The following is a 57,671-nucleotide window of genomic DNA, read 5'->3' as shown; positions in this document are numbered from 1 at the left end:
GGGTCGCGCGTCCAGTCGGCGGGCTTGGCCTCCACCACGTCCATATGGCCGGAGATCAGCAGCGGCTTGGCGCCGCCCTTGGCCTTGCCGGTGCCGCGATAGCGGGCGACCAGATAGGCGGTGTCGCCCACCGGCACGATCTCGACATCTTTGTCCGCAAAGCCGCCAGCGACGAGCGTCTGCTTCAGGAAGGCGGCATAAGCCGGGGTCTGGTTGCCGGGCCCCGCGACGGTGCGGAAGGCGATGCCGCGCTTGAGCAGATCGAGCGCCTGCGCCTCGGCCTGCGGATGCTGCTGGGCGTGCGCGGCGCCCGTGCCGCACGCGAACGCAAGCGCCACCATGGCGAGGCGAAGAGATGCACGCATGAAAAATCCCCCGATCGGCTGATGGATCAGGAGCTTACTGGGTTGCGGGGGCAGCGCAAGGTCATGCCGGGTCCTCCTCGCGAAGCTCGACGATCTCGAATGCGAACGATGTCCAGCCGCGCTTCCTGGCGGCCTCCGCGGTCGCCGCCTTCTTGCCGGTGGCTTCCTTGGCCGACTTGCTGTGCCCCCAGAACACTTCCGTCTTTCCGTTCTCGAGCACCGCGACGATGCGCCAGAAATGCGTGAAAGGTGCGGCGGTGGGGCCGATGGTCTTCACATAGCCATCGGCCATGGTTGCGGTCAGGTAGCGCTTCTTTCTCGCCATGCCGCGCTGATATCGGAGCGGCCGCGGCCGGTCACGGATTTATCCGGCGCGTCGAGTAGGTGCGTGCTGCACAGGCCTCAAAAGCCGATGCGCATCGTCAGCCGGAATACCCGCCCGACCACATCGTAGAGCAGCCGGTTGGTCTGCGCATAGGCCGGCCAGTTGTTGCCGTCCGGGCCGTTGCCGACAAGCACCGGGGCCTTGTTGAGAAGGTTCGTCACGGCCAGCGTCAGTGACCGCTCGCGGCGCGGGGCGCCGAAATCAACGCGCACCGATGCATCCAGATAGGTGATGCCGCTGATCCGATTGTCGTTGATCGTGCGATGCTGGGCAGTCGACGCCGGGCATCCGGACGTGCAACTGACATAGCTGTTGCTGTAGACCCCCGAGCCGAACCCCCGCGCCACCAGGTTGAACGTCAAGGGATCGATCGACCAGAAAGCGCTGGCGCGGAAGACCCAGCTCGGCATGGCGGGGCTGTTGAACGTGCTGTCGCCGTTCACGCCGGCATAATCGACCGGGTAGATCCCGTTATCGACGACATTGTCGATGTAATGCGTCGCCGCGCCATCGACGCGAAATTCTCCGGGCAGGCTGCGGGCGATGTGCGCCAGCGGGATCGCATAGCTGGCGTGGAAATCGATCCCGCGCTCGGATTGCCGCGCGAAATTGACCGGGCGCACCAGTACCGATGTGGGCATTCCACCGGAGGAGAGGAGGTTGGCGCAATAGACGCTCGCGCCGGAATAGCAGAGGTCGACCGTCTGCTGGGCGGTCGCTGCGCCGATCGCATCGCGGATGGAGATCGCGAAATAGTCGACCGATGCCGTCAGTCCTTCGATGAGATGCGGGGTGAAGACCATCCCCGCGGTCCAGCTTCTCGCCCGTTCGGGCTTCAGTTCGGCATTGGGGAGGGTGAGTTCGACGATCGATACCGTGCCCGCCGCCGGTGCATTCGCCGGCAGGACGACGCTGTTGGTCCGCGAGGTGGCGCCCGCATAGAGATCTGCGAGATTGGGTGCCCGCACGTCCCGGCTGACATTGCCGCGCAGCCGCACGCCGGGGAGCGGCTCCCATGCCGCGCCGAGCTTCCACGTCCCGACCCAGCCGGAGGTGGAGTAGCGGGCAAGCCGGGCGGCGCCGTCGATCCGAACGGAGGACAGGATGGGGAGGCCGAGTTCGAGATAGGCCTCTCCCACGTTATTGGACCCGTGGGCAGGCTGATAGTTGCCGTACAGCCAGCCTGACCGATAGGGATCGGCGACCCGCGACGAGATCGCGTCGCGCCGCCACTCCGCGCCCGCGGCGAGAACCGCGTTGCCGCCGAGAAGCGCGAACAGGGGCCCCTGGAGTCGCATGCTCACGAGATCCTGCGTCAGCCGTTCCGTCCGCTCCGGCTGGCCGGGGCCGATTACATAGGCCAGCGCCGCGCTTGAGGAGCCCTCCGTACCCAGCCGGTCGATCGAAATGCAGCCATTGGCGGGTTCGGTGAGCGTGGAACGGCAGACCGGCCCGTTCGCTGTCGCCACGGCGTCCTGCGCGAGCTGCATGCGCTGCAGGTTCCAGACGTTCCTCAGCCGCTCGCGCGCCGATGTCTCGCCATGCTGGGCATGCACATCCCATTGGAAGCGCCCGCCGAGCAGCGCGACGTCGCCGTGCAGGGTGCCCGACAGCCGGAACACGTCGCGCCGGTTGCTGCTTCCCGGCACCGGGAAGCCGGCATTGCTGGTGCCGATCGACAAGGATTTCAGGCCGAGCGAGTCCATGCGGGCGGCGATCTGGGGGTATTGCGCGCGCAGATAGGCATTGTCCGCCGCGATGGTGACGCCGGTACTTGGCGTCTGCTGGTAGGCGCTTTCTCCCGCATAGCGGTTCCACGCCCCCTCGACCGCCAGCGACGTCGCGCCGCCCAGATCGATCGTGCTGCGCTGGAACAGGCTGATCCGATGTTCCTGGGGGATCAGCGCGTTGGTTCCGACATGGCCCGCCAGCGTCGAGGACGTATCGCCGCCGACCATCCAGGCGCCGATCGCCGGCGCATACTGCCCATAGCGCAGGGTCGTCGTGGCGCCGGCGCCCAGAAACTGCGTGCCCAGTAGCGGTCCCGACGTCACCAGCCCGCCGGGCGCATATGTGGCAGGCGCGACCCCGGTGCCGACGATGCGCTGGGGCTGGCCGTTGCCTGGCGAATAGGCCGGATTGTTGATCTGGAAATAGCCGCGCGCGTTCCAGGGGCGGGCGATCGTGTCGACGCCGTCCTGGTCGAAATACTCGCCGCTCAGCAGGATCCTGATCCTGCCGTCGAGGAGGGACAGGCCCGAGGTTACGCCCACCCGCCGGTACGCGCCGTCGCCATAGGTGGAGATGCCCTGGTCAAGCTTTACCTCGGTTCCGCGACGGTCCGTGTCCAGGATGAAGTTGACGACGCCGCCGATCGCATCCGAACCATATTGAGCCGATGCGCCCCCGGTCACCACCTCGACCCCGCGGACGAGCCCCTGCGGGATGGTATTGATGTCCACGACGCCGTTGATCGCCGCGCCGACGGTGCGCTGCCCGTCGATCAGCACCAGCGTTCGCGTCGTGCCAAGGCCGCGCAGATTGACCGCGGCGATCCCGGCCAGCCCATTGGACATGTTGCCCGAACTGTTGCCCGGCGTGCTTCCGGGTGTGATCGCCGGCAACTGCGCCAGGAGATCTATCAGGTTGCCGGGATTCTGCGCGGCAATGTCGCGCTCGCCGAGTACCGATACGGGGACGGTGGCTGCACGGCCGTCATAGACCCGGGAGCCGGTAACCGTAATTTCCGAGGTCGAAGGCTCGCCACCCGGCGCTGCCGGCGCCTGCTGCGCCATGGCCGGCGCGATGATCGACGCCATGCAGGTCGGAAATGCCAGGATTCTTGCGCCGCGCCTGCCATGCGCAGCCGGGGTGCGTCGAGCCGGCACGTTCCGGTCCCGCTCGTGGATTTCCATATGACCTTGAAACTGTCCCATCCGCTACCCCCGTCCCTCTGGCTTTTGGGCTGGCGTGCGGGTTAGGGAATACGGTAGGTGGTATATGTTGACGCTCCGCCGCCATTGCGCGAACTGCCGCACAGCCAAAGGCTGTGCCTGTACGATGCGCAAGGCGAAGGAATGATCTCCCGGCTGGCTTCGATGGCAGTCCCTGCGTGGCCTTTCCCAAGAGTTGACCTGCGTTAATGAACCATCCGGACGTATTCCTGGACTCTCCCATCGCCATCTTGTGCGAGGACTGGTCGAAGATCCGCGAGGTCGTGCTGCAGGATTTCGGCAACGACGTCGAGCGCCTGAACCAGAGGATCGAGGAAGACGAGACCTATCTGCATCGCCTGCGCGGCATGCACAGCATCGTGGACGCAAACCCGGCGGCGCTGCAATTGCTGGGGGTTCGCGACATCGCGCATCTTCAGTCGATCGTGCACATGCTGCTACCGGCGGATCCCACGGGCCAGGTCGTGAAGGCGATCGTCGGCGGCGAGCGGCGTTGCGAAGGCGAGCGGGATCTGCCCAGCGCGCTCGGCAACCGGACGCCGATTCTCTGGCGCTCCACGCTTCCCGAAGACCCGGCCAATTTCAACCGCGTCTATTTCTTTGCGGTCGATGTCTCGCGCCAGAAGCAGGCCCAGGCGGAACTCGATCTGGCGCGTGCCAACCTCAACCATGCAGGACGCCTGTCGCTGGTGGGCGAGCTCGTCGCGTCGATGACCCATGAGGTGTCGCAGCCCATCAGTTCCATCGCCATACTGGCCGGCGCCATGGACAAATGGCTTTCGCACGAGCCGCCGCGGGTGGAGAAAGCGGCCGCGCTGACCCGCAAGGTGCTGGCCAACGCCAATCACGCCGGGGAAGTGATCGCGCGCGTGCGGGATTTCTCGCGCAGCGCCCCGCATCACCTCAGCGCGGTCGATCCGACGAAGCTCCTGTCTGAAGCAATCGCACTCGTCGAACCCGAAAGCCGGCGGCAGGGGATCAGCGTCAGCGTCTCGGCACAGACCGGTCTCCGCCCGATCAGCGTTGATCCGATCCAGATAAAGCAGGTCGTCGTAAACCTTGTCATCAACGCCATCCAGGCGATGTCGGGGCAGGTCCATGGGGCGGGGGAACGCCGGATCCAGATCGCGGTTCGGGAAACGCAGGACAGCTGCCACTTCAGCATCGCCGACACCGGGCCCGGCTTTGCCGACCTGACCGCAGCTGTCACGCCCTTCTTCTCCACCAAGCGCGAAGGGCTGGGCCTGGGACTTTCGATTTGCCGGCGCATCGTCGAGGATCATGGCGGCGTCCTCGATATCGAGAGCGACCCCTCGGGTGCGCGCGTGACCTTCACCGTGCCGTTCCTCGCGCCGCACGTATTGGATGGCGAACGGACTGCGGGCTGACCGGCCCGCCACGCTCATTGTCGCGTGCGTGATGGTCCTCGCGCCGTGGCAAAGGCGATGAAACTGAGCGCCGAACAGACCAGCATGTAATAGCCCGGTGCGGAATGGGTGCCGAGCGCGCGCATCAGCCCGGTCACCGCCAACTGGGCAAAGCCGCCGACGAGGACGCCCAGGCCATAGACCAGCGCAAGACCCGTCGCGCGGACCTGATCGGCGAAGGCGCGCAGGATCATGATCAGGGTCGCCCCGGCCTGCAGGCCGTTCAGGCAGATCAGCACGCTGGTGATCACCAGGATCCATGGCAGACCCGGCGATCGGGACAGGATCGTGAACGCCGGCACGGAAAGGATCGCCAGCCCGCCCGACCCCAGCATCGCGAGCCCGCGGGCGGAGAAGATGCTGTCCGCAAGCCGGCCGCCCAGCAGCGACATCGCCGCCATCACCGTGCCCGCGCAGGCCCCGGCGACGAAGCCCGTATGGACCGGCATGCCGAGGATGCCCGAGAGATAGGTCGGGATGTAGAAGATCGCTACATAGGTGGTGGAGGTGCCCGACATGAACATGACCAGGCCGATCCCGACGCCGGCTTTGTGCCTGGTCAGTACATCCCGCAGGGGCGATGCCTTGCTGCGCGCCTTCTCGGGGAAATAGGATGCGCTCCGCAGCATCATGCCCACGGGCCCAAGCAAGAGCCCGAACAAGAAGGGAAGGCGCCATGCCCAGCTCTCGATGGCGGCGGCACTGAAGGTGGCGTTCAGCCACAGGCCGGTCAGTCCCGCCAATATCGCCGCCACGCCCTGCGCGGCCATGAAGATGCTTACATAGGAGGTTCGCTGCGATGGTGGCGCAAGATCGAGCAGGATCGCCGCACTCGGCCCCACTTCGCCGCCGATCCCGAAGCCCTGAATCAATCGCCCCGTCACTAGGAGGATCGGCGCCAGCACCCCCACCGAGGCATAGACGGGCGCACAGGCGACCATTGCGGTGCCCAGGGTCATCAGCGCCAGCGTCAGGACGACCGCGGCGCGCCGCCCCTGTTTGTCGGCATAGACTCCGAAAACGACCGCGCCGATCGGGCGGGTCACGAAGCCGACCCCAAAGGTGGACAAGGTCAGCATCAGGGACGTGACCGGATCATGGGCGGGGAAAAAGAGCCGGGAAAGGACGACCGCGAACTGGCTGAACAGAACGAAGTCATACAGCTCAAAACAGCTCCCCACCGCAACCGCGAGGCAGATTCGCTGTCGCTGCCGCCGATCCAATGCTTCCGTCCCCGGTGCCATCGGCGAGACCTTCGCGGCGTTCGTCGGTGGATCGAGGGACGGCAGGGCGGATTTTTCGAAGCGCATTCGTGCATGTCTCAAGCAGCCGGACTGGCGGCTGAGACGATGCTCCCATCCGGTGGTCCTGTATTTGGTATGCCATCCATAGCGGATGAACTTCCGGACGTCATGCTTCCGGGAGCGCGCAGCAAGGAAGGGCAGGGGGGGCTTCCTGATGGTCGCCGCTGCGAGCGCGCCGGGGCCGGGGCGGGCAGGGTCAGGAGAGCCCCAGCAAGTGGATCAGGCCGAGGCTGATCGCCCCGAGCATGAGGAGCGAGAGGACCACCGCGGCGGTCACCCGGCCGCCGGCATGGGCCACCGTGCGAACGTCGACCCCAAGGCCCAGAGCGGCCATCGAGACGACGGTGAGCAGCGTCGCGGCCTCGTTCGCCGGAGCCAGGGCCGCTTGCGGGATCAGGCCGAAGGACCGCAGGCCGACTAGGCCGAGGAAGCCGAGGATGAACCAGGGCACCAGGTGGTGCAGCGGCGGCCGGCCACGGGCAGGGCGTTCGCCGGTGGTGACGTGCGGGAGCAGTTCGTCGGCTTCCTCGCGCAGCTTGGGCGCGATCAGCGAAAGGATCAGGCAGACCGGGCCGAGCATCAGCACGCGTACCAGCTTGACCAGCGTCCCCATCTGGACGGCGGCGGCACCACCCGGCGCAGCGGCGGCGATCACCTGCGGCACGGCATAAACGGTGAGACCGGCCAGCGCGCCGAACTGGTGACCGCTCAGGTGGAGGCCGAAGGCGAGCAGCGGCAGCGCCAGGACGACGACCACGCCGAGCACCGCTGTGAAGCCGATCGAGGCCGCGACGTCGTCGCCGTCCGCACCGATCACCGGCGCCACCGCCGCGATGGCGGAGTTGCCGCAGATCGAGTTGCCGCAGGCGACGAGCAGCGCCATGCGCTTCGGCAGCCGCAGCATCCGGGCGATCAGATAGCTGCTGGCGATCGCCACGCAGACCACGCCCGCGATGCCGATCAGCAGGCCCGGCCCGGCGGCGAGGATCGTCGCGGCGCTTACCGAGGCGCCGAGCAGGATGACGGCGAGTTCGAGCAGGAACTTGGCGCTGAACGTGATGCCCGGAAACCAGCGCTTGTCCGGCGTCCAGGCGGTCCGCACGGCGGTGCCGATCAGGATGGCGAGAACCAGCGCTTCCAGCCAGGCGCGTCCGAACACCGCCTCCTCGATCCGCTGCAGCACGAAGGCGCCACCGGTAACGGTCAGGCACAGCCCCAGGCCGGGCAGCAGGGTGCTGCCGGGCAGGGGGAAGGGGCGGGATAGGCTCTGCGTGGTCACCGTGTGTCTCCTTGGTGAGGCACAGATGCGGTTGCAGAACCAGTGTTTCCAACGATCAGTTTATATCGTTCTGATCACTCTAGGTTGTGATTTTGTACCGCGTTGGGGCGGCTGTCTGCCTTCACTGACGCTACGGCGTAGAAAAGGCTGCATCGCTTGTTCAAAGCGGTGCAGCCAAGGCGATGAAATCAACAATTGGCAGCGATCAGTTTGGCTGGCGTTGTCGACTAGCGTGCAGCCCAGCGGATGGCGTTGGTGAGGATGCGCCGATAATTGCGATCATCATAGGCTTCGGGCGAATGGCCGAGTGCCGAATAGAAGACGCGTCCCTTGGTGGAAGGGTTGACCCAAATCACCGGATGGACGCCCATCGCCAGCTTGGCGCCCGGCCGATAGCTCGCCTCGTCGATCCTGGCGAGCACGGTCATGCCCTTCGCGGCAGGGTTGGAATCGAAGGAATACCATTCGTCGACCAGCGACCAGGGCAGCTTCACGCCGGCCATGGCGGGATGGTCCGGCTTGTCGACCAGCAGCTGCGCGGACTGGAGGTGATCGGCGCCGCCCGGATGGCCGATGAACGTCGTGCCGATCACCGTCTGGACATACCACGGGTCGGTATGGCTGTTGTCGCCCGCCGCATGTAGCGCCACGACGCCGCCGCCACGCGCGACGAACCGCGCGAAGGCCGCGCGCTGCTCGGGCGTGAGGAAGTCGCCGCTCGCGCTGTTGAGCACCACCACGGAGAAGTGGCGCAGCTGCTCGTCGTTGAAGACCGCCGCATTCTCGGTGACGAAGCTTGCGCGGCCGAGATCCTTGGCGATGTTGGCGAGCACGCTGTTCGAGTGCGGGATATGCTCGATATGGCGCCAGCCATTGGTCTTGGACACGATCAGGACTGCGTGCTGCAAGCCTTGGGGCAGTGTCGGCGCGACGGAATCCTGGATCGGCTTGGGCAGATGCGGGTCCGGCAAGCTTTGCGCCGACGCGAAAAGCGCCAATACGGCCAGTATCTTACGCATGTCGTCTCTCCCGCCTCGGCATCCTTTGGGCACACCCTGGAGGATTCGAGACGCTTGGTTCAAGCGTAAACCTGCTTGTTCACGGAGGATGCGGCGATACGAGTGCCGCCGCACTCGCATGAAGAGGGCACGCTTCGCCCTGGATCGGTCACCGGTTGCACGCCCTGCTGAAGCTCCTGGGGCGCTTTTTCACTGCTCCGAGCGTGCGGCCCCGCGATGTCCGCTCATCGCCGCGCCGGCGTCGGGCGCGAAGCGGCAGTTCCAGAACAGCGCAGAGGCGGAGATCCCCGCCACGATCACGAAGGCCAGCGAGAAATCGGCAAGATGAAGCTGCGCACGGTGCGCCAGCCGCGGTCCCAACTCGAGCGCGGTCGCTGCGGTGCAGATGCCGAGCGACAGGGTCAGCTGCTGGAAGGTCGCGTAGAGGCTGGTCGCTGCGCTCATCTCCTGCTTCTCGACATCGGCATAGGCGATCGCGTTGTAGCCGGTGAACTGGAACGAGGTGAAAAATCCCGAAAGCGCCAGCACCGCCACCATTGCGCCGACCGGCCAGTCCGGTCGGAACAAGGCGCAGCTGGCATAGCCGAGGCTGCTCGCCACGCCGGAGACGATCAGGCTGTCGCGGAATCCCCAGTGGCGCAACACGCGGGGCGCCAGCGCCTTCATCGCCAGCGCGCCGATCGCGCCGACCATGGTGATCGTGCCGGTGGTCGCGGCGGAGAAGCCGAAGCCCAACTGGAACATCAGCGGCAGCAGGAAGGGCTGCGCGCCCTGGGTGATGCGGGTGAGCGAGCCGGCAATGGTTGACAGTCGAAAGGTATCGATCCGCATCAGCCGCGGATCGAGGATCGGGTCGCTGGCGCGGCGGGCATGCCAGACATAGCCGAGGCCGAAGACCAGCCCGATGCCGAGCAGCGCAACCGCCACCCTGCCGGTACCGGGATAGCTCGACAGTTCGAAGCCGAACAGCAGGCAGCCCAGCGCCACGCCGGAGAGGAAGAAGCCGCTGGTATCGAAGCGCGGGCGGGCGTCGCCGCGGATCTCGGGCACCAGCAGCATGGCGCCGATGATGCCGGCGATGCCGATCGGCAGGTTGAGGTAGAAGATCCAGCGCCAGTCGAGCCAGGTGACGATGAAACCGCCCAGCGGCGGCCCCAGAATCGGGCCGATCAGCGCCGGCATCACCAGCCAGGACAGCGCCTGGACCATGTCTTCCTTGGCGACGCTGCGGAGCAGCACCAGCCGGCCGACGGGCACCATCATCGCGCCGCCGATCCCCTGCAGAAAGCGCGCGGCGACCAGAGTCGGCAGCGTCCCCGCCTGCGCGCAGAGGATCGAGCCGGCGAGAAAGATGGCGATCGCCGCGCAGAAGATGGTGCGCGATCCGAACCGGTCGGCCAGCGTGCCGCTCGCCGGGATGAACAGCGCAAGGGCGAGTAGGTAGCTGGTCAGCGCAAGGCTGAGGCTAGTCGCGGAGGTGCCGAGGTCGCGTGCCATGGTCGGCAGGGCGACGGTGAGCACGGTGCCGTCGAGCTGCTGCATGAACAGCGCCGCGGCGACGACGAGTGCGATCGCGCGGTAGCCGCTGCCGCTACCCCGTTCGGGCTTGGCCGGCGTGGTCACCGCCTCGACCGCGGGCGCCAGGCCGTCGCCGACGTCCGCGCTCATCGAAGCCAAATTACGTCGTCTCCACCGCATGCCGTTCTACGCATCCTTCCGTTGTCCGGCGCATCAAAAAGCGATCTGCGCGCGACCCTCGACGCTCTGGCCGTGGTTGATGACGATCACGCCCTTGGCATCCGGACTGACGATCGTCCAATCGATCGCGTTCAGCTGCAGTCGCACGAAATTGTCGGGATATCAGTTCATCCCCAGCGCGGATTTGATCGTCACCTCGGCATCGGCGGAATTGCCCTCCCGCACATAGGCCACGTGACTGCCGATCGCGCCTTGCATACCCAGGCGCAGCGACCGCGCCGCGACCTAGGGCGTCGCGGGTGCGTCCCGGGCGCCGATCAGCAGCGCCAGCAGCGAGAGCAGCGCGGCGAGGGCACACCAGGCGCCCGGGATCGCCTTGTCGCCGGTCGCGCCGATCAGCGCGGTGCTGATCGCCGGCGTGAAGCCGCCGAAGACCGCCGTCGCCAGGCTATAGGCCAGGCTGAAGCCGACGGTGCGGACATGCGCCGGGATCACCTCGGTCAGATAGACGATGAACGCTCCGTTATAGGTCGCGTAGATCGCGGCAAGCAGCAGCTCGACGGTGAGCAGGCGCCCGAAGCTGGGCGCATCGACCAGCCAGCGCATCAGCGGATAGGCGAGCAGGATGCCGAGCAGCGTCGCCGTGATCAGCAGCGGCTTGCGTCCGATCCGGTCCGACAGCGCGCCCATCACCGGCAGCAGGGTGAAGTTGGTGATGCCGACACAGGCAGTGACGAACAGGCTCTCGCCTGGCCCCAGCGCCAGCACCTTGTTGCCGAAGGTGGGGGTGTAGGCGGTGATCATGTAGAAGAACACGGTGGTCATCACCACCATGAAGGTGCCCTGCGTCACCAGGCCCCAGTTGGCGCCGACGGTGCGGACGATCTCGCGGAGGTCGGGCCGGGCCTTGCGCTTCAGAAAGGCCTCGGTCTCCTCCGCCGAACACCATGAAGTCTAACATCTCCAGGAAGTTGCCGCTGGCAACGATGAATATCGACTTGAAGGCGGAGCTGCGCCGTTCGGCGAGCTCGGGCGCGGCGCCGGCGTTCTCGGCATAGAGCGAAGGAATCTGGCTCATGGCTGTACTTTCTGCGACGCAGGCTCAAGTCCGCTGTCGCGGATGATCGCGTAGGCGCGGGGCGAGGCGAGATAGGCGATCAGCGAGCGCGCCGCCTTCGGATGCCGGGAATATGCGACGACGCCGGCGGAGAAGGGCGTCACCTTCTGCAGCGATTCCGGCAGCATCCCGACGATGCGGATGCCCTTCACCGGCTTGAGCTCGCTGAGCTGCTGGAAGCCGAGCTCGGCCTGCCCCTGCGCGACGATCTCGCCCACCGGCGTGGCGGGGATCATGCGGCCTTTCGGGCGAACCTCGGCGGCGATGCCGAGCCGGTCGAGCATGGTCGTCTGGCGATCGAGTATAGGCGATTGATGTCCGCAGGATCATAGCCGCCACGCCGTCGGATTGCCGGGAGCAAAGGACGCCGACAGACCGGCGGATCAAAGGCTGTGTCCGCCCCGTTGATAGTTGCGAGCGCGATGCGAGAGGAGCAACTTCGCCTTTCACGCGGCGTAGCTCTTATCGCTTTCACACCGCACCAGTGGGAATATCGTGCCAACCATGACAGTGCATTGCGGTTTCATGGAAGCGAGCTCCAGCGCCCGCCGGGGCGGGTCGGCCTCGCCTCGATGACGGGGAAATACGAAGACACCCGCCTCGATACGGACGAGTGGAACGTCGTGGAGATCGCAGCGGGGCTGTTCGCCGCCCGCGAGGATTGGCGCGCCGCCTACCGGCCGGGCCCGTGCGCACTGGTGCGATTCCCGTCGCGACGGCGACTGGAGCTGATCCTCTCCGACCTTTCGGGCGCGCTGTTTCCGCTGCGGCTGGGGCCGAGCTCGGTGCTGGCCGAGAACGAGGCGAGCTATGTCGAGCAGGCGCTCGGCCGCGCGCTGGCGGCCCTGCGCGACCAGGTGCAGCTGGAAATCGTCGCGCGCTGCACGACCCCCGAAGCCGAAGCGCGGGCGGAAGCCGGGCGTATCGTCGCGGCGTTCGCCAAGGAACTGCCGGCTATCCGCCGCGTGCTCGACACCGATATCGAGGCCGCTTATGCCGGCGATCCGGCGGCGCGCAGTGTCGACGAGGTGCTGATCTGCTACCCCGGCATCCAGGCGGTGATTCCCTATCGGCTGGCGAACAGCCTGTACCGGCACGGCGCGCCGCTGATCGCCCGGGTGATCGCCGAGATCGCCCATTCGCAGACCGGCATCGACATCCATCCCGGCGCCAGCATCGGCGGCAGCTTCTTCATCGATCACGGCAACGGCGTGGTGATCGGCGAGACCGCGATCGTCGGTGAGCGCGTGCGCATCTACCAGGCGGTCACGCTGGGCGCGCGCAGCTTCCCCTCGGAGAAGGACGGCACCCTCACCAAGGGCGTGGCGCGGCACCCGATCGTCGAGGACGATGTCGTGATCTATGCGGGCGCGACGATCCTCGGGCGCGTCACGGTGGGGGCGGGGGCGGTGATCGGCGGCAATGTCTGGCTCACCGAGAGCGTGCCGCCGGGCAGCGTGATCCACCAGGCCTTTGCCGAGCGCGCGCGGGGCGACGCCTCCGCGCTGCCGAGAGGCAATGTCGTCGAGGAAGCCGATCCCGATGCTCCGCGCGGCCTCATCTAACGAACGGCGATGGCCACGATCAGCGCGTTCGTCCATCTCGAGCGGGTCGACATGCTGCGCGGGCCGCAGGTGATGCTCTAGGGTCGCAACTCCAGCGCCGCGGCATCTACAAACACGACCATCCCGGCCAGACCTTCCGCGTCACCCTGGGGCTCGATGTGCCGGTCAATCGCTACACCGCCGCGCGGGCGCTGCGCAGCGCAGGCTGAGCCTCGGCACGGCATTCCGGCCCTGCCGGCGTCTCTCCTTCAGACGGGAAATTGATGAACCTCCGAGCCCCCCGCAGGCCTTGTTTTCGTTCGCGTGTCTTCTGGGGGCGCGGGTCTTGGTCTTCCGGATCGCCATATCGCTCAAAGGCATGGTTCGAGCCTCTCATCCCGGGGCCCACCCACTTTGGGGATCGTGCAAAAAAGAGGGGCCCGCGATTTCTGAGGAGGCCCCATCTGCAGTTGCGATTCAATGCGATGAGACGAGCGATCACGTACCGGACAGCCCGAAAAATACCGCAGACTTGCGCGGTTTACAAAGCTCTGTGGGCTGTCGTGAGATCGAGAATTGGAGCGGTGAAGGGAAACCAACCGGCCGAAATACGCTACTTAAAACAGTTGCTTACCGCACTGCAGCAAAAATTGAGCCCCAGGGGTCAGGCCCCACTCCCCTTTTCGTAAATCGGGTTCGAAGCACAAACGCGATCAGGTTAGGCAACTACGAACACCGGAGATGTCCCACGATTGTTCGGCAGCTGGCGACCAGAATGCGCCGTTCCCCGCCTCCTTTACGATGTCAGTTCCTGACAACAGCTGCCATTGCCATTCCCTCTATTTGCCCTGGGAGCAGCGCGCTCAATCTGGATCGTTTGAGATATTGTCGAACGATCCCGAAACAGTCGTTGTTCATATGCTGCTCGCGAGTATCACGCTGGCATTCTCGCCAAGCGGCGCCCAACGTCACTGGCGAGGAAGTCTTGAACGTCATCCCTTCTCAGTGACGGCTAGAGAATCGCGTTGCCAGTCGGGTTGCTGCACAGCTTTACGGCGGCTGGTCGTCCATAGCGCCACCAGCCCGATCAGCGACGTCGCCGCGCCCGCCATCGCCACTGCCGGATAGCCGAGCCCCGCGGCGATCACGCCGCCTCCCAGCGCTGCACCGGACGCATTGCCGAGGTTGAACGCGCCGATATTGACCGCAGAGGCGAGGTTGGGCGCATCCGCTGCCGCGGTCATCACCCGCACCTGCAGCGGCGGCACCAGTGCGAAGCTTGCGACTCCCCACAGGAAGATCAGCACCGCGCTCGGGCCGGCCTGCGGCATCAGCAGGGCAAAGGCGATCAGGATGGCGGAGAGGCCGGCCAGCGTGATCAGCAAGGTACGGTCAACCGAGCGATCGGCGAACCGCCCGCCCAGCCAGTTGCCCGCCGTGAGCCCGAGGCCATAGAGCACGAGCATCGCGGTGATGAAGCCCAGCGACGCATGCGTCGCGTCGCGCAGGATCGGCGTGATATAGGTGAACACGGTGAACATCGCGCTCGATCCGACCACGGTCAGCGCCAGCGCGCCCAGCACCTGCTTGCGGGTGAGCACCCGGAGTTCTGCGAGGACGTTGCCGCCCGAAGGCGCGGGGAGGGCAGGCAGGGTCAGGCGCAGTGCGGCCATCGTCAGCACGCCGAGAGCGGCGATTCCCCAGAAGGACGCGCGCCATCCAAGATGCTCGCCCGCCCAGGTGGCGAGCGGCACGCCCACCACATTGGCGATGGTCAGCCCCATGAACATCGATGCGACGGCGCTGGCCCGGCGCTCGGGCGGGACCAGCCCTGCCGCCACGACCGACCCGACGCCGAAAAAAGCGCCGTGGTTGAACGAGGTGAGCACGCGTGCGACGAGCAGCATCGCATAGCTGTCGGACAGCGCCGCAAGCAGGTTGCCCGCGGTGAAGATGCCCGCCAGGCCGATCAGCAGAATCCGCCGCGGCACCCGCCCGGTGGTCAGCGTCATCAGCGGCGCGCCGAGCATCACGCCCACCGCATAGGCGCTGATCAGCAGCCCCGCCGCGGGGATGGACACCTGCAGATCCTTCGCGATGACGGGCAGCAGCCCCATCGGTGCGAATTCGGTCACGCCGATGCCGAACGCACCGACGGCAAGGGCCAGCAGGCCCAGTTGGTTCTTCATACGAGCCTCGGTGCCAGGCGGGCAAAACCCTCTTGCTGGCGATAGGGGGTGTGCGGATAGGCCGGCTGCACTTCGCTGGCGCGATCGAGCGTGGCAATCTGCTCTGCGCTCAGCGCCCAGCCGACGGCGCCCAGATTCTGGCGCAGCTGCGCCTCGTCGCGTGCGCCGAGGATCACCGACGATACGGTCGGGCGCTGCAGCAGCCAGTTGATCGCGATCTGCGGCACGGTCTTGCCGGTCTCCGCGGCAACCGCCTCCAGCGCATCGACGACGCGGTAGAGATGCTCGGTCTCGACCGGCGGTGCGAATTGTTCGGTTGCATGCAGGCGGCTGCCTTCGGGGATCGGGCGACCGCGGCCGATCTTGCCGGTCAGCCGGCCCCAGCCGAGCGGGCTCCAAACCAGCGCGCCCACGCCCTGATCGGCGGCGAGCGGCATCAGATCCGCCTCATAGGCGCGGCCGATCAGCGAATAATAGACCTGGTGGGCGACCAGCCGCGGCCAGCCATGGCGCTCCGCCACCGCCTGCGCCTTCATCACCTGCCAGCCGGGATAGTTGGAAACGCCGGCATATCGAACCTTGCCCGAAGCGATCAGCAGGTCGAACGTGCCCATCACTTCCTCGGTCGGGGTGGAGGCGTCGAAGGCGTGGAGCTGGAGCAGGTCGATATGATCGGTGCCCAGCCGTCGCAGCGCATCTTCGACCGCGCGGATTAGCCGGGCGCGGGAGGCGCCCCAATCCTGGGGGCCGTCGCCCATCGGCAGACCTGCCTTGGTCGAAACGAGCACCGCGTCGCGGCGGCCACGGATTGCTTCGCCCAGAATCTCCTCCGAAGCGCCGCCGGAATAGACGTCGGCGGTATCGAACAGCGTCACCCCGGCATCGAGGCAGATGTCGATCAGACGGCGTGCCTCGGTCGCATCGCTCTGGCCCCAGGCGCTGAACAGCGGCCCCTGGCCGCCGAACGTCCCTGCGCCAAAGCTGAGCGCGGGCACGCGCAGGCCCGATCGTCCCAATTGCCGATATTCCATGATCATCGTCCTGTTGCTTGTTCAGGACAAAAATGGACGGCAGAACGGTGAAGGTGTAGCTGGCGCGAACGCGAAGGATTTGTGCAATGGACGCAAAGCTGAACGGCGGCGGCGATCGGGCGCATGCCTTGGCATTGTTCGCCGCAGTGATCGAGCGGGGCAGCTTCTCGGCAGCGGGCCGACAGTTGGGCATGAGTCCTTCGGCGGTGGCGCGCGCCGTCGACCGCATCGAGGCGCGGCTAGGCGTGCGCCTGCTGCTGCGCTCTACCCGCGCGCTCACGCTCACCGCCGAGGGCTACGCCTATCTGCAGGCCGCGCGTCGGATCCTCGCCGATCTCGACGACGCGGAGCAGCAGATCGCCGACCAGGGCAGCCCGCGGGGGCGACTGCGGGTCAGCGCCGCGCTGTCGCATGGGCGACTGTGCGTCGTGCCACTACTCGGCGAGTTTGCCGCGCTGTACCCCGACATCCTGATCGACATCGCATTGACCGATACGCTGGTCGACATCGCCGCCGGGCAGGCCGATGTCGCGGTGCGGTTCGGGCCGCTCCCGGACAGCTCCCTCACCGCGCGCAAGCTCGGCGAGACCCGGCGGGTGATCGTCGCCGCCCCCGATTATCTCGCGCGCCACGGCACGCCCCGCGTACCCGAGGACCTGTTCGCCCATAATTGCCTGAACTTCAGCTTCCGTCGTTCCGAACCCGTCTGGCCGTTCCGCCGCGAGGGCCATGACTTCGCGCTATCGGTGCGCGGCGGCTTCGAGGCCAACAACGGCGAGACGCTCGGGCAACTGGCGGCGCTCGGAGTCGGCATCGCGCGGGTGGGCGCCTTCAGCGTGGGCGAGGAGATCGCGAACGGCACGCTCGTGCCGCTCCTCGAGGCGTTCAACCCAGGCGATGTCGAGCAGATTCACGCGGTGTTCGTCGGCGGGCCCAATGTACCTGCGCGCGTGCGGGTATTTGTGGACTTTCTGGCCGCCAACCTTCGCTAGGCTTTCGGGAAATGCGCCCGCGCATCAGGGCTCCGGCCGGTGCCGGGCTTCGCCAGATCGGCGATCGACCTCGCGCATGGCGTAGCCGAGCGTCGGCGCCACGCGCCGGATCCGCGGCTCCCAGCGATGGCGTTCGGCCAGATAGCCGTCGACGGTATCGGCATCGACGACGATGCCGGCGCTCCTCAGCGTTTGTACGGCCGCGAGGAAGCTCTGGCGTAGCCGCCACGTCTCGGCGGCGTCTTCTTGACGCCCCTTGAGCGTAGGGAAATTGGCGTCGAGCGTCTCGATCAACATGTCTGCGCCCAACGCCACCGAGCGGACGGCGGCCGAACCGCGAAGGGCCCCATAGCGGTGCGGATCTAGTGCGGTATCGATCAGTGTGACCAGGTCGAGCAGGACGAAGCTGAACCGCGACACCGCGTAGCGCGGCTCCTCGAAGCGGAAGTAATAGAGCAGCGGATAGAAATGATGCGCCTCCTTGGTGGCCGCGAGCGAGCGGGCGAGATTGGCGAGTTCGCTGGTCGCGTCGTCCATCTTGCCGCCGGGCATGAGGCGGGCGAGCATCACCGCCGCGTCGCCGGTACCGCCGGTCATCAGGTCAATGGTCAGCGCCAGCGCGTTGCGCTCGCGCAGCCCCGAATAAACCTGGACGAGATAGCTCAGCACCAGCGACAGCACCGACGCGCCGATTAGCGAGTTCATCAGGAACAGCAGCCGCGTGCCCGCGCTGTGCGGAGCATAGTCGCCCCCGCCGACGATCGACAGGCTGTTTCCCGCAACGAGCAATGCCGTGACGAAATCCCTCGGCGTCTCCCCGCTGGACGGGCGAATGGCGGTGCCGAGCTCCGGCTGGATGACCAGCGCCGCGCCCAGCGTGAGACCCAGCGCCCAGAAGCCAATCAGTGACACGACAATCAGTGGTCCGGCCATCGACAGGATCGTGCCGCGGCGCCTGCCGGCGCGCCTGGCGAGGCCGCGAAGCACCGCCCACACCATGCGATTCCAGCGCGGTGCGAGCAGCCCCGTGCCCGCCCGGGCATAGAGCACGGTCAGGAAGATGTCGGCGAGGAACAGCAGGGTCAGCGCCGCGCCTAGGATCTGCTCGATCAGCATCGCTCGGAAGCCTTCTGGGGCCTCAAGGCATGAAGACGGCGCGCAGGCAGCCATCCTCCTTGTGCTTGAACATGTGATAGCCCTTGGCGCTGTCCTCGAGCGAGAAGCGATGCGTGGCGAGCGCGGCCGGGGTGAGCTCGCCGCGGAGCGCGTGTTCGAGCAGGCGCGGCACGTAGGCCTGGCCGTGTTGCTGCGCCGTCCGCACGGTGACGCCCTTGTTCATCAGGACCCCGAGCGGAAACTTGTCCATCAGCCCATAGACGCCGAGGATCGACAGCGTGCCGCCCTTGCGCACCGCCAGCATCGCCTGGCGCAGCGCCGTGCCGCGATCGGTCTCCAGATAGAGCGCCTGCTTCACCCGGTCATAGGCGTGCTGGAGTCCAGTGCCGCTCGCCTCCATGCCCACCGCATCGATGCACGCGTCGGGTCCGCGCCCGCCGGTCAGTTCCTTCAGCGCCTCAAGCACGTCCACCTGGGTGAAGTCGAGCGGCGTGGCGCCGAACGCCGCCGCCTGGGCGAGCCGCTCGGGATATTGGTCGATCGCGATCACGCGTTCGGCACCGAGGATCATCGCGCTTTGCTGCGCCATCAGGCCGACTCCGCCGCAGCCCCAGACCGCAACCACGTCGCCGCGCTGGATGTCGCAGAAGTCGGCACCCATGAAGCCGGTCGGGGCGGCATCCGAGATGAAGAGGGCGTCCTCGTCGGCGAGACCGTCGGGCACGACGAAACAATCGGTATCGGCGAAGGGCACGCGGACATATTCGGCATGGCTGCCGGCATAGCCGCCAAAGGCATGCGAATAGGCGTAGATGCCCGCCGTCGGGTAGCCGAGCAGCGGCTCCTGCAGTTCGGGCTTGGGGTGGCTGGTGTCGCACAGCGAATAGAGATCGTGCTGGCAATACCAGCACTGTCCGCAGGCGATGAAGGAAGGCACGACGACGCGGTCGCCCCGTTTCACCTTCTTCACCGCGCGCCCGACGTCGACGATCTCGCCCATGAACTCATGGCCCAGCACGTCGCCTTCGCGCATCGTCGGGATCAGGCCGTCGATCAGGTGCAGGTCCGATCCGCAGGTGGTGGAAAGACGGACCTTGAGGATGACGTCGCTCGGGTTGAGGATTTCGGGGTCGGCGACGGTCTCGACGCGGAGATCGTTGCCTCGGTTCCAGCAGAGTGCGCGCATCGGCCTGCTCCTAGTGATCGGCCCCGCCCTTGCGGGCGGCGGGCTGCGGGTCGGTGGTGGGAATTTCGCCGGTGAGGGCGAGCGCGCGGAACTTGTACAGCGCGTGGGCAACGATCTCGGCCGGGACGATGTGGAACAGCTTGCTGACCGCTTCGCCGATCAGGCCGCCCGGCGGATCGAATCGCACGTTCAGATGCAGTTCGGTGCCGCGCTCGCCCGGCGCGGGACGGAAGGACAGGTCGCCGGTGTTCGGCACGTCGGCGCCGTCCAGCGAGGACCAGCGGATCGCGTCCGGCGCGCTGTCCGCGACTTCCGTCCGCCATCGATAGTCGCCGCCCGCCGGGCCATGGGTGCGCCAGTCGGCGGTGCGGTCGTCGAGTGCGACCACATCGGCGAAATGCGTCCAGATCTTTACCTGCGTTTGGGGGTCCAGCCAGAGCGCACGCAGTTCCTCGGCCGGCCGGCCGATCGTCACGGCGGCGCGCGCCGCGGCATCGAGCCTGGTGTCGGCAGCAGCGGCGTTCATGCGGGAAGCGCCGGCAGCGCGTCCGCCACCGTCCCCTCGGCGCGATAGTCCTCCGGGATGTCGAAATCCTTTCGGGCCAGGCCGCGCGAGGCGGTCGCACCGCGCGGCAGGCCCGAGCGATCGGAATAGTCGCGGTTGCTGCTCGCCTCGCGCTGGTGGGCCGCCTTCACCCCCGCCAGCGCGGCAAGATCGAGCAGGGTGATGCCCGCGACGAGCGCCGTGGCAATGGCCGCGTTGCGACGCTTGGGATTGTCCTTGCGCAGCGCCGTCGCCAGCGTGCCGAGGTCGAGCGCATCGACGCCGAGCCGCGCCGCCAGCCCGATGGGCTTGTCGATCGAGAGCGTCGGGATGGCGCTGGCCAGCTCACGCGCGCCATAGGCACGGATCAGGCCCTCCTTGTCCTCCAGGCCCAGCGTGCGGGCGATGCGGCCGGGTGCCACGAGTTCGGTGACCCCGAGCCCGATCGAGAACCAGCCGAGCGCGCGGGCGAGCCGGTCGGCACCGGTGAGCGAACTGGGGCCCTTGTGTTCGATCTTGGGATCGCCTTCCGAACGCGCGATCCCGGTGAGATTGGTGAGGGACATGGGTGCCTCCTTCAGGGCTGGAGCATGACTTTGACGCAGCCGTCCGCCTTGTCGCGGAAGGTCGCGTACATCTCGGGACCGCGGGAGAGATCGACCTTGTGGGTGATCACGAAGGACGGATCGATCTGCCCGTCCTCGATCCGCCGCAGCAGGTCGCCGGTCCAGCGGGGCACGTGTGCCTGGGCCATGCGGAAGGTGAGGCCCTTGTTCATCGCCTGGCCCATGGGGATCTTGTCGACCAAACCCAGATAGACGCCGATGATCGAGATGACGCCGCCCGGGCGGCAGACATAGATCATCTCGCGCAGCACGTGCGGCCGGTCGTTCTCCGCCATCAGCATCTGCTTGGCGCGATCGAGCAGCGTATCGGGCTGGCCGAGATTGACATGGCTTTCGGTGCCGACCGCGTCGATGCACTTGTGCGGCCCCTTGCCGTCGGTGAGCTCGTTCAGCCGCTCGACGACGCTCTCGGTCTCAAAATTGATGGTGATCGCGCCCGCGGCGGCGGCCATCGACAGGCGTTCCGGGAGATGATCGATTGCGACCACCTGCTCGGCGCCGAGTAGGATGGCCGAGCGGATCGTCATCTGCCCGACCGGCCCGCAGCCCCAGACGGCAACCGTGTCGCCCGGCTGGATGTCGGCCTGCACCGCCGCCTGCCAGCCGGTCGGCAGGATGTCCGAGAGGAACAGCAGCTTCTCGTCGTCGATGCCGTCGGGCACCTTGATGTGCGTGGTGTCGGCGAAGGGCACGCGGAGATATTCGGCCTGGCCGCCGGGATAGCCGCCGGTGAGATGAGTATAGCCGAACAGCCCGGCGGTCGCATGGCCGAACGCCTTGTCGCCCAGTTCCTTCTTGCGGTTGGTGCGCTCGCACACCGAGAAGTTGCCGCGGCGGCACTGGTCGCATTCGCCGCACTGGATGGTGAACGGGATCACCACGCGGTCGCCCTTCTTCAACGCGCCCTTTGCGCCGCTGCCGACCTCGACGACCTCGCCCATCGTCTCATGGCCCATGATGTCGCCGGGCAGCATCGCGGGGACGAGATTGTGGAAGAGATGCAGGTCCGAGCCGCAAATCGCACAACTCGTAACCCTTATTATGGCGTCGCGCGGGTCTTCGAGCGAAGGGTCGGACACCGTGTCGTATCGGATGTCCTCCTTGCCGTGCCAGACTAGGGCTTTCATGCCGGTCTCCTCGGTTGGATGTCCCCGACCTAGGTTTCGCCTTGCCACGAGCACATACGGGCGATGCCTAGGGAACTCTCCCCGCTGAGGGGCAGTTGCCGGCTGCACCGGCAAGGACCGAGGAGAAGCCGGCGTGGCGCTGGAAAAATCACGGTCGACGGTTGTACAGCGCGATCGAGAGCCGGCATTTAAAGCGGAAGAAGCGCTCGCAAACCATGCCCGCTTCCTCGAGGCGAGTCTCTCTGCCATTCCGGACTATGTTTACGCCTTCGATCGAGAGCGGCGGTTCGTCTACGCGAACCGGGCGATGCTGGCGCTGTTCGGGCTCAGCGCCGAGACGATGCTGGGCAAGACGTTCGCGGAACTCGACTATCCGCAGGATCTGGCCGCGGTGCTCAACGGGCACATTGATCAGATCTTCGCCGAGGGCGTGACCGTCCAGAACGAGGTCTTCTTCCGCAGCCCCACGGGCCAGGCCGCCTATTTCACCTATCTCTGGGGACCGGTGCGCGACGCAGCAGGCGCGGTCGAACTCGTCGTCGGAGTCTCGCGCGACACCAGCGAGCGACGGGCCTTCGAGGAATCGCTGCGCACCAGCGAGGCACGCCTGCGTGCCGCGACCGAACTGGTCGGCATCGGCATCTATGCCTGGGATCCGCTGACCGGCGCGCTCGAATGGGACGATCGGCTCCGGGCGATGTGGGGCCTGCCGCCGGGCGCAGCAACCGACAGCGCCGTCTTCGAGGCGGGCATTTATCCCGAGGACCGCGCGCGTGTGCAGGAGGCGATCGCGCGCTGTGTCGATCCCGCGGGCGACGGCAGCTATTCAATCGAATATCGGGTGATCGGGCGGGACGACGGCGTGACGCGTCATATCGCCACGTCCGGGCGGGCGAGCTTTGCGGACGGCAGAGCCGTCGGCTTTATCGGCGCGGCCGTCGATGTGACGCAGCAGCGCGTTGCCGAAGCGGCGATACGCGCGAGCGAAGCGCGGTTTCGCGGCTTTGCCGACAACAGCACCAACCTGATCTGGATTGGCGATCCCGCCACCGGCACCATCACCTATCGCAGCGCCGCCTATGCGCGGATCTGGGGGATGCCGTGCGCGGAGGCGCCGAACGACCTCGCGATCTGGATGCAGGACGTGCATCCCGAGGATCGCCAACAGGTCGAGCACGCGCTGGCAGCAGTCGCGGCCGGTGAGGTCGTGCAGTTCGAATATCGTCTCATCCGCCCGCGGGACGGTGCGGTGCGCCGGCTGCGCGATACGAGCTTCCCGATCCTCGATAGCGCGGGCGCGGTTACGCAGATCGGCGGCATCACCGAGGACCTGACCGTGAAGGAGGTGCGCCACATCTACATCGTGAACGGCAAGGCGGCGGACGCACGCAGGCTGACCGGCTGGGTGCGCGGACTTGGCTATCGCGCGCAAAGTTTCGCCAGCGCGGCGGCGTTTCTGGTCTTGGCGCCGGCACTTGCTCCGGGATGCGTGCTCATCGATCTGCGTCGCAAGCGCGACGAGGGGCTGTCGGTACCCCGCGAGTTGCGCGCACGATCCATCAGCCTGCCGACGATCGCGCTCGATATTGCTGACGCCGATGTAAGCTGCGCCGTCGCCGCGATGAAGGCAGGCGCGGTCGATTACCTCCCCATCGGGGACGAAGCCGCACTCAAGACCGCGTTGGCGGATGCGATCGCCGCATGCCAGGGCACCGCGCGCGCCACCTCGCGCGACGCGAGCGCGGCGGCCCGCATCGCCAGGCTGACGCCGAGAGAGCGCGAGGTGCTCCTCGGGCTGGTTGACGGGGGCACGAACAAGATGATCGCGCAGACGCTCGGCATCAGCCCCCGCACGGTCGAACTGCACCGCGCGCAGTTGATGCACCGATTGGACGCGAGCAGCCTGACCGAGGTCCTTCAGCTCGCTTTGGCGGCCGGGCTGTCTCCTTATGTGGGGTACCAAGGGAAGCCCGTGTAGGGGTCGCCGGCTTCCGGCAAGAACTGCCTTTCAACACGATTGGTGGGAAGGGCGGGAAAGTCTTGAGCGTCGTGATGTCGGCCCCTCGCCAAAGGCGAGGAGCCGATCGATCAAATCTCGGTATTTTCGGCAAGGGCGAGCGCGTCTTCCACGTCGATCCCGAGAAAGCGCACCGTGTTCTCGATCTTGCTATGACCGAGGAGGAGCTGAACGGCGCGCAGGTTGCCGGTAGCTCGGTAGATGATCGAAGCCTTCGTCCGGCGAAGCGAATGCGTTCCATACTCGCTTTGCATCAGCCCGACTCCGGTCACCCATTCATCGACGAGCCGGGCATACTGGTGAGTACTGAGATGCCCGTCGTGATCAACCCTGCTGGGAAATACATAGTCGTTGACCGTGCCGCCCCGCCGCTCGAGCCAAGCCAGCAGGCTGGCCCGCGCGTCCGAAAGCAGCTCGAATTGTACAGGCTGGCCCGTTTTCTGCTGCATCACGATCGCCCGCGTTCGGATCTGGCCGCCGCTGACAAGGTCGCCGATCTTCATCTGCACCAGGTCGCAGCCCCGGAGCTTGCTGTCGATCGCCAGGTCGAACAGCGCCCGATCCCGCAAACGGCGCCGCTGATTGAGATAGAATCGAATTTCCCAAATCTGCTTCGGCTTTAGAGCGCGTTTCGCGCCGACTGTTTTTCCGCGTTCCAGACCGAGCGCCTGGCGGCGGTGGATTCCGTTTCAAGCTTTTCCATGATCGCTCTCCGATGGCCAGATTGGCCGGCTGAACAACGCTTTGGGAACGTTGAGCAGCGATCGCCTCGGGGGCGCCTGGCGACCAGAATGCGCCGTTCGCGGATCGGGCTTTGAACGGCAGCTACGGTCCGAACCTGCCGTTCGCTTAGCACGAAGCTGCCAGACCGCAACGCGCCCACTTCCCGCCGCTGGGAGCTACTCGCGAGCTCCCGAGAAGCGGACGCCGCGGCATGGAGTGCGCAGTTGGTGCGGGCGCTCTTACTATTCACCCTTACATGCTTCCCAACCCTAATACGCATCTTTGCGAGGCCAGCAATGGACGCAATCAAAATAAAAAAGGCGGATGCTCAGAGGACCGAGGAGGACTGAAGATGCACGGCCCCGCATTTCAAACCGACCAGACCCGCCGCTCTGCACCGCACATTGCTCAGGAGCCTCGTGAGCAATGTCCTAGCTGCAGCCAGTGGTTCGACCCGCGCGACCTCAGCGACGTGATACAACACGACCTGGAGCGCGGCTTCGAGAGTGGACACTGACTCATCTTGAATTCGCGCCTGACCCCCCGACATTCGACGACCCCATGAGCTTTTCAAAAGGCCTCATGGCATACTCCAGGCTATGCCAGTACCGTCACAGAACGACTTCCGGACTGATAGCTGCGCCGGTGCGAGGGAAGGTTGTTGCAATCGCCGCATAGCGACGACAACCGTAAGGGACGCAGCATGCCGTTCCTTCAAATCGCGATCGCCATTTGTGGCGTTGCCCGCAGCCGCCCAACGTCGCGAACGGGCGGAGCGCCGAAAAGGCGGCGATATTCGCGGCTGAACTGCGACGGGCTGTCATAGCCGACGCGGAAGCCTGCCTCTGCCGCGTCGAGCCGATCGGCCAGCATCAGCGCCCGGGCTTCCTGCAACCGCAGTTGCTTCTGATATTGCAGCGGGGTCATCGCGGTGGCGCGGCGGAAATGGTCGTGGAAGCTCGACAGGCTCATGCCGGCAAGGGCGGCAAGGTGCGGCCCGCTGAACGGTTCGCGGAAATGGGCCTTGAGCCAGGCAATGGCCTGCGCGATCTGGCCGGTGCGACTTTCACTGCTGGCGATCGCGCGCAGGGCACCGCCCCCCGCTCCGGTCATCAGCCGCACCAGCAATTCCCGCTCGACCAGCGGCGCGAGCAGCGGTGCGTTCGCCGGATCACCGAGCAGCGCCGTCATCCGCGTCGCCGCGTCGATCAGTTCCGGCGTCATGGGGTGCAGTGTCATTGCGGCGCTATCCTCCGCGGCTGGCAGGGGCGGCAGGGTCAGCGCGATCTCCGACAGCAGAGCGGCGTCGAGATAGAGGCAGAAGCAGAGATAGGGTGCATCCGCGCTGGCCTGCGTCACGGCTCCGGTGATCGGCAGGTCGAGCGAGGCGACGAGATAGCTGGCGGGACCATAATCGATCACTGCGTCGCCCAGCAGCACGCGCTTGCCCCCCTGCGCAATGATGCACAGCGCCGGGCGCTGGACCATATGCACCGGCTCCCCGCTTTGGCCCGAGCGGACCAGCGCAAGGCGCGGGATGGACGTGTCGATGATGCCGTCGCGCTCGGCATATCGGGCAATCTTCTCCGCCAGGTCTCGATGCATCATTGTTTTAGATTCCTATCATCGACGGGCAACCTACAGAGCTGATGGCGGCCGCTCCACCCCGCAGCTGCGAATCTGGAATATCGTACAATCATTTCGCACGACCGTTCTACCGCACGCTATCCCGATGGCGCCATCCGGGTGCATCGGATCGATGGTTCGATCCGCCTGCACCGAAAGGACTATCATGGCTATTGAGAACAAGGTCATCGCCATCACGGGCGCCAGCAGCGGCATCGGCGAAGGCACGGCGCGGCTGCTGGCGACGCGCGGCGCGAAGCTGATGCTGGGGGCGCGCCGCACCGATAGGCTGGCCGCGCTGGCCGAGGAACTGAACGCGGCGGGCGGCACGGTCGCCTTCCGATCGCTCGACGTCACCGACCGCGCCGATTTCGAGGCGTTCATCGCCGCGACGGAAGCCGACTATGGCCGGGTTGATGTGCTGGTCAACAATGCTGGCCTGATGCCGCTCTCGCGCTTCGACAGCCTCAAGGTCGACGAATGGGACCGGATGATCGACGTCAACATCCGCGGCGTCCTTCACGGCATCGCCGCCGCGCTTCCGCGCTTCAAGGAGCAGGGGAGCGGCCAGTTCGTCAACATCTCCTCGATCGGTGGCTACGCCGTGTGGCCGACCTGCGGTGTCTACAGCGCGACCAAATATGCAGTGCGTGCGATCTCCGAGGCGCTGCGTATGGAGCATGACGACATTCGCGTCACCATCATCGCGCCGGGCGTGGTGGAATCGGAACTGGCCCACACGATCACCGATCCCGTGGCGGCTCAGGCGATGGTCGATTTCCGTGCCATCGCCCTCACCCCGGATGCGATCGCTCGCGCCATAGCCTATGCGGTGGGGCAGCCGGCGGACGTCGACGTCAACACGCTGATCGTTCGGCCGGTGCGCTCGACGATCTGATGCTGAGGGACGTCCGTTCGACTCCGTCTCCCTCTCGCCTCAACGGCCCCTCCCGCCGCAAGGAGGGGCCGATCCTGCGCGTTACGCCGTTGCGCCGCCATCGATGTCAAGCGTCGGGCCGGTGATTTAGGTGACCTCCGATCCGGTGAGGAACGAGACCGCCCGATGCAGGCTGAATGCTGCGAGGGGTGGTTGCTGGCCACCCGAAGTGAGAGGAGTCGACCAGCCTAAGTCGTTCCAGGCCCGTGTATGACTGGCCGCTCCTGCCGGAACCCGCCATTGCTATTCCTTTGATCGATCCGGCAGCAGCGCGCCCAATTCCGGTCATTAAAAGGTGCTCCACGGCTTCCCAGAAGCGGACATGGCGCTAGCCTGGTTCGCAGTAGGTCCCGACACGCCGGCAGGGGGTACCCAGCTGCGCAACTACTCTCAGACGGCCAGCAAGGAAACTGATCAACCCCAAAGCGGACCCGGGCGAACGGCCCGCAGATCCACCTCGCCAAGGACCGGGAGTGGAACGAAACGGCCGTTCGCGAACGGTATGACGAACGGCGGCTCTCGTAAAATGCCGACACGCAATGGTAGCTGGAGGGGCGTTGAAGAAGCCACGAGCAAAGGCCAGCGGCCGACCTATTGCCTTCAGCTGAAACTCAGGGCCGGGTTACACGGTCGCCTCGTTCGGCGATCCTGCTGTCGGTCGGCTTCGGGCTAGGATCACGCCTCCCAGCGCTGCGGCGAACCCCAGCAGCTGAAGCGAAACGAGTTGCTCGCCGAAAAGCAGCCAAGCTTCGATCGCGGCGAGCGGCGGGACCAGCAGGAGCAGCGCGCTTACCCGCGTCGCCCCCTGCGCACGCGTCATCCATACCAGCAGGGAAACACCCACGACCGAAAGTCCGAACACCGACCAGCCGAGACCAAGCCATAGCGGCAGCACGTTGGCCCAACGATGCTCGCCCAGCAGCAGGGCCGCCGCGCCGCAAAGCAAGGCGCCGGCCATATGCTGGACCGCGCCGGCGACGAGCATCGGATCGCGTGCAGCCCCGCCCCGCTGGATCATCGTGCCGCCAGCCATGGCCAGGATCGCGCCAATCGCAGCGGCCAGGGCCAAAGGCGCGATCGGCTGCGCGCTGCTGCGGCCGAGCAGCGGATATAGCACCAGCATCACCCCGGCCAATCCGATCGCGAGCCCGAGCCATGCGCGCGGGCGCAAGCGCTCGCTCAGCAGTACGAACGACCCCAAAGCCACGATCAGCGGCTGAAGCGATCCGAGAAGCGCCATCACCCCGGCGGGCATCCCCGCGGCGATCGCCCACCAGCTCGCACCCAGATACACGCCGTTCAGGAGGCTGCCTGCCGCGAGGTGCAGCGCCAGAGCCCGCCCTCGCGGCAATCGCTGGCCAGCCAGTAGGGCGGCGACGCCCAGCAGGAGCGCCGTGAGGACGAGCCGGGCGGTGAGCACGAGTTCCGCGCTCGCATAGGGTGTCGTCGCCCGCGCCACGATAAAGCCGGTGGACCAGATCAGAACGAAAATGATTGGCGCTAACAGCTGCATGGCACTGCCCTTTGCAGATCGAAGGGGCGTCGGTCGAGGGCAGGCGTGACGGTACGGGCTCCCGCGCCGCCGCGCCCATAGTTGCCTCAGATGCATTGCAGATCGGCCAGCGTGGTGCGCACCGCTTCGAGGAGCGGTGTCCGCGGCTCGCCGCCCAGCGTCGCCACGAGCCGATCGTTGATCATACGAACCGGCTGACGCCAGAGATAGCGCATCTCCATCATCTCGCGCGGCGTGGTCGCCACCAGCGCCGCGACGCGTAGCAGCCACCAGGGCAGCGGACGGATCGGCACGACGGGATCCCCGAGCACGCGCGCGATCGCCTGCACCATCTGGCGCCCGTCATGGTCCCAGTGCCCCTCCATGTGGAACGAGGCGAAGGCCGGCAGATCCGCGCGCTCCAGCAGCCGGACCATGGTTTCGGCGACGTCGGGCAAGTACGCCCATTGATGGCCGATGCCGCGCGTGCCCGGGTTGCGGATGACCTTGGGACGCGCCCCGGGCGTCACCAGGCCCTGCCCGAACCAGTTGTTGGCCGCGCCGGGGCCGAAAAAGTCGCCCGCCCGCACGATGAGCGCGCTGCACTTCCCCTGCTTCGCCGCGGTGCGGAGCCGCTCCTCCAACTCGACGCGGATCCGGCCTTTCCGCGTCTTAGGCGTCTGCGGCGCATCCTCGGCGATGTTCTGAAACGCGTTGGGCCCGTAATTATAGACCGTCCCCGGCAGGAGGATGCAGGCGCCGCTGGCGGACGCCGCACGAATCGTGTTGTCAAGCATCGGCAGGACCAGGCGATCCCAGTCGCGATAGCCCGGCGGGTTGACTGCATGGACGATGACCGAGGCGGCCTCGGCAGCCGATGCGACCGAGGCCGCATCCATCGCATCCCCCACCACCGCCTCGCATCCGGCAGGAAAGTCGACATCGGCGCGGCGGGTCAGCGCCCGAACCGTCCAACCGCCCGCGATCATGCGACGCATCACGGCACCGCCGACACCACCCGTCGCGCCCAGAACCAACGCTACCTTCTTCATCGTTCGCCTCCTCGTTTGTCTGGAGGCAGAATGACGTCGATTTGGATAAACATTAATTGCCGTATTGTGTGCAGTCACTATACGAAAATAAATGAACAAGGAACCGAGCTGGGATGTCTACCGCAGCTTCGCTGCGGTGCTGCAGCAGGGCTCGCTCTCGGCTGCGTCGCGCGCGCTCGGCATGACCCAGCCCAGCATTGCCCGGCACATCGATGCGCTGGAGCAGGCGACCGGTGCCAAGCTGTTCGTCCGTTCGCAGCGGGGTCTCTCCGCCACCGAGCACGCGTTGGCCTTGCGGCCGCACGCCGAAGCTCTTGTTGCCGCGGCGGAAGCGCTTCGCAGATCCGCCGAAGGCGCGCCGGGGATGCCGGAGGGCACGGTGCGCATCACTGCCAGCCAGGCGGTGGGGACGCACCATCTGCCGGCGATCGTCACGGACCTTCGGCGCGCCCAGCCCAGGCTGCATTTCGAGCTGGCGTTGACCGATGACCTGGACGACCTGCTGCAGCGCCGGTCGGACATCGCGATACGGATGGCGCAACCCGAGCAGAAGTCGCTGGTGGCCAAGAGCGTCGGCACTGTTCGCCTCGGCTTCCATGCACACCATAGCTATCTCGAGCGAAGAGGCGTGCCCCACCGACTCGAGGATCTTCGCGAACACGACCTAATCGGCTTCGACACGGAGACACCGTTCACCCGGGCGGGCATGCGCCATTTGCCGGGAATCGATCGCTCGATGTTCGCCCTGCGCGTCGATGGCGCGGCGGCCCAGTTCGAAGCGATTCGCGCGGGCTTCGGCATCGGCATTTGCCAGACCGCCGTCGCCAGGCGCGACCCGGATCTTTGCCGCGTCATGGCAGATGCATTCGACCTGCCACTGCCGGTGTGGATTGTCATGCATGAGGATCTGAGAAACGGCAGTCGCTACAGGCTCACCTTCGACGCGCTCGTGCAGGCACTAACCGATATTACGCAAACTGCATAAAGCGCGCGACAATCTCGGTGGTGACGACGGGTGAGGCTGGTTGTTGCAATCGGGTCCTTTCAAGCGGGCTGGAAGTCCGATCACGCGCAATGCTTGACCGACAGACTCCAACAATGGCGGCTTCTCTCATAAACGGACGGTTCCTAGCGATGAGCCAAACGGCGCATCTTGGTCGCGAGCGGCCGCCGGGAGGCGGGCAGGGGCATCAGGCAGCAGCGCGCCCAATATCGGCCGTTAGAAGGTGCTCGACGCTTTCCAGAAGCGGACGTGACGGGAACCTAGTTCGCAATAGGTCCCGGCGTTCCGGGAGGGTAGGGGGGCACCCAGCTGCGCACCTACTCGTAGACGGCCAGCAGGCCGATTGATGAACCCAAAAGCGTACCCAGACGAACGGCCCTCAGATCCGCATCGCCGGCGACTGGGAGTGGGACGAAGCCGTCATTGCAATGTGACCTGCCGACCGACCGCTATTGTCAGAACCCGTCGTTCCGCCCAGTTCAACCAGCACGGCAGAATGGCGTATCCGCGCCACAAGACGCCCTCAGAAGGCCAGCACCTGACATATCGCGCATTGTTGGAGAACAAATCTGGCCGCCGAACGATAGTCATAGAGGCCTTGAGGCCAAAGCCATTCTCCTCGCCCCCCTATAGATGGCGGGAGGCCGAGGATCGCCGTACCGCCCACGGACGTCCCCAATCTACAGCGAAGATGGTCCCGATCGCTCGCGGGTTGCCGCGGAATACCCGATCCATCGCGTCAGGATGGCCGAGGCTACTGGCAATCAACTGCGCGCCTCACGGACGGCACAGGGCCGGTAACGCTTCCGCCGCGCACGCAATGTTCGACCGCAATGCCGCCAGCTGGCGGAGATTATCGTGAACATCGATCCCCTCGATCAGGGGGTTGTAATCGCCGGGGCGCGCCCCTTGGCCATCGAGCACCGCGAACCAACTCGCGTCGCGGAACAGCTCGTCACTCGACAAGACGATCCGGCCCGAGCTCCGGAAATGCGCTAGGCGTTCAGTGAGCGTCTCGGGGATCGCCATCGCCTGCCGCTCGCGCCACATCGGCTCCTCGCGTCCCGCCGTTGCATGATAATGGAAGATCAGGAAATCGCGAATATCGAGCATTTCCTGCCCGAAAATCCGGTTGAATTGCCGCGCCAGCAGGGGCGAACAGTCGGCAGCCGGAAACAGCGACAACAGCTTGGCGATGCCGCTCTGGATCAGATGGATGCTGGTTGATTCGAGCGGCTCGAGGAATCCGCTCGACAGGCCGATCGCCACCACATTGGCACGCCATGCCTCGCGCCGCATGCCTGGCATGAAGCGGATCAGGCGCGGATCGGAAAGCGGCGGCCCCTCCATTGCGGCCAGCAGCGAGGCACGGGCCGCCGCTTCGTCCTGGAAGCGGCTGGCGAAGACATAGCCATTGCCGACCCGGTGCTGGAGCGGGATACGCCAGCGCCACCCGGCCTCGGCCGCCGTCGCGCGCGTGAACGGGGTGAGGTGCGCCTCCGCTGCACTCGGCGCCGCCCAGGCGCGGTCGCACGGCAGCCAGTGCGACCAGTCGTCATAGCCGACGCCGAGTGTCTCCTCGATCAGCAAGCCGCGCATCCCCGAACAGTCGAGGAAGAGATCGCCTTCGACGATACGCCCGTCGTCGAGCATCAGCGACCGGACGAAGCCGCTTTCTCCGTCCCGCTGGACCGAGCCGACCCTGCCTTCGATCCGGGTCACGCCTGCCTGCTCGGCCAGCCCGCGCAGGTAGCGCGCGTAGAGGCCCGCATCGAAATGATAGGCATAGCCCAAGGTCGACAATAGCGACCGGCGATCGGGGACCGGCCGCGCAAAGCGGCCCGAACGCGCTGCCTGCGCGGTCAGGGAATAGGCCTCGGTGGGCGCAGTATCGCCATCGGCCCGTCCCCGGATGAGGCGGTGAAGGAACATCGCGCCATCGCCCGGCGGCCCGAACGTCCCGAAGGGGTGGAAGTATCGGCTCCCCTCGCCGTTCCAGCCGACGAACTCGATGCCGAGCTTCACCGTCGCCTTGGTTTCGGCCAGGAACTGGCGCTCGTCCAGGCCGATGATCTGGTTGAACCAGTGGATGGTGGGGATGGTGGCCTCGCCCACCCCGATGGTGCCGATCGTGTCGGACTCGACCAGCGTGATCGCGACGCGTTGTCCAGCGAGCACGCGCGACAGGGCGGCCGCGCTCATCCAGCCTGCCGTCCCGCCACCCAGAATCACGATCCGGCGAATGCGATTGTCGGTCATAGGGTTCCGTCTACCCACTCCCACAGGTGTGTGCGAGCGTCATCCGCCGATGCAGGCGATCGCCGGGCCTGCCGGCCGGCGGAGCGCCAGATACACGGTGCTCCAGAGTTGCGCGGCGTTGGATTCGTCGACGTCCGCCCCCGCCGCGCCGAAGGGCACGACCTGGTACCGGTCATCGGCATACCGCCACGACCAGAGTTCGGAACTCTGCACGCTGCGCGTCTTTTCGATCCCGTCCCACAGGCAGGACTGCGCACGGACGATCTGCTGGCGGACATTGGCGGGCAGGTCCTTGCGTTCGAGCTGCCGTGCCAGCCCCGCGGCGACGAGCGCCTGCTGCCAGCTCCAGATCACCGTGCCGTGATAGGCATTGGGCGAGAATTTCCGCTGTATTCCTGGCTCGGCAAAGGCTGGGTTGGCGACCAGCATGCCCGCACCGGTGCGCAACCCTGCGGGAAATGCGTCGATGAGGCTGGCTGTCATGACGTCCAGTGCCGCTGCAGAAGGCTTTTCGAACAGCAGCGCGAAGCCGGGATCGCTGTTCTGCACGGGGATCGGCCGGCCCAGCGCGTCCAGCGCGATCGCCGGGAAGCGGACCGGCTGGGCACCGATCGCGGCCAGCGCGGGCCCGTCCGGCACGCCGACACTGCGCGCATAGTCGCGGACGGCGCGCCGCGCGGCTTCGGCGGGCACGGTCACGTCGAATAAGGGCAACGCCTTGGCGCGCCAGACATCGGCGACCGCACGGGCTCGCGCGAAGGCGGCCGGATCGCCGGCGGCCAGATAGGGACGAAGCAGCCCGCTCGCCTGCAACGCCGCGGCGGAATCGAGTGCCGCGGGAACCAGTACGGCGTTGACGTCATAGGGCAGGCGCCCGCCCGCCAGCCCGTCATTGCTGTCGCGCCACTCGCCCGCATCCATGCCGGGCTTGAGCGCGATCAGATGCGCGGCAACGGGATCGCGGGCAAAGGGCGCCGCCTGTTGCAGCACGAAGCGAAGGTTGCGGACAAGCCGCGCGCCCATGGTTTCTCCGGCCGTGCGCTGCGCCAGAAAGGCCTGCGCCCGCGCACGCCCACGCGGATCGTCGAGCAGCCACGCCCGCGCGACCGGCGCGAGCATATAGTCGCTGTCGACCATGTTGTAGTTGTAGACCGGCGCGTCCGACAGGGTGCCGTCGGTCCGTTGATGGTCGAGGATAGCGAACTCGCCGATATCCTCCTCATGCGCCACCTCCCCGCGTGGCGACAGGCGCGCCAGCACCGATGCCAACCCCGTCTCCACCGCCGCGGGCTGCAGCGCCGGCATCAGCAACCGGACCGACATCAGCGTGTCGCGCCCGAAATAGGTGTCGAACCGCCAGGAGCCTGCCAGATACTTTTCGGCGTAGCTGAGGAAGGTGAGTGCATTGCGCGCGCCTGGATCGGCTTGTGCCTTGGCGTTGAGGAGGTCCGTACCGCCGCGCGGCGAGAGCGGCTTCTCGCCCGTCACCGCCGTCACGGCAAGGCGGATCCTCCCGTCCGGGCCGGCGAGGATGGCACCGCCCGCGATGCGGCCGCCGATGACGTTCATCGCAAGATCATAGCCCGCCGCGCCGTCGAGGCGATCGCGCGACCACCGGATACCATCGCCCGTCGTCCGAGCTGCGGTCAGCACCGCGGCGGGTGCCTTGCCCAGCGCCTGGTAATCACGGATGACGCGGATGCTCGACAGCACCGCCTGGTGCGGGACCAGGCGTTCGGCGTCGATCGTCGCCACGAAGCGGACGCCGTGGAGCGGCCGTCCCTTGGCGTCGCGCAGCGTGACCGGGCGGGGGGCGCCTTCGATACGCCACTCGGCATCCTTGGCGAGCGGCTCGAACCACAACGCCGTGCCGCTATTGCCCGCCGGAAAGGCGATCAGCAGCCGGGGCTGCCGGCCCGACCGCAGCACGACATGTGCCGCGACCGGACCCGAACGCGTGAAGCTGTTGAGGTTCAGCCCCTCGCGCACCGCATATTGCTCGACCCGCGCAGCGCCAGGGGCGGCACCGCTCAACAGCAACGCCGCCGCCAGCCCCAGCGACGGCCGCAGCCCCGCCTTCAGCTTCACAGCTTGAGCGTCGCGCTGATCAGCGCGTTGCGCCCGACGATCGCACGGCCGTAAAAATAGCCGTCGACGATCGACTGGGTCTGTCCCTGGCGCGGGTTGCCCTCGGTAAAGCCCTTCACGTCGGTCAGGTTGTCGACACTGACCGACAGATTCAGGCGCGGCGTGACGTCCAGGCTCGCCCCGATCGAGAACACCCCATAATCGGGCAGCGCGATGCCGTTGCCGCTGTCGGCGAAAATCTTGCCGACATATTTGTAGCGGCCGTAAATCTCGCCCAGCCCGCCCGGCAGGATGAAGGACGGGGTGACGGTCAGCAGCTTCTTCGGGGTGCGCTCGGGCGTGTTGCCGTCATATTGAGGCTGTGCGACGCCGTCGAAGCGCAGATTGCCTAGCTTGGGCTCCTGGTACACGCCCTGCACGTTCAGGCTGAAGAACTGCACCGGTCGCACCGTGGCATCGAGCTGCACGCCGTTGGTGGTGTTGTCTGCCAGCGCGTTGCTCGCCTGCGCCGGGTTCGCCGGGTTGACAAACTGGTAGGACTGGTCGCGGAATTCGGTGCGGAAGCCGATGATCGAGGCGTTGAAGGCTGCCGCCTTGAACCGCACCCCGCCTTCATACAGCGTCAGCTCGGTCGGCTTGTGGGTCCCGCCCGTGTCACCGCCATTGGTCTGGAACCCGCGCGCACCGCGAACATAGAGCGCGACATGGTCGGTGAGTTCGTAATTGACGCCCCCTGTAAACGCCCAGTCGGAATAATTGGCGCTCTGGCGCGTATAGGTGCCGGCGAACGTGCTGCCGACATTGTCATACAGACCGACCGTGCCCGCCGGCACCGGCGCGTTGACGGTCGCGGTTTTGCCGATGTCGACCCGCACATGCTGGTGCTCGTAGCGCGCACCGAAGTCGACGTGCAGCCGCTCGCCGATGGTCAGCTCGTCGTTGAAATAAGCGGAGAGCGAGGTGACCTCGTCGTTGAACAGGCCCTGCCCCCAGTTGCCGTAATTGACCATGCCGTTGTTGGTCAGCGACCCCAGCACGCCGCCTGCCGCATTCAGCGCGACCATGTCGTACACGTTGGAATCGTTGCGCACGTCGTTGAGGACGGTCGCCACCGCCGACTGATCGTTCCGCCGGCGGACATTATAGACCATGCCGCCCACCGTCAGCGAATTGTCGAGGTTGCTGCCGCTCGCGTCCCATTTCACCCCGAAGTCGCTGCCGAAATCCTTGGTCGCGAGCGTCTGGTGGTTGAGGACGGTCTGCTGGAGCAGGCCATTGCCGTTCAGGCTGTTCAGGGCGGCAGTGTTCGATGCCGCAATGACCTGCCCCGTGCGGATGTTACGCAGTCCATATTGGACCACCCCGGGGAAGCGCTGCGCCGCGACCTGGAAGTAAGTCTGCGACGATCCCTCGAGCGGAGTCAGCCCGGCGAGGGGAGAGAGAGCGGGCGTCAGATAGTTGAGCGCCGGGGTCAGTCCCGCGGTGCCCGACCCGCTGCCGGGAAAGATGCCGTTGAAGTCATAGGAGCCGTCCAGATAACGTGCCCGGGCGAACAGGCGCACGCTGGGGCTGACCGGCATTTCCAGATCGACACGGTAGGTGGTCGACTTGACGTGGACGCCGTCTGCGGAGCTGAACCGGCGCAGGCTGGTGCCGGTTGCAGGCGCATCAGGGACCAGGAACTCGGTGAAGCCGCGCCCACCGACGTCGTCCCGCTTGAGATCGAGGCCGGGCACGCTGCTGATGGTGCCGTTGGCGGCGACGCGGAACGGCATGTCGGCATAATAGGGGAAATGCTTGTCGCCATTCTTGATGGTGAAGCGGAGCAGGCCACCATTGGAGAATTTCTTCTCCAGCATCGCTTTCACGTCATAGGCATTGAAGGTGAAGGGCGTGCGCCGCACACCCTTTTGCGAGGTGACATAGCCGCCGACATTGAACGCCCAGCCATCGGCGATCGGTGCCGAGAAATAGCCGTCCGCGCGCAAATCGCCATAGGTCGCGCCGGTGAAGCGGACCATCGCGGTCGCCTGGTCGTGGTTGGGCTTCATCGAGATGAAGTTGATCGTGGCTCCGGCGCCATTGGGAGCAAGCACGCCCGAAGTGCCACCCTCGACCGCTTCGAGGCGATTGATGGTGATGTCGTTCTGAAAATAGAAGTCCGCGCCACCGCCGCCATAGAGGATCGGCATGCCGTCTTCCTCCAAGGTGATGAAAGTCTGACCGCCGCCACGCAGGCCGCGAACGGAATAATTGTTGGAGATCGGCCCCGCCGTACCTTCCACGAACACCCCGGGAACCAGTTCCAGCGTATCCGCGGTCGAGCGCGGCGCTTTCCGCTGCAGGTCGGCGGCGCTGGCCAGCGTGACGTTGGACGAGGAGTTGAACAGCGTACGCTTGTCGGAGGTGTTGCCGGTGACGATGATTTCGTTCTCTGGGCTGTCCTCGGCCTGCGCCGTCTCGGTCGCGGGAGCACTCGACTGCGTGCCGGCGGCCGCGTCGCGCGGCGCGCTATTGCTGGCATGGCGCGCGGCAAGCGGATTGGCCGCGGCGATCACTGCGGTACGGCCGTCGAAGGACATCAGTCGCAAATGGCTGCGGGCAATCAGCCTGCGCAGCCCTTCCTCGACGCTGAACTTGCCCTTCACCTCCGAGATAGTCTGGCCGTTCGTTGCTTCGCCGGGCGCGATGATCTGGATGTTCGCCTGCTGCGCGAACCGGACTAGCCCGGCAGCGGCGGGCTGGCGCGGCACGTTGAACTCGCGGATGGTCTGGGCGGCTACGGCAGGCGTGGAGAGCACGGCGGCGATCGCCACCATCGAAACGCTAAAAATCTGGCTCTTGCGCAAGGCACCTCTCCCTGGAATGTCGAACGCGCTTCGTACGGCGCTGATCCAAGGATGCACGGCCCCGCAACTTCCGTCGGCGATGCAAAATTTTTCAGGGCAGGATCCGCGTGACGGGCCCTACGCCCGGTCGGTCTACCCGTTCGACACGTCCGCCGACCATCGCGGCGCTGGAGTCGGCGAAACCGTCCACATCGTCGATGCGGAACCAGCCGACCACGCGCCTGCCGACGAGTGGCGGCGCAACCTCCAGCCGGGTGATGTTGTAGCGGTTGAACTCGGCCGCCGCCTCGCCCAGCGTCATGTTGTCCAGCACGATCTTTCGCTCGCGCCAGGCCAGTTGCTGATCGGATGCCTGGGGGCGCATCGCTTTCGTCGCGATTGCCTTGCCGGGCTGCAGCACCGCCCATTCGCCCGCCGCGACACGCCGCGCCGGTTCGTCGCTGTCGACCGACCAGATTTTCACCACGCCGGTGGTCACGACGACCCGCGCGGCTTCCCCCTCCCGTCGCACATCGAAGGCGGTACCGACCGCCTGTACGCGATAGGGGCCGCTGGCGACAACGAACGGCCGCGCCTTGTTGTGTGCGACCTCGAACCATGCCTCGCCCTTGGTCATCTCGACATGACGCTTGGCGCGCGTGAACGCCACGCGAAGTCTCGTCCCGCTGTTGACGACCGCAACTGATCCGTCGGTCAATTGCATGCTGCGGATCTCGCCCACCCGGGTGTCGATCACCTCCCCGCGATCGATCCACACGCCGACGCCCAAGGCGGCGACCAAGACCGCCGCGACTGCGCCGGCACTGACCGTCCACCGGTGCCGACGACGGGGCTGAACCGGCAATGGCTCTTCCCAGTCGGGCAGCGCATGTCGCTGGTCGAGCAGGCTCATCGCCGCCTTGGTCCGCAGCAGCGCGCCGCGATGCCGCCGATCCTGTGCCAACCAGGCCGCGAGCTCGGCCTCTTCCGCGTCGCTCAGCCCGCGGTCGATCGCGGCGGCCCAGCGGCAGGCGATCTCGTCGATCATCGCCGCCCTCCGGTTTCGCACCGCTTGCCGTGCTCCGCCGTCCGCGCGGCTCGGCGCCGGATCGGCAGCTCGGCCTTCTCCTCCTCGCTTAGTTGGTCGAGGATACGGAGGAGGCCACGCGCGACGTCATTCTCGACGGCGGTTTCCGGGATGCGCAGCCGCAAGGCGATGTCTCGCTGTGCCATGCCGTCGATCTTGCGGAGCCGGAACACCTGCCGCGCGCGATCGGGCAGCGCGTCAATCAACCGCTCGATGCGGGCGATCATGTGACGTCCGGCGACGATTTCTTCGGGCGACTGAGCGGGATCGGGTGCGTTGTCCATTTCGGCAAGGCCGCTGGCGGCGCCGATGCTGACCACGCGCTCGCGGCGGATCTGCTCCAGCACGACGTTGCGCGCAGCGCGAAAGAAATAGCTGCGCGGATCGTCGATGTGCTCGAACTGGTCGAGCCCGCTTATTCGGCAATAGGTTTCCTGCACCACGTCGTCCACGTCCACCGCCGGAAACGCCGCGCGCAACCAGACCCGCAACTGCCGCTCGTGCGGCAGGATGTGGCGACCGACCCATACGACTAGCTGATCTGAACTCACAGGCTTCCCTCAGCCTTCTTAGATGCAGCAGCGCCGCAGTTCCGTCGAGCAGCCTGTTGTATTTCGCCCTTTGCCGTGATCCTGTCGCGGAGGATCGGGGCCTGCAACACCGTGAACGGCGTCGGCAAGGACGTCTGCTTGGCCAGTTCTGCCGTCTCGAACGCGTCGGGCCAGAACCACAAGAAGTTACCGACCCGGCATCACAGGCAATGCCGCCCGCGATGCCGCCCGCTGCCTTCCGTAGCCGAACGGGCCGTCGCCCCGAGTGGGAATGAGCCGGGGAAAGGAAGCGAGGCAGCAGCGCGCCCAATTGCGGACATCCAGCAGCCCCCACCGCTCCCCAAAAGCCGTCATAGACAAACGTTAAGCGACGGTACTCCCGACACCGGCAATGCCTTCCTGTTCGGCGAGATTGCGCCCGTCAGCGCGCTAACGCCGCTTCACTGCCGCCGGCAGCATCGATAAAGCGACATTAATTGCATACACAACGTGATAGCGCCGGCTTTGTCTATAAAGCGGTATGGCAAGAGCAATGATACCCCATGAAAGCGAACCCGTCGCGCCGACTTCGCAGCGATCGGAGGAGACCACGATTCCGCTAGCGCTTCAGGAGAGTGTCCTGCGACATCAGAAGCACCTGGCGGCACTGGTAGAAAGCCTCCGCGCTGCCGGGGTGGGAGAAGACATGATCGATGCCAGCGTCGACCAGCTGCTGGATAGCTATCGCAATGAGCTCACGGCCGCGGTACGCGTCCTCGTCAAGGATTCGCTGCGTGCTTGATCCGAAGCTTGCCGACGATGAGGCGCGCATCGCTGCGTTGGGTAGACTGCAGGTCATCGAGACGGCGCCCGAAGAGCCGTTCGAGAAGATCGTGCATCTCGTCCGGACCGTGTTGGCGGTGCCAATCTCTACGGTCTCCCTCGTCGACCGCGATCGCCAGTGGTTTAAGGCCTATCGGGGCCTCGACGTTCGTGAAACACCGCGATCCGTATCTTTCTGCACCTACACGATCCAGCAATCAGATCCGCTGATCATAGAGGACGCGCTACTTGATGAGCGGTTTGCGGCCAATCCGCTTGTATTAGGTGGTCCGAAAATCCGTAGCTATGCGGGAGTGCCGCTGCGGAGCCCCGACGGTTACAACGTTGGCTCGCTCTGCGCGATGGACACCAGGCCGCGCCGGTTCAGCCCAGCAGATATTGCGATTCTAGGCAACTTTGCAAATATCGTCTGCGATGAGCTGGAGCTGCGGCTGATTGCAAGCACCGACCATCTTACCGGCGCACTCACCAGGCGTGGGTTTGATGAGCAAGTCAGTCACGAATTTGCGCGTCATCGCCGGTACGGGAGACCTAGTTCAATCGTCGCGTTTGACATTGATCACTTCAAAAAGATCAATGACGGCTACGGCCACCCGGCAGGTGACGAGGTACTCCGTCAAGTTGCAGATTTTGCCACCCAGGCTCTTCGACCAACAGACTTTCTCGGCCGGATGGGCGGTGAAGAATTTGCCGTACTACTCCCTGAGACCGGTGCGGCTGATGCATTCATTGCAGCAGAACGGCTGCGTCGAACGATCGAGCAGCACCAGTTTGCCATTCCTGGAGGTGCTGAGATCAACGTCACAGCCAGCTTCGGTGTATCCGCCGTGGGTGACTTCCCGACTACCTCCGAGTGGTTGGCGTGCGCCGACAAGCTTCTGTACGAAGCAAAGATAAGTGGTCGAAATTGTACTAAGGCGACAGATATCTTCCAGTAATCTAAGGCACTCGCACTGGCTCCGACCTAGGCTATCAACGTCGCCCGCCACCAGGGGATACGTACATATACGGAAGGTATCCGGTGTTTCGCTGAAGATCTTTGAAAGGGAATCACTTCTATAGATCCCGAATGTGCGCAAAGCTTTCAGTACCCGCACGCAACCAAGCCAAGGCGGAGCTTCGGAAATCTCGTGACGAGCGAATGCTAGATAGCTCGGCCACGGCTGCGATCTGCGCCGGACCTGACAATCTTATCGTCTCTTGGAACGCTGGGGCAGAGAACCTGTTCGGTTTCACCGAGTTCGAGGTGCTGGGTAAGCCGCTCTCTCTGATAATTCCCGCCAAGCACCGCGCTGCTCATGATGCACGCCTGGCAAGAGCTGTACGGGCGGGTGAGGCGCGGCTGGCGGGCCACTCCGTTGAGATCATAGCCCAACATGCAGATGGTCGAGAGTTCCCGGTCGATCTCTCCCTCTCGATGTGGTTTGAGGGTGGGCAACCTCTGTTCGGCGCACTGCTCCGCGATGTAACCGACCGGCATGCTGCCAAGCGGCGTCTGGAGCATCTCGCCCACTGCGACACTCTTACGGCTCTGCCGAACCGTAACGCTCTCTATGCGAAGCTGGGATCCGCCGTTCAACGTTCCCCACGGCCTCACCGCGGTGCTCATGATCGTAGCCGCCATCCCTCTCATCATTGGAGTGGCCTGAAATGCTTCACGCTCACCTTACCTGGCTTTGGTACGCGGTCGCGGCTCTCATGCTGGTCGACGCTGTCGCCTATACCTTCGGCGCGATCGGCCCGATCCGCCGGGCCTTGAACCCAGCCGAGCCCTATTGGCGGAAGCGATTGCTCCTGAACCTGATGCTCGCCAACCAGGGCTTGTACCTCGGTGCCGGCATCGCATTGGCTGGCGCGGTAATCAACGCACAGCAGCCGGGCACCGCACACGCACTGTTTTGGCTGACGCTCGCCACGTGCATCTACACCCTGGTAACAGTTCCGATCTTCACCCCGCGCGACAGCGGTCACGCCATCCCTCGCGCGCTCGCAGCAGTCCTGATCCTCGCTGGCTTCGTGCTAGGCTGAGATCGCGGCCCCAATTGGCATCATGTCTTCGGGACGGCGTCTATAGACAGCTTGTGGGCGGGACCGGTCGAAACAGCGGGAGGGCTGGGGAGCCAGGCGGCTGCGCGCCCAGTTCCAGACGCTAAGGACGAAGATCGACGGTCCTGGAAGCGGACGACCGGCGACGGGCTGTCCGCGGCTTGAAGCGAGGGGGAATAGGACATCTGATACCTAGAAAGCTCTCTGTGATAGTTGGGCTTTCCACCGAGAGAGCAGAGCCGCAGGCATTTTTAGTTGAAGTATTCACCCCGAGGAATATTTTCCTCAACAAGAGATCGTGCACGTCCCCTGCGCTGCCGCTATCCCTCAAGCTTATTTCGGCCAGACCGACGCGGCGGGGGATTTCAGCACCTCGAACGAACATCGCAGGCCGCCGGCGGCATACTCGATCTGGCCATGCCGCAGGACCCGCTTAAGAAGCTTTGTACCAAAGCCGAATGTTCTCGGGGGGTCCACATCCGGGCCCCCGCTTTCCTCCCAAAGCGCTTTGAAACTTTCCCCCTGGTCGAGAAGAACAATATTCACCATCCCCTCTGCCGAAGAAAGGCTGCCGTATTTCACCGCGTTCGAGGCCAGTTCGTGAACCGCCAGCGCGAGAAGCACGGCTTGCTGGCTTGAAATTGCGCCCTCGTCCGTATTGAGCACAATCCGTGCGTCGAAGTCACGAAACGGCGTGAGCGCCGCCTGGATAACGCGCAACAGCGGAGCTGACGGATCGCTAACATGCGCACCCAGCACATCCGTCGCGGCAGCGAGAGCACCAAGCCGCTCGACGAGCTTTCCAGCTTCCGGAGAGCTACGCTCGAGGGACTGCAGCACAATCGATTGCACAATCGTCAGCGTATTTTTCAGCCGATGCGACAGCTCGCCAGCGAAAAGCTCGGCACGATATGCTTCTTTCTCCAGCTTCAGCACTTCACGTTCGTGGTGAAGTTCCATGCTTCGCCGATAAGGTCTGGAGGCAATGACGATCGAGCTTGAGATCACCGCCATCCCGATGAGGGGTACCACTTGCGCACCGTTAATCTCCCAATTGTCCGGCGCAAAGGCCATGCGCCACGAGATCAGGCCTCCAACGATCGCGCACGTCGTGCCAGCAAGCCCACCTGCGTACAAAGTGGTCACAGACAGACATGCGACCACGGTCACGAAGGGCAGTTGCTGCGGGTTGAGCGGCAGTAGCGAGCGTACCAGCACGGCTACACCTGCCGCTGCCAAACCAACGGCAACTTTCCCGAACGCCGTGCGGGGACCCACCTGCCAAAATCTACCCAGCTTTTGCCGCAAAGGCTCGAATATGCGTCTATTTGCAAGGCTTTGGTGGTGGGCTATCACCATTTTAGATTGCCGCTTTTCACGGCCACGGCAAGTCAGTGGAGCACGAGGACCTTGGAAGTTCCCCAAAGGCCACGTCTCGGCCACGGAGAGCTTCCGCCTTGACGGCTGCGCTTGTCGAACGACTGCCTCGAACGGAGGGCGCCCCCCACGCAACTATCCGTGAAGTTGCCTCCTAGCCAGATGTCCTAACATGGGACATGCCCGGTCACGCCTGATCCAAGTGGGACATGTTTCGCTAGATCGCAGCCGATCGTTACGGCATCGACCGTCGCTGGCAGTGCTAAACTGCGTGTTGTGCCGGAGGGGGAGTCACCGGAGTGGCCGTTAACCAATCTTCGCCCCACATTGGGGATCTGAGCGGCCACGACGAGTTGAAGATCGCGCGGAACCGCTGCCTGCCTCCAAAACTTAGGCGACATGCTCTTGGATAAGCCCGTCTTGATCCTCTTGGTTGAGGATGAACCTATCATGCTGATCCATGCCCAGGATGCACTGGAAGATGGCGGCTACACAGTCGTGGAAGCGTCTTCCGGCGAGGATGCCATTCAGCTCCTGAGTCAGCAGGGTGACCAGATCATCGGTCTTGTGACGGATGTTCGCTTGGGCAAGGGCATGAACGGCTGGGACGTCGCCCGACGAGCGAGAGAACAAAAGGCAAGTCTCCCCGTCGTGTATCTGACCGCGGAAAGCGCGGAAGACTGGGCTGCCCAGGGGGTGCCGAAGAGCCTTCTGGTGCAAAAGCCATACGCACCCGCTCAGCTGCTGACAGCCATCTCCACGCTCATCAACGAGGCAAGCGCCAACGCTGCCGGCTGAGCAGTCTCAGTCGCGAGAGATTGTGGCTGCAGAGCCGGCATTTCCTGTCAGGGTCACGCGGACGATATAGCCAGGATCACCGGCTTCCCGTTCGACGGTTCCAGCTAGTTGCTTCGCGAGCAGCTTGACCAGCTTTGACCCCAGTCCGGCCTTCCCGAGATCCTCGCAACCAACTCCATCATCGCGAACCTCGATGACCAGCCGGTTTGGTTCAGAGTGAAGGGTAACCTCCACCGTGCCGCCCCGTTCTGACGGGAAGGCGTATTTGAGGCTGTTCGTCACAAGCTCGTTGACGATGAGGCCAACATTCACCGCGAGGTCCGTCTGCACCAGGAGGCGCGGGCAGTGCACGCGAACCGCAATCGGCCGAACGTCACGGAGGAGATCGCCCAGGTCGTGGCATAGCTCGGCCACATAAGAGCTGAGATCTACGCGCCCATCCGCCTTGCCTCCGCGTAGCCGCTCCTGCGCCCGCGCAACCACGAGGACCCGAGCATTGGCCGCCGCCAAGGCATCCCGTACCGCAGGGTCGGAGCTGGCATTCCGCTGCAGCGTGATCGCGGAGCTGATAATCGCGAGATCGTTCTTCGTTCGGTGCGCGAGTTCCTCGAGAAGCAGAGCTTTCGATCGCTCGCTCTCGTTCAGCTTTTCAATCGTGCCGCGAAGCGCCTCGATTACCAGTGACATCCCAATGCCTATGATGACGAAGATCGTAAGCGCAACCGCGGAACTCGCCGTCAACGCGAACGAATACCTGGGTTCGACGATGAAGTAACCTGCCAGGGCTGCACCGCAGAAAGTGGTCGTAGCACCTCCAATCTTGCCTAGCACGATTGCAGAGAAGAAGACCGCTGGGACGAACAGCAGGAGCGGGAAGCCACCCAAGGCTCCGCTCAAACTATGTTGAAGAATGAATCCGCCTATCGCGAAGGCTGATCCGATCAGGACTTGCAGCGAGACCCCTAACCGGCGCTCCGGCATTAACCACAATATGGCTCTATGCATTGTTCATGCTCGACCTTCCAGCCGTCACTGCTGAGGCATCGGCATACCAGATCATTCTTCAAGTACCATCGATCTCGATCAGTCTAGCTTCATAGAGTCCTGCATCGGTGTTGGACAATCGATCTCAGTAGCTGCGGCCGAGTGCTCCATCGCTCAATCCGAGCTTCGATGTCTAGGACTGCTGGTTCTCAACCGCCGCATCCCATCGCATATCGTTAACCGTTTCAAGCTAAGCCGATTTTCTTTCCCCAAAAGCGGCACAGCGATGGACATCGTCGATCTCGATCACCTCGGTACACACCTCCCTGCTTGGATGTCGGTAGCGGCAAACGACAACGAAACGGGCCATATGAGGCGACCCAGCTGGCTTAGGTCCATCTAAGCACAGCAGCCCCCGCTCACTGGCGACGTTCGCTCGAGATCCCGCGCCGGTATGCAGCTCTGACGTGCGCTCCGCGTCTAGACACGCGCGGATCACTTGCGCAAATATATTCACGGAGGTTGGTGGGGCGAAGGTCCCTGCGAGTATCGAGCAGGCATTTGGCGGTGGCATACCCGACTACAGATACAGGGCGTTGGCCGAACTTACTGATAGGGAGGAGCTCGCTCTCCGTGAACTCGGGCCGATCGAGACCGTAAGGCGACGGCGAAACCTTTCAGCGGGAGGGGGATCAACTTAGTGGCTTCCATCTCCATAATGCTGGGTGGATATCGTCTTCGATCGTGCTCCGTGGCGGCAAGCGACTGATCCAGAAGGTGCATCTGCCGGGTGACATCCTGGGGACCCCAAGTATGGCCCTCCAGACAGCCGCAGACACTTTGACGTGCATCACGGACGCTGCGACTGCGTTTGTTTCCTACGCTCGGCTCCGCGATCTCTACACGCGTGCTCCTAAAGTGGCGGCCCTGTTCACCATGGCGGTTCAGATCGAGCGGTTAAGTCTCATGGATATGCTCGCGGCAGTCGGCCACGCATCAGCCAGGGCCCGCTTGAGCAAGCTTCTACTGGACTTTCGTGCGCGGCTCTCACCGCTTGGCCTGGTGGAGCACGACGTCTTCGACCTACCGCTCACGCAAGAAATGCTGGGCGACCTCCTCGGGCTGACGTCGGTGCACGTCAATCGAACGATCCGGGACATGGAGCGGGAAGGGCTGATTGCCCGCAGCGACCACAGGATCAAGTTGCTAGACGTCCCGAAGCTCCAATCCTTATCGCCATTACCGCTCCGACAGCTAGCATTTGAGCCGGCATGGCTGCCGCAACCGGCTTGATCACCTGCCTCGCCAGCGGGTCAGCTGTGCGCCCAATTCCAGTCATCGAGACCGGTCACCTCGACCGTCTTCTTCTGACAACACCTGCCTTAACCCCGCAACGCACCAAGCGCGAGTTTACGGTCATCCTGCTCGGGGCGAAGGGAGGGGGCGGCGCGAGCTCTCGAATGAAGAAGCGCAGTTTATCCCGCTGCAAAAATGGCCTTTTAGCATGCGGTTACGCTTGTTTCACAAATACTTGCTAGCTCCGACCGAATGGCATTGGTGAATCTCCCGGTCCTCGTCCTACGTGCGGTGGTTCGCCGGTTGGCGGCGCGGCCTTGGCGAACCGCATTCGACGTCCGCAAGCCGGTCCGCATCGCTGAGGTAGTCGAGGCGACTACGCGGCAGGATCAATGGCAAGGTATCAGATCCGTCAATCCGAAGTCCGGCGACGGCTTCCTCGGGTCGGCCGATGCGCCGCCCCCTATTGTGCAATCATCCGCGCAACAACGGTCTCAAGTGATCACGGCGATCTTCGATGAACTCCGTGACGAATCCGTTGCCGCCAAGGCCTCCGCTCAATCCACATTCGTGGCCATCGTTGAAGTGGAACGCTTTGCACCGCTTCGGAAAAGCATCGGGTACCGGCTCGCCAACCAATTGCTGGAAATCCTCGCCGATCGAGTTGAAGCCGCGATTGAAAGTGCCGAGCGTGGGCGTATTGGCCGTACCACGATTGAGTTTGCCTTCAACGCGGCCAGCCTCGAGGCGGCAACAGCGAACCTGCAAGACCTTGTCGAAACGCTGGAGGCGCGGCTGTTTGTCGATGCGTTCAGCATCAGCCCCACGGTGACGATCGGCTTCGCCGACGCCGGCCAGAGCTCCATTCGCGACGAGCTTGTCGATCAGGCGGCGGCCGCACTGAGCGCCGCGCAAACCGAACGGCGCAAAATCCGCTTCGCGGATCCGGCGGTGCTTTTGCAAAACAGCTTGTCTGACCTGGAGCTTATGCGCGCTCTGCCGCATGCGCTCGCGTCGGGCGAACTGAGCTTGTACTACCAGCCGAAGCTTCACGCGCGGACGAACACAATCACCTCCGTCGAGGCGCTGATCCGGTGGATCCGGCCCGGCAGCGGCCTTGTTCCGACCGATCGTTTCATCGCGCTCGCCGAGGAAACCGGGGCAATCCGCGAACTCAGCGAATGGGTGATCACGCGCGCCATCGACGACCAGCAGTACCTCATCGAGCGCGGGCACGCCGTTGATATTTACGTCAACATCTCTGGGCAGCTCCTTCCCGACCATGGCTTCGCCGCCGCCGCGCTTGCATTGGTCCGCCACGCGAAGGGCAGGATCGGGTTCGAGATTACCGAAACCGCGGTGATCAGCGATCCTGACGCAGCACTCGCAAATCTGCGCGCTTTCACCGAAGCCGGCATCCGAATCGCGATCGACGATTACGGCTCCGGCCTTTCGTCGCTCGCCTACCTAAAGCAGCTGCCGGCCCAGGAGCTCAAGATCGATCGCATGTTCGTGAGTGGCCTTACTAACAGCAATCGCGACCCGCTTCTTGTCCGATCCTCGATCGATTTGGCGCACGCACTTGAAATGGAAGTCACTGCCGAAGGTGTGGACACGGCGATGAGCCTGTCGCTTCTCCGCATCATGGGCTGCGACCTCCTCCAGGGCTATTTCATCTCTCCACCGCTACCGTTGCCGCAGCTGATCGAATTCCTGAGAGACGAAGCGCATCTGGAGCGCCTGGCTGGTCCGGGCCCAGGGCAATGGCAAGCCTCATTAGGTGCATGAAATTGAAGCGATAAATTATACCTTAACGATGGCTTAACGACATTTCTTCGGTTCTCGGTAACAATTGGCGGCGCAAGACCCTCTCAAATCAAAACGACAAGACGGCAACAGGGAGCTGGCTTGAACGGGGGCTTCCCAATGACGATGCGCACGTTGATCCGCTCGTATCTTTTCGCGACGGCCGGATTCGGCGGCTTGGTGGCCGCGGGTGGCGCCGAGGCCCAGACCGCGCCCACGGCGCCTGCTCCGACGCCTTCGCCCGCCCGCGCGCAGCCGGTGGTGGTTCGGCCCGGTCCCGTATCGGCAGACAAGCCGGTGCAGACGCTGAGTGGTACGCTCACCCCCTATGTGGGCAACATCCGAACGTTCACCGGCGATCTCGATCCGCTGGTCGGCAACATCCGCACCTTCAGCGGCGACCTGAGCCCCTATATCGGCAACATCCGCACCTTCAGCGGTACCGTAGACCCATATGTGGGCAATATCCGCACCTTCTGGGGCGATCTGGCACCCGCTATGGGTGATCTCGACCCGATGATCGGGAACATCCGGACGTTCTCCGACGCGTACGTTACCACCAGCAAGGATGCGCTGGGCTATTGGCTGAACCTGTCGGGTACTGCCTCGTCCACTGACCTGTCGACGCTCGTTACCAAGATCAACGGGATGATCGGACAGTCCAAGGACGCTTGGGGCTCGGCTGTCCAGACGCAGACGGGCAAGACCTTCGAGGCCGGGTTCGTTGCTCCGATGCTGGCCAAGTGGGGACTCGATCTGACCAACCCCGCCTCGCTGACCTCGGTGGATGCCTATACGCGACAGATGTTCTTCATCGACTGGTACGACCAGCTCAACCAATATGCGGGCATGGACCACACCGACTGGTGGATGCAGACGATCAACTGGTCGCCTGCCATCACCAAGACGATCGGCGAGGGCAAGCGCTCGATCGTCGGTCTGCTCGACTTCACCGTGACCGGCGAAGGCACCAGCAATATCACCAAATACAGCGGCATCTCGGACTTCTCGAACGGCCACGGCGCCGCGGTCGCGAGCCTGATCATCGCCGCGCACGACGGCAAGGGCGTAATGGGTATCGCGCCGATGGCCTCGGTCGTCGCCTACAATCCGTTCGACAGCTCGGGCACTGCCAACTGGACCGACGTGAAGAACGGCGTGCTGATGATCGCGCAGAACAATGCCAGCATCGTCAACATGTCGCTCGGCGAACCCGGCAAGACGCTGCCGCAGGGCTGGAACGACGTGTTCGGCGATCCGGATGTCGCTGCCTATGCCAAGAAGACGATCTTCGTCATCGCGGCGGGCAATGACGGGATCACCCAGACCCAGAACATCAAGTGGGACAAGGCCAATCCCTACATGATCGTGGTTGGCTCGGTCGGGCCGACGGGAACGATTTCCGACTTCTCCAACCGGCCGGGCAGTGCCTGCCTTGTCGATGCCAAGGGCAATTGCGCGCCCGACATGAAGCTGATGAACCGCTTCATCACTGCGCCGGGCGAGATGATCCTGGTGTCGGACGGGCAGGGCGGGGTGACGCGCGCGTCGGGCACCTCGTTCGCCGCGCCGCTGGTCACCGGAACGATCGCGCTGCTCCACGATCGCTGGCCGTGGCTGTCCAACTATCCCAAGGAGACGGTCGACATCATCCTGAAGTCGGCGCGCGATGTTGGCGCGCCGGGCGTCGACCCCGTCTACGGCGTCGGCATCCTCGACGTCACCGCTGCCCTGTCGCCGCTGAGCTTCGACGGGCTGAAGTGGTACCAGTACGACGCGAAGGGCAATATAGTCGCCACCCAGGCCGCTAAGATCCGCGACCCCAAGGAGCAGGCCAAGTGGGAAGCGGCGGGCATGTTCTTCTATGCCTATGAAGACGTTGGGGCGACTTTTCGCGACTTCGCCATCCCGGTGTCGAGCAAGCTGACCGACGCGACGGCGATGTCGCTGACCGGTTCGAATGAATATCTGCAGAGCTATATCTACAGCCGCTTCATGGCTTGGGCGACGACGAAGAGCGGCCCGGGGCCCAAGGGACCGGGCGCGTTCAGCGGCTTCGCATTCTCCGCGCCAATCTCCAACAAGGGGGGCCTGCAGCTCTCGATGGCGGTGGCGCCGCGCACGCGCATGCTGGGCTTCTACCAGAGCCAGCTGCCCTATCAAACGGCGGTGCGGCTGGTCACCCCGGGCGATCGCGTTGCCTTCACCTTCGGCGACGGCGATGGTGCGACCCAGCTCAGCGGCGGCAGCTTCGCGCTGCCTTCCGACTTCGATCCCAACGTCGGTGGTGCGAACCCGTTGATGGGCTTCGCGTCGGGCGGCGGCTATCTCCAGACCAGCGTCGCGCTGAGTGATCACTGGACGATCTCGAGCGGGCTCACCCAGCGGACGCTGCGCCGCGATCTGCGGCAGATGGATACGCTCACGGCCTTCGCGATGGGCGCAGTGGATCCCTATCGGGCCGGCGCGCAGAATGTCGCGGTGCGCTACACCGCCGGCACCGGCGCGCTGAGCGCGAGCTACACGCGCCTGCGCGAGGCCAAGGCGATGCTGGGCATCGAATCGGCGGACCCTTATGATTTTGCGCGCGGCAGCATCAGCGACGGCGTCACCCTCGGCGCAGACCTTGCGCTGACCCCGACCCTGGCACTTGCTGCGACCGGGACCGTCGGCCGCACCCGAGCGGCGGGCGCCGCAACGATCACACCGGCCGGCGGCGGTCTGGTAAGCACCTCGTTCCAGGTCGGGCTGACGAAGAGCGAATTGTTCGGCAAGACCGACCTGTTTCGCATGACGCTGGCGCAGCCGATGCACCTCGAACGGGCGAGCGTCGACCTGACCACGGTGCAGGTCATCGACCGACAGACCGGCGAGTTGGGGCCGCTCACCCAGCGGTTCAATCTCGGGGTTCCCGAGCGGCAATATGTCGGCGAGGCGATGTATGGGCGAACGATACTGGACGGCGCGGCGCAGGTGAGCATCTTCGGCCGCGCGACGTTCAATGGTGCGCAGACGCAAGCCTTGCCGCGCCTCACGGGCGGCGCCGCATTCCGCATGAACTTCTGAGCCAGTCCTGCCGGCTGTGCCCGTGGGGGGCCGCCGGCATGGTGGGACATGCCTTAACCTTTTCGCCCTAAAATATTCTGGCGAAGGGAGATTCGGCCGGATGCGATGTGTGGAAGGCCTATGTCTGCTGGCGCTCGCAATTGCGACGCCTGCAGTTGCCCAGATGCCATTGGCGCCGGTGAAGGCGGATAAGGCCGCCCTCGCGCGGTTCGATCAGGACATCGCCGCCGCCAAGACCGCAATGATGGCGGACCCAAGCCAAGCCCTTGGGCTGGCCGACAAGGCGTTGGTGCGCGCGCGTGCGCTTGCGGCTTCACCGGAGGCCGAGCGCGCCGTCGCGACGGCCGAATGGCTGAAGGGCGAGGCCTATATCCGGATCAGCGAGCCGGCCAAGGCCCGGCCGATCATCGATGCAGCGCTCGCCCGCATTGCGGTGCATGGCCACGATACCAAGCTGCAGGGCGATCTGATGCGCTCGCGCGGGGCGATCGCGGCCACTTCGGGCAACATCGTCGAGGCACTGCAGGACTACCAGCGCGCGCACGACATTTTCCGCGTCGCTCGCGAAATCCGCAGCCAGGCCATTGTGCTGCAAGACATCGGGCAGATCTATTCGGACGCCGGTGATTATCCGCGCGCGCTCGACTATTACTCGCAGGCGGGTGAACTCTACTCGGCCGATCCGAGCTTCCGGCTGAGTACCTATAACAACCGCGCCGAGGTGTTGCGCCTGCTCGGTCGCTACGACCAGGCTGAGCGGGACTATCGGGATGCGCTGAAGAGCGCGCGCGAACTCGGCAGCCCGCTGCTGCAGATCCAGATCCTTGCCAATCTGGCGAGCGCGGAAACCGAACGCCGCAAGTTCGCTGCGGCGGGCCAGGCCGTTGCGGACGCGCTGCGGCTTTCCCGTTCGGAAGAGGCGGCATCGATGCGCCCGGTGGCCTTCGCCGCGGCGGCCAAGCTCAAGGCGGCGCATGGGGATTATGGCGGCGCCGCGGCGCTGCTGCGTACGACCTTCGCTGGAGTCGACCTCACCACCACGCCCATGCCGGACAAGGAGTTCCACGCCACCGCGGCGGAAGTGTTCGAGAAGCTCGGCGATCCGGCGATGGCGCTCCAGCATCTCAAAGCGTTCGAGCGCCTCGACAAGGAGGCGAGCCGGCTCACGGCCTCGGCCGCGTCGCAGTTGATGGCCGCGCGCTTCGACTTCCAGAACCAGAAGCAGAAGATTTTCGAGCGCGATGCCCGTATCCACCAGCAGCAGGCGGAGTTCCGCACCAAGCTTCTCCTGGGCCTGGTCGCGGCGGCTACGATCGTGCTGGTGCTGCTGCTGATCAGCGCGCTGCGGATCCGCAAGAGCCGCAATGAAACACGCGCGGCCAACGTTGTGCTGAACCAGACCAACGCGGCGCTGGAGAAGGCGCTGAAGGCCAAGACCGAATTCCTGGCCACGACCAGCCACGAGATCCGCACCCCCCTCAATGGCATCCTTGGCATGACGCAGATCCTGCTGACCAATCCGCGCCTCGATGCCGAAGCGCGCGAGCAGGTGCAGGTGGTGTTCGGTGCCGGCGAGGCGATGCGCGCGCTGGTCGACGATATCCTCGACGTCGCCAAGATGGAGACGGGCGAGATCGCAGTCGCGCAGGAAGACGTGGCGTTCCGTGCACTCTTGGAGGACGCGGCGCGGCTGTGGAGCGGACATGCCGCCGCCAAGGGCATCGCGCTGAACCTCAACATCGCGGACGCACCGGTGCGCATCCTGTCCGACAATGCGCGGCTTCGCCAGATCATCGGCAATCTGCTGTCGAACGCCGTCAAGTTCACGCCTGCCGGCAGCGTGACGCTGCGCGCCGGCGTCGCGGGCAACTCGGAAATGCTCGTCGTCGAGGTGGAAGACACCGGCATCGGCATCCCGGCGGATCATCTCGACCGCGTGTTCGAAGCCTTCCACCAGGTGGACGGCGGCTTGAACCGCCAGTTTAGCGGCACCGGCCTTGGCCTCTCCATTTGCGTGAAGCTGGCGTGCGCGCTGGGCGGTGCGCTGGACGTCGCGAGCGCGCTGGGGGAGGGATCACGCTTCACGCTGCGCGTGCCGCTGCAGCGCACAGTTGCCGAGAACGAAGCGCCGTCGCAGGGCGGACGTCCCGCCAGCCTGGCGGAAGCGCGGTTGGTGCTGGTCGAGGCCAACCCGCTGACGCAGGGCATGATGCGCGGACTGCTCGATCCGGTCGCGGCCGTGGTCGACTGCCTCACCGATGGAGACAGCGCGATCGCGGCAGTGCGCGCGGGCACGGTGGATCACCTGCTCGTCGAGGCGCGATCGGCGACGGTCGAGGGTCTACCGCCGCTCGATTCGCTGCGCGCGCTGATTGGCGCGTGTCGGGCGGCCGAGCTGCCGATCAGTCTCCTGTTCGCGCCGGCCGAGGACCTGCCGCTCGATGAGATGGCGCGGCTGGGTGCGACGCAATTGATCGTCAAGCCCGTCGGCGCGGTCCAGCTCATCGCCGCGCTGCGAGGCGTGTATGCGGAGGGAGCACCGCAGGACGCCCCGGTGCGGATGGCTTCAGCATCCTAATCAACTATTTACGCCCTGCTGCTAGGCAGGTTTGCTCCAGGGAGCGTGCCATGCAGATTTTGTTCGTCGAAGACGACCCCATGAACCGCCGCGTCGTGAAGGACATGCTGCGCGTGGTGGGGGCGCATATGGAGGAAGCCGCGGATGCGGAGACTGGCCTCCAGATGATCGCCAATGGTGATTACAGCATCATCCTGATGGACCTGCGCATGCCCGGCATGGACGGGCTCACCGCCATCCAGCATCTCCGCGCCACGCCGGGGGAGAAGGCTGCGCTGCCGGTCATCGTCGTCACGGCCGACGCCGCCACCGATCTTCGAGAAAGGTGCATGGCTGCAGGTGCCGACGAGGTGATCATGAAACCGGTCGCGATGACCGCGCTGCTCAACGCGATGGGCCGAATGCTGACGAAGCGCGGGACCGACGGGGTTGTGCTGAGCTGATCTGTCGAATGCGCTCGGCTCGTTCCTGTTGCACGTGGACGCGCCGCACGTGGACGACACGGGCTGGACGTGCTTCGGATCAATGAGATTCGCTTTCGCCAGTGGGCGTAGGGCGACCGGAGCCTTGGGGAAGTTGGCAATTTGAACGTGGGTTCGCGAAACAATGTGCGGACGTTCGGATCTGGTGAATCGGCGATCCTGTTCGCGCACGGCTATGGCTGTGACCAGACGATGTGGCGCCATGTCGCGCCTGCCTTCGAGCACGCGCACCGCGTGATTCTGTTCGATCATGTCGGTGCCGGCGGCTCCGATCTCGCTGCCTGGAATCCCGCCAAGTATCAATCGCTGCATGGCTATGCCGAAGACGTGGTCGAGATCGGCTCGAGCTTGGGCCTTCGGGACGCGATCTTCGTCGGCCACTCCGTGAGCGCGATGATCGGCATCCTAGCCGCGAAAATGGCACCTGGCATGTTCACCAAGCTGGTTCTCGTCGGCCCGTCCCCGCGGTACATCAACGATGGAGAATATTTTGGCGGATTCGAGGCGACCGAGATCGATAGGCTGATGGCGCTTTCGGAGGAGGATTTCCGCGATTGGTCCATTCAGGTGGCCTCGCTCGCGATCGGAAATCCCGAACGCTCGGAGTTGGTCGAGGAACTTGTTGCGAGCTTCTGTCGCGCCGATCCGGCTATTGCCAGGCACTTCGCCCATGTAACATTCTCGTCGGACAACCGCCGGGACCTCGAAGCGGTGCCGGCAAAGGTGCTGATCCTGCAGTGCTCGAATGACGCGATAGCACCCGAAGTAGTTGGGCGGTATGTTCAAGCGCGCATTACCGGCAGCGACTTCGTCCGATTGCGTGCGACTGGCCACTGCCCTAACCTCAGTGCGCCCGAGGAAACAATCAGGGCGATTTGCGCTTGGCTCGACAGTCAACTGGCGGTGGATACTTAACACCGTGCGGGGGTGTTCGGCCTTGCCCTATTATTGGCCCGTTGCTGGATTGACGGGTTTCGTCAGGACCTGCCGTTCCTCACGCATGCCCTGAAGGACTGCAAAGTCCCAGACCCCGTCACTGCCTCGTGTAATCTCATCGGCCGCAATCGCTTCAGTTGCTATGGACGTAGGTCGTGCTCAGCTCGGCGGCTGGGCGCTACCGTCAGCTATGATCCGAAATACCTCGCCAGAGCCGGCGTCTCGGTAAAGATCGATTCGGCGACCGTCCCAGTGATAATCAAGATGGCGGCCTTGCCGCGGATTCCGTGCAAGGTCTGGATGAAAGAGGCCGACGCATTCTCCGCCCTCGTCGCGCAAGCTTGGATAAACTACTCCATCGCTGCCCATCGATCGGAGTGCGGCTCCAAGAGCCTGACCGGCAGCGTGGGATTTCGGATCCAGGACGTCGGAAACGCTCTCGGGGTGCGTTCGCAAGTCGTGCAGCTCCGCCCGAACGTCGAGGATGATCTCGCGGAACTGCGAAGTCCAGCCCGGCGCTTCTCTGGTTCGCTCCATAAACCTGGCGTGATGGTGAATCGTCTCGAGCAGGGCCGTCTGAAATCGGCTGCCGGCATACAGAACACCGGTCCGCCCATCGCTGAATCGACTGGGCCGATCTGTGCTTACATGAGTGAACGGCGCCATCAGGTAGCTCGCCCCCGGACCGGCTACACGGCGCTCAGGAGGTACCAGATCGATTGCCCCGATGGTCTCCATTAGCCGCGGATTCGTCTTTTGCTCGGCAGCGATCAGGAGCGGCCAATCAGCTGGGTCGGCGATGTCCTCGAATAGATCGATCGGTGGGTAAAGGCTCCGTATAATCCGGACCGCGCCATCCCACTCAACCCTCGCGCGCGTTAGGTGGGTTGGCTCAATCACCAACCGCCGCGCTCAGCGTCTAGGTAGCGCCGCACTCGCATCAGGTCGGTCAGTTCGCCACCGAGCATGACTTCGAGCGCCGTCCGCCCACTGAAGGCATCATTTGCGGCTTTGATCCAGGCATAACCACGCTGCGGCTCACGCAGGATTAGTCGTAGCGCCTTATGGATACCCATCAGGTTGGAGAGGCGTGCTTTCTTGTCACGATCTAGTTTGCCTTGCGCGCCCGTCTTCCAGCGACGGTAAGTGCGCAACGGCATGTCGAGGAGCGTTGAAGCTTGCTCATCCGTTAGGTCCCAAAGCCTGAACAAGTTGGCGACGGCACGAAACATGGCCGCGCCCTCTTCATCCGAGATTGGCTTAGGGACGAAGGGCGGCGGTGAGGTCTCGATACGTTGTAACGCAGTCATCGCAGTCTCCTTTTGGCACCACATAGAGCTTCTGGTGCCAAATGGCAACCAACCCAAACGCGCTGACCTCTAAGTGTGTTGGTGAGGTGGGCCGAAGCGGAGAGTTCGCTATACCCAAAAGCACAAGCCGATCGAGTTGAGGGCCGTGTCCGCTTTCGCCCTTGTGGGCCTAAAAAGCTGCGTGACGGCTTCGGCCCAGAGGCGGGCGGAAGACGCGATACCTGAAAGCACGAGTCAGCCGCCGCACGCCTATGTCCGCTTTCGCGTGTCCCCCCCCAAAAGCCGTCTGGCGGCTTACGGCCCAGTTGCGGCCGGTGTGCAAGGCCAGTCGTGCGATCGCTGAGTGTCGGCGATTGGCGAAACCTGCCGCTTGCACGTTGCTGTAGGAACGACCGTTAAGTCCCAGCATACGTCGATCGAGCTTGTCGCGGCAGTCGACCAGAGCCGGTCGGTCGCCGGCGCACGGCGAACGGCGGCTTCTGATACAACCTGAAGCTGGCTCAGCGTAAAACCGGTTGATAGCACCGCGCCCACAAGTTGGTCGTTCGGTGCGCCGCGATGCATTTCCCCAAAGCTGTCATGCTCTCCACTACCTATCGTTGTC

44 protein-coding genes and 1 pseudogene (1 of these 45 only partly in view) are annotated in these 57,671 nt (G+C 64.9%); 16 read left to right on the top strand and 29 right to left on the bottom strand.

What is annotated here, in order from left to right:
- The 3 genes from ABIC35_RS08965 to ABIC35_RS08955 all read right to left on the bottom strand — a co-directional run.
- Nucleotides 1–365, bottom strand: partial view of a M20/M25/M40 family metallo-hydrolase gene (locus tag ABIC35_RS08965; protein ID WP_121075029.1) — the 5' end (the start) only. Its footprint begins 1,036 nt before the window's first position; the window shows 365 of its 1,401 coding nt (coding positions 1–365); its start codon is at nucleotides 363–365; the stop codon falls past the left edge of the window.
- Between the two features lie 61 nt (nucleotides 366–426).
- Nucleotides 427–690, bottom strand: coding sequence for a hypothetical protein (locus ABIC35_RS08960; protein WP_121075032.1), 264 nt, complete (start codon nucleotides 688–690; stop codon nucleotides 427–429).
- A gap of 77 nt (nucleotides 691–767) precedes the next feature.
- Entirely contained in the window at nucleotides 768–3,569 is a 2,802-nt protein-coding gene (locus tag ABIC35_RS08955) for a TonB-dependent receptor plug domain-containing protein (protein ID WP_121075035.1), read from the bottom strand.
- 323 nt (nucleotides 3,570–3,892) lie between these two features.
- Here ABIC35_RS08955 and ABIC35_RS08950 point away from each other — a divergent pair, with 323 nt between their 5' ends.
- Nucleotides 3,893–5,092: a sensor histidine kinase gene (locus ABIC35_RS08950; RefSeq protein ID WP_121075038.1), complete on the top strand. Its 1,200-nt coding sequence runs from the start codon at nucleotides 3,893–3,895 to the stop codon at nucleotides 5,090–5,092.
- Nucleotides 5,093–5,106: 14 nt separating this feature from the next.
- On the opposite strand, the gene ABIC35_RS08945 is transcribed toward ABIC35_RS08950, so the two are convergent.
- The 6 genes from ABIC35_RS08945 to ABIC35_RS08920 all read right to left on the bottom strand — a co-directional run bounded on the left by ABIC35_RS08945 (nucleotide 5,107) and on the right by ABIC35_RS08920 (nucleotide 11,853).
- On the bottom strand, nucleotides 5,107–6,441 hold the full coding sequence (locus ABIC35_RS08945) for an MFS transporter (RefSeq protein ID WP_121075041.1): 1,335 nt from the start codon (nucleotides 6,439–6,441) through the stop codon (nucleotides 5,107–5,109).
- Between the two features lie 190 nt (nucleotides 6,442–6,631).
- On the bottom strand, nucleotides 6,632–7,714 hold the full coding sequence (locus tag ABIC35_RS08940) for a YeiH family protein (RefSeq protein WP_220667336.1): 1,083 nt from the start codon (nucleotides 7,712–7,714) through the stop codon (nucleotides 6,632–6,634).
- A 227-nt stretch (nucleotides 7,715–7,941) separates the two neighbouring features.
- Nucleotides 7,942–8,733, bottom strand: coding sequence for a ThuA domain-containing protein (locus ABIC35_RS08935; RefSeq protein ID WP_121075044.1), 792 nt, complete (start codon nucleotides 8,731–8,733; stop codon nucleotides 7,942–7,944).
- Between the two features lie 189 nt (nucleotides 8,734–8,922).
- Nucleotides 8,923–10,401, bottom strand: a complete 1,479-nt coding sequence (locus ABIC35_RS08930; protein WP_121075047.1) for a DHA2 family efflux MFS transporter permease subunit — start codon at nucleotides 10,399–10,401, stop codon at nucleotides 8,923–8,925.
- Between the two features lie 315 nt (nucleotides 10,402–10,716).
- On the bottom strand, nucleotides 10,717–11,316 hold the full coding sequence (locus tag ABIC35_RS08925; RefSeq protein ID WP_354278447.1) for an MFS transporter: 600 nt from the start codon (nucleotides 11,314–11,316) through the stop codon (nucleotides 10,717–10,719).
- Nucleotides 11,317–11,505: 189 nt separating this feature from the next.
- Nucleotides 11,506–11,853, bottom strand: coding sequence for a molybdate ABC transporter substrate-binding protein (locus ABIC35_RS08920; protein ID WP_354278446.1), 348 nt, complete (start codon nucleotides 11,851–11,853; stop codon nucleotides 11,506–11,508).
- A gap of 267 nt (nucleotides 11,854–12,120) precedes the next feature.
- On the opposite strand from ABIC35_RS08920, the gene epsC reads away from it, so the two are divergent.
- Nucleotides 12,121–13,113 (top strand): serine O-acetyltransferase EpsC, encoded by a 993-nt coding sequence (gene epsC, locus ABIC35_RS08915; protein ID WP_121079210.1) that lies wholly within the window; start codon nucleotides 12,121–12,123, stop codon nucleotides 13,111–13,113.
- A gap of 971 nt (nucleotides 13,114–14,084) precedes the next feature.
- On the opposite strand, the gene ABIC35_RS08910 is transcribed toward epsC, so the two are convergent.
- Nucleotides 14,085–15,281, bottom strand: a complete 1,197-nt coding sequence (locus ABIC35_RS08910) for an MFS transporter (RefSeq protein WP_121075050.1) — start codon at nucleotides 15,279–15,281, stop codon at nucleotides 14,085–14,087.
- Complete coding sequence (locus ABIC35_RS08905) at nucleotides 15,278–16,312, bottom strand: aldo/keto reductase (protein ID WP_121079212.1); 1,035 nt, start codon at nucleotides 16,310–16,312, stop codon at nucleotides 15,278–15,280. Before ABIC35_RS08905 ends, ABIC35_RS08910 begins: the two co-directional genes overlap by 4 nt.
- Before the next feature lie 86 nt (nucleotides 16,313–16,398).
- On the opposite strand from ABIC35_RS08905, the gene ABIC35_RS08900 reads away from it, so the two are divergent.
- Nucleotides 16,399–17,304 carry a LysR family transcriptional regulator gene (locus ABIC35_RS08900; RefSeq protein WP_121075053.1) on the top strand — a complete coding sequence of 302 codons (906 nt, stop codon included), beginning with the start codon at nucleotides 16,399–16,401 and terminating at the stop codon, nucleotides 17,302–17,304.
- Nucleotides 17,305–17,328: 24 nt separating this feature from the next.
- On the opposite strand, the gene ABIC35_RS08895 is transcribed toward ABIC35_RS08900, so the two are convergent.
- From ABIC35_RS08895 to ABIC35_RS08875, 5 genes are read right to left on the bottom strand one after another with little or no spacing between them, the layout of a single operon-like run.
- Nucleotides 17,329–18,420, bottom strand: a complete 1,092-nt coding sequence (locus ABIC35_RS08895) for an ion channel (RefSeq protein ID WP_121075056.1) — start codon at nucleotides 18,418–18,420, stop codon at nucleotides 17,329–17,331.
- Between the two features lie 22 nt (nucleotides 18,421–18,442).
- Nucleotides 18,443–19,606 (bottom strand): zinc-dependent alcohol dehydrogenase, encoded by a 1,164-nt coding sequence (locus ABIC35_RS08890; protein WP_121075059.1) that lies wholly within the window; start codon nucleotides 19,604–19,606, stop codon nucleotides 18,443–18,445.
- A gap of 10 nt (nucleotides 19,607–19,616) precedes the next feature.
- Nucleotides 19,617–20,132, bottom strand: a complete 516-nt coding sequence (locus ABIC35_RS08885; RefSeq protein WP_121075062.1) for an SRPBCC family protein — start codon at nucleotides 20,130–20,132, stop codon at nucleotides 19,617–19,619.
- Nucleotides 20,129–20,716 carry a hypothetical protein gene (locus tag ABIC35_RS08880; protein WP_121075065.1) on the bottom strand — a complete coding sequence of 196 codons (588 nt, stop codon included), beginning with the start codon at nucleotides 20,714–20,716 and terminating at the stop codon, nucleotides 20,129–20,131. The genes ABIC35_RS08885 and ABIC35_RS08880 overlap by 4 nt, the downstream gene beginning before the upstream one ends.
- A gap of 11 nt (nucleotides 20,717–20,727) precedes the next feature.
- Entirely contained in the window at nucleotides 20,728–21,903 is a 1,176-nt protein-coding gene (locus ABIC35_RS08875; RefSeq protein WP_121075068.1) for a zinc-dependent alcohol dehydrogenase, read from the bottom strand.
- Between the two features lie 133 nt (nucleotides 21,904–22,036).
- On the opposite strand from ABIC35_RS08875, the gene ABIC35_RS08870 reads away from it, so the two are divergent.
- Complete coding sequence (locus ABIC35_RS08870) at nucleotides 22,037–23,881, top strand: PAS domain S-box protein (RefSeq protein WP_121075071.1); 1,845 nt, start codon at nucleotides 22,037–22,039, stop codon at nucleotides 23,879–23,881.
- A 110-nt stretch (nucleotides 23,882–23,991) separates the two neighbouring features.
- On the opposite strand, the pseudogene ABIC35_RS08865 reads toward ABIC35_RS08870, so the two are convergent.
- A pseudogene (locus ABIC35_RS08865) lies at nucleotides 23,992–24,623 on the bottom strand (tyrosine-type recombinase/integrase).
- A gap of 734 nt (nucleotides 24,624–25,357) precedes the next feature.
- Nucleotides 25,358–26,251, bottom strand: a complete 894-nt coding sequence (locus ABIC35_RS08860; protein ID WP_121075077.1) for an AraC family transcriptional regulator — start codon at nucleotides 26,249–26,251, stop codon at nucleotides 25,358–25,360.
- A 184-nt stretch (nucleotides 26,252–26,435) separates the two neighbouring features.
- On the opposite strand from ABIC35_RS08860, the gene ABIC35_RS08855 reads away from it, so the two are divergent.
- On the top strand, nucleotides 26,436–27,167 hold the full coding sequence (locus ABIC35_RS08855) for an SDR family oxidoreductase (RefSeq protein ID WP_121075080.1): 732 nt from the start codon (nucleotides 26,436–26,438) through the stop codon (nucleotides 27,165–27,167).
- Between the two features lie 661 nt (nucleotides 27,168–27,828).
- Here ABIC35_RS08855 and ABIC35_RS08850 read toward each other — a convergent pair.
- Entirely contained in the window at nucleotides 27,829–28,719 is an 891-nt protein-coding gene (locus ABIC35_RS08850; protein ID WP_121075083.1) for a DMT family transporter, read from the bottom strand.
- Between the two features lie 86 nt (nucleotides 28,720–28,805).
- A complete protein-coding gene (locus ABIC35_RS08845) occupies nucleotides 28,806–29,750 on the bottom strand; it encodes an NAD-dependent epimerase/dehydratase family protein (RefSeq protein WP_121075086.1) in 945 nt (314 codons plus the stop codon).
- A 91-nt stretch (nucleotides 29,751–29,841) separates the two neighbouring features.
- Here ABIC35_RS08845 and ABIC35_RS08840 point away from each other — a divergent pair, with 91 nt between their 5' ends.
- Nucleotides 29,842–30,735 carry a LysR family transcriptional regulator gene (locus ABIC35_RS08840; RefSeq protein ID WP_121075089.1) on the top strand — a complete coding sequence of 298 codons (894 nt, stop codon included), beginning with the start codon at nucleotides 29,842–29,844 and terminating at the stop codon, nucleotides 30,733–30,735.
- Between the two features lie 795 nt (nucleotides 30,736–31,530).
- Here the strand turns inward: ABIC35_RS08840 and ABIC35_RS08835 are convergent.
- From ABIC35_RS08835 to ABIC35_RS08815, 5 genes are all read right to left on the bottom strand, one after another.
- Nucleotides 31,531–33,012 carry a tryptophan halogenase family protein gene (locus ABIC35_RS08835; RefSeq protein WP_121075092.1) on the bottom strand — a complete coding sequence of 494 codons (1,482 nt, stop codon included), beginning with the start codon at nucleotides 33,010–33,012 and terminating at the stop codon, nucleotides 31,531–31,533.
- Nucleotides 33,013–33,051: 39 nt separating this feature from the next.
- The gene (locus ABIC35_RS08830; protein ID WP_121075095.1) at nucleotides 33,052–35,100 is read right to left on the bottom strand and encodes a hypothetical protein; all 2,049 of its coding nucleotides are present in this window, start codon (nucleotides 35,098–35,100) and stop codon (nucleotides 33,052–33,054) included.
- Nucleotides 35,097–37,949, bottom strand: coding sequence for a TonB-dependent receptor domain-containing protein (locus ABIC35_RS08825; protein ID WP_121075098.1), 2,853 nt, complete (start codon nucleotides 37,947–37,949; stop codon nucleotides 35,097–35,099). The genes ABIC35_RS08830 and ABIC35_RS08825 overlap by 4 nt, the downstream gene beginning before the upstream one ends.
- A 91-nt stretch (nucleotides 37,950–38,040) precedes the next feature.
- Nucleotides 38,041–38,976 carry a FecR family protein gene (locus ABIC35_RS08820; RefSeq protein WP_121075101.1) on the bottom strand — a complete coding sequence of 312 codons (936 nt, stop codon included), beginning with the start codon at nucleotides 38,974–38,976 and terminating at the stop codon, nucleotides 38,041–38,043.
- Nucleotides 38,973–39,566: an RNA polymerase sigma factor gene (locus tag ABIC35_RS08815; RefSeq protein WP_354278411.1), complete on the bottom strand. Its 594-nt coding sequence runs from the start codon at nucleotides 39,564–39,566 to the stop codon at nucleotides 38,973–38,975. Before ABIC35_RS08815 ends, ABIC35_RS08820 begins: the two co-directional genes overlap by 4 nt.
- Before the next feature lie 773 nt (nucleotides 39,567–40,339).
- Between ABIC35_RS08815 and ABIC35_RS08810 the strand changes: the two genes are divergently transcribed.
- From ABIC35_RS08810 to ABIC35_RS08800, 3 genes are all read left to right on the top strand, one after another.
- Entirely contained in the window at nucleotides 40,340–41,326 is a 987-nt protein-coding gene (locus tag ABIC35_RS08810; RefSeq protein WP_121075114.1) for a GGDEF domain-containing protein, read from the top strand.
- A 131-nt stretch (nucleotides 41,327–41,457) separates the two neighbouring features.
- Entirely contained in the window at nucleotides 41,458–42,147 is a 690-nt protein-coding gene (locus ABIC35_RS08805; protein ID WP_121075117.1) for a PAS domain-containing protein, read from the top strand.
- Complete coding sequence (locus tag ABIC35_RS08800; protein WP_121075120.1) at nucleotides 42,087–42,416, top strand: hypothetical protein; 330 nt, start codon at nucleotides 42,087–42,089, stop codon at nucleotides 42,414–42,416. Before ABIC35_RS08805 ends, ABIC35_RS08800 begins: the two co-directional genes overlap by 61 nt.
- Before the next feature lie 351 nt (nucleotides 42,417–42,767).
- Here ABIC35_RS08800 and ABIC35_RS08795 read toward each other — a convergent pair whose 3' ends face one another.
- Complete coding sequence (locus ABIC35_RS08795) at nucleotides 42,768–43,652, bottom strand: sensor histidine kinase (RefSeq protein WP_354278410.1); 885 nt, start codon at nucleotides 43,650–43,652, stop codon at nucleotides 42,768–42,770.
- A 558-nt stretch (nucleotides 43,653–44,210) separates the two neighbouring features.
- On the opposite strand from ABIC35_RS08795, the gene ABIC35_RS08790 reads away from it, so the two are divergent.
- On the top strand, nucleotides 44,211–44,609 hold the full coding sequence (locus ABIC35_RS08790; RefSeq protein ID WP_354278409.1) for a response regulator: 399 nt from the start codon (nucleotides 44,211–44,213) through the stop codon (nucleotides 44,607–44,609).
- Between the two features lie 6 nt (nucleotides 44,610–44,615).
- Here the strand turns inward: ABIC35_RS08790 and ABIC35_RS08785 are convergent, their stop codons facing one another.
- Complete coding sequence (locus tag ABIC35_RS08785; RefSeq protein ID WP_220667338.1) at nucleotides 44,616–45,590, bottom strand: histidine kinase dimerization/phosphoacceptor domain -containing protein; 975 nt, start codon at nucleotides 45,588–45,590, stop codon at nucleotides 44,616–44,618.
- A gap of 921 nt (nucleotides 45,591–46,511) precedes the next feature.
- On the opposite strand from ABIC35_RS08785, the gene ABIC35_RS08780 reads away from it, so the two are divergent.
- From ABIC35_RS08780 to ABIC35_RS08755, 6 genes are all read left to right on the top strand, one after another.
- On the top strand, nucleotides 46,512–46,886 hold the full coding sequence (locus ABIC35_RS08780) for a Crp/Fnr family transcriptional regulator (protein WP_354278408.1): 375 nt from the start codon (nucleotides 46,512–46,514) through the stop codon (nucleotides 46,884–46,886).
- 255 nt (nucleotides 46,887–47,141) lie between these two features.
- Entirely contained in the window at nucleotides 47,142–48,677 is a 1,536-nt protein-coding gene (locus tag ABIC35_RS08775) for an EAL domain-containing protein (RefSeq protein WP_121075129.1), read from the top strand.
- Nucleotides 48,678–48,815: 138 nt separating this feature from the next.
- The gene (locus ABIC35_RS08770) at nucleotides 48,816–51,761 is read left to right on the top strand and encodes a S8 family peptidase (protein WP_121075132.1); all 2,946 of its coding nucleotides are present in this window, start codon (nucleotides 48,816–48,818) and stop codon (nucleotides 51,759–51,761) included.
- A 163-nt stretch (nucleotides 51,762–51,924) separates the two neighbouring features.
- Nucleotides 51,925–54,339 (top strand): sensor histidine kinase, encoded by a 2,415-nt coding sequence (locus ABIC35_RS08765; protein ID WP_183049333.1) that lies wholly within the window; start codon nucleotides 51,925–51,927, stop codon nucleotides 54,337–54,339.
- Nucleotides 54,340–54,389: 50 nt separating this feature from the next.
- The gene (locus tag ABIC35_RS08760) at nucleotides 54,390–54,782 is read left to right on the top strand and encodes a response regulator (protein WP_121075138.1); all 393 of its coding nucleotides are present in this window, start codon (nucleotides 54,390–54,392) and stop codon (nucleotides 54,780–54,782) included.
- 147 nt (nucleotides 54,783–54,929) lie between these two features.
- Nucleotides 54,930–55,736 (top strand): alpha/beta fold hydrolase, encoded by an 807-nt coding sequence (locus tag ABIC35_RS08755; protein ID WP_354278445.1) that lies wholly within the window; start codon nucleotides 54,930–54,932, stop codon nucleotides 55,734–55,736.
- 180 nt (nucleotides 55,737–55,916) lie between these two features.
- Here the strand turns inward: ABIC35_RS08755 and ABIC35_RS08750 are convergent, their stop codons facing one another.
- Both ABIC35_RS08750 and ABIC35_RS08745 read right to left on the bottom strand, forming a co-directional pair.
- Nucleotides 55,917–56,657, bottom strand: coding sequence for an RES family NAD+ phosphorylase (locus ABIC35_RS08750; RefSeq protein WP_121075144.1), 741 nt, complete (start codon nucleotides 56,655–56,657; stop codon nucleotides 55,917–55,919).
- Complete coding sequence (locus ABIC35_RS08745; RefSeq protein ID WP_121079214.1) at nucleotides 56,654–57,067, bottom strand: MbcA/ParS/Xre antitoxin family protein; 414 nt, start codon at nucleotides 57,065–57,067, stop codon at nucleotides 56,654–56,656. The genes ABIC35_RS08750 and ABIC35_RS08745 overlap by 4 nt, the downstream gene beginning before the upstream one ends.
- Nucleotides 57,068–57,671: the final 604 nt, after the last annotated feature.

It is taken from the genome of Sphingomonas trueperi (assembly GCF_040545965.1).
Lineage (GTDB): Bacteria > Pseudomonadota > Alphaproteobacteria > Sphingomonadales > Sphingomonadaceae > Sphingomonas > Sphingomonas trueperi_C.
Note: the sequence above shows the minus strand (reverse complement) of the source record. Positions and strands in the feature narration are given on the sequence as shown.

What these genes read in the sequence shown, in the direction of transcription:
- ABIC35_RS08960 (WP_121075032.1), bottom strand. Translation starts at nt 690, where the DNA reads ATGGCGAGAAAGAAGCGCTACCTGACCGCAACCATGGCCGATGGCTAT.
- ABIC35_RS08955 (WP_121075035.1), bottom strand. Translation starts at nt 3,569, where the DNA reads ATGGCGTCGATCATCGCGCCGGCCATGGCGCAGCAGGCGCCGGCAGCG.
- ABIC35_RS08950 (WP_121075038.1), top strand. Translation starts at nt 3,893, where the DNA reads ATGAACCATCCGGACGTATTCCTGGACTCTCCCATCGCCATCTTGTGC.
- ABIC35_RS08945 (WP_121075041.1), bottom strand. Translation starts at nt 6,441, where the DNA reads ATGCGCTTCGAAAAATCCGCCCTGCCGTCCCTCGATCCACCGACGAAC.
- ABIC35_RS08935 (WP_121075044.1), bottom strand. Translation starts at nt 8,733, where the DNA reads ATGCGTAAGATACTGGCCGTATTGGCGCTTTTCGCGTCGGCGCAAAGC.
- ABIC35_RS08930 (WP_121075047.1), bottom strand. Translation starts at nt 10,401, where the DNA reads ATGAGCGCGGACGTCGGCGACGGCCTGGCGCCCGCGGTCGAGGCGGTG.
- epsC (WP_121079210.1), top strand. Translation starts at nt 12,121, where the DNA reads ATGACGGGGAAATACGAAGACACCCGCCTCGATACGGACGAGTGGAAC.
- ABIC35_RS08910 (WP_121075050.1), bottom strand. Translation starts at nt 15,281, where the DNA reads ATGAAGAACCAACTGGGCCTGCTGGCCCTTGCCGTCGGTGCGTTCGGC.
- ABIC35_RS08905 (WP_121079212.1), bottom strand. Translation starts at nt 16,312, where the DNA reads ATGGAATATCGGCAATTGGGACGATCGGGCCTGCGCGTGCCCGCGCTC.
- ABIC35_RS08900 (WP_121075053.1), top strand. Translation starts at nt 16,399, where the DNA reads ATGGACGCAAAGCTGAACGGCGGCGGCGATCGGGCGCATGCCTTGGCA.
- ABIC35_RS08895 (WP_121075056.1), bottom strand. Translation starts at nt 18,420, where the DNA reads ATGCTGATCGAGCAGATCCTAGGCGCGGCGCTGACCCTGCTGTTCCTC.
- ABIC35_RS08890 (WP_121075059.1), bottom strand. Translation starts at nt 19,606, where the DNA reads ATGCGCGCACTCTGCTGGAACCGAGGCAACGATCTCCGCGTCGAGACC.
- ABIC35_RS08885 (WP_121075062.1), bottom strand. Translation starts at nt 20,132, where the DNA reads ATGAACGCCGCTGCTGCCGACACCAGGCTCGATGCCGCGGCGCGCGCC.
- ABIC35_RS08880 (WP_121075065.1), bottom strand. Translation starts at nt 20,716, where the DNA reads ATGTCCCTCACCAATCTCACCGGGATCGCGCGTTCGGAAGGCGATCCC.
- ABIC35_RS08875 (WP_121075068.1), bottom strand. Translation starts at nt 21,903, where the DNA reads ATGAAAGCCCTAGTCTGGCACGGCAAGGAGGACATCCGATACGACACG.
- ABIC35_RS08860 (WP_121075077.1), bottom strand. Translation starts at nt 26,251, where the DNA reads ATGATGCATCGAGACCTGGCGGAGAAGATTGCCCGATATGCCGAGCGC.
- ABIC35_RS08855 (WP_121075080.1), top strand. Translation starts at nt 26,436, where the DNA reads ATGGCTATTGAGAACAAGGTCATCGCCATCACGGGCGCCAGCAGCGGC.
- ABIC35_RS08850 (WP_121075083.1), bottom strand. Translation starts at nt 28,719, where the DNA reads ATGCAGCTGTTAGCGCCAATCATTTTCGTTCTGATCTGGTCCACCGGC.
- ABIC35_RS08845 (WP_121075086.1), bottom strand. Translation starts at nt 29,750, where the DNA reads ATGAAGAAGGTAGCGTTGGTTCTGGGCGCGACGGGTGGTGTCGGCGGT.
- ABIC35_RS08840 (WP_121075089.1), top strand. Translation starts at nt 29,842, where the DNA reads ATGAACAAGGAACCGAGCTGGGATGTCTACCGCAGCTTCGCTGCGGTG.
- ABIC35_RS08835 (WP_121075092.1), bottom strand. Translation starts at nt 33,012, where the DNA reads ATGACCGACAATCGCATTCGCCGGATCGTGATTCTGGGTGGCGGGACG.
- ABIC35_RS08820 (WP_121075101.1), bottom strand. Translation starts at nt 38,976, where the DNA reads ATGATCGACGAGATCGCCTGCCGCTGGGCCGCCGCGATCGACCGCGGG.
- ABIC35_RS08805 (WP_121075117.1), top strand. Translation starts at nt 41,458, where the DNA reads ATGTGCGCAAAGCTTTCAGTACCCGCACGCAACCAAGCCAAGGCGGAG.
- ABIC35_RS08800 (WP_121075120.1), top strand. Translation starts at nt 42,087, where the DNA reads ATGCTGGTCGACGCTGTCGCCTATACCTTCGGCGCGATCGGCCCGATC.
- ABIC35_RS08790 (WP_354278409.1), top strand. Translation starts at nt 44,211, where the DNA reads ATGCTCTTGGATAAGCCCGTCTTGATCCTCTTGGTTGAGGATGAACCT.
- ABIC35_RS08785 (WP_220667338.1), bottom strand. Translation starts at nt 45,590, where the DNA reads ATGCCGGAGCGCCGGTTAGGGGTCTCGCTGCAAGTCCTGATCGGATCA.
- ABIC35_RS08775 (WP_121075129.1), top strand. Translation starts at nt 47,142, where the DNA reads ATGGCATTGGTGAATCTCCCGGTCCTCGTCCTACGTGCGGTGGTTCGC.
- ABIC35_RS08770 (WP_121075132.1), top strand. Translation starts at nt 48,816, where the DNA reads ATGACGATGCGCACGTTGATCCGCTCGTATCTTTTCGCGACGGCCGGA.
- ABIC35_RS08765 (WP_183049333.1), top strand. Translation starts at nt 51,925, where the DNA reads ATGCCATTGGCGCCGGTGAAGGCGGATAAGGCCGCCCTCGCGCGGTTC.
- ABIC35_RS08760 (WP_121075138.1), top strand. Translation starts at nt 54,390, where the DNA reads ATGCAGATTTTGTTCGTCGAAGACGACCCCATGAACCGCCGCGTCGTG.
- ABIC35_RS08745 (WP_121079214.1), bottom strand. Translation starts at nt 57,067, where the DNA reads ATGACTGCGTTACAACGTATCGAGACCTCACCGCCGCCCTTCGTCCCT.